Origin of the sequence: Pseudomonas sp., from assembly GCF_051660785.1 — a bacterium.
GTDB lineage: Bacteria > Pseudomonadota > Gammaproteobacteria > Pseudomonadales > Pseudomonadaceae > Aquipseudomonas.
The window spans coordinates 1-57,671 of record NZ_JBOFQE010000062.1 but is presented as its reverse complement, the minus strand read 5'-3'; the positions used below and the strand labels follow the sequence as shown (position 1 = coordinate 57,671).

Annotated in this window: 44 protein-coding genes and 1 pseudogene (1 of these 45 running past the window's edge); 15 read left to right on the top strand and 30 right to left on the bottom strand. The window is 60.3% G+C overall.

Features of this window, described 5'->3' with window-relative positions:
* The 7 genes from pilQ to hemE form a co-directional block, all read left to right on the top strand.
* A protein-coding gene (gene pilQ, locus ACRC4F_RS17610) for a type IV pilus secretin PilQ (protein ID WP_438660498.1) crosses the window boundary here: on the top strand, positions 1–1,307 show its 3' portion. The gene continues 775 nt to the left of window position 1, outside the view; only the last 1,307 of its 2,082 coding nucleotides appear in the window; its start codon lies beyond the left edge, outside the window; it ends in the stop codon at positions 1,305–1,307.
* Between the two features lie 4 nt (positions 1,308–1,311).
* Complete coding sequence (gene aroK / locus ACRC4F_RS17605) at positions 1,312–1,830, top strand: shikimate kinase AroK (RefSeq protein ID WP_010464421.1); 519 nt, start codon at positions 1,312–1,314, stop codon at positions 1,828–1,830.
* A gap of 151 nt (positions 1,831–1,981) precedes the next feature.
* Positions 1,982–3,082, top strand: coding sequence for a 3-dehydroquinate synthase (gene aroB / locus ACRC4F_RS17600; RefSeq protein ID WP_438660497.1), 1,101 nt, complete (start codon positions 1,982–1,984; stop codon positions 3,080–3,082).
* A gap of 10 nt (positions 3,083–3,092) precedes the next feature.
* Positions 3,093–4,697: an SPOR domain-containing protein gene (locus ACRC4F_RS17595; RefSeq protein ID WP_438660496.1), complete on the top strand. Its 1,605-nt coding sequence runs from the start codon at positions 3,093–3,095 to the stop codon at positions 4,695–4,697.
* Between the two features lie 350 nt (positions 4,698–5,047).
* On the top strand, positions 5,048–9,493 hold the full coding sequence (gene gltB, locus ACRC4F_RS17590; protein ID WP_438660495.1) for a glutamate synthase large subunit: 4,446 nt from the start codon (positions 5,048–5,050) through the stop codon (positions 9,491–9,493).
* A gap of 33 nt (positions 9,494–9,526) precedes the next feature.
* A complete protein-coding gene (locus ACRC4F_RS17585) occupies positions 9,527–10,945 on the top strand; it encodes an FAD-dependent oxidoreductase (RefSeq protein ID WP_109627581.1) in 1,419 nt (472 codons plus the stop codon).
* Between the two features lie 237 nt (positions 10,946–11,182).
* Entirely contained in the window at positions 11,183–12,250 is a 1,068-nt protein-coding gene (hemE, locus tag ACRC4F_RS17580) for a uroporphyrinogen decarboxylase (protein WP_438660494.1), read from the top strand.
* Between the two features lie 60 nt (positions 12,251–12,310).
* Here hemE and ACRC4F_RS17575 read toward each other — a convergent pair whose 3' ends face one another.
* The 3 genes from ACRC4F_RS17575 to ACRC4F_RS17565 all read right to left on the bottom strand — a co-directional run bounded on the left by ACRC4F_RS17575 (position 12,311) and on the right by ACRC4F_RS17565 (position 15,531).
* Entirely contained in the window at positions 12,311–12,955 is a 645-nt protein-coding gene (locus tag ACRC4F_RS17575) for a retron system putative HNH endonuclease (RefSeq protein WP_438660493.1), read from the bottom strand.
* Positions 12,952–14,223: an AAA family ATPase gene (locus ACRC4F_RS17570; protein WP_438660492.1), complete on the bottom strand. Its 1,272-nt coding sequence runs from the start codon at positions 14,221–14,223 to the stop codon at positions 12,952–12,954. The genes ACRC4F_RS17575 and ACRC4F_RS17570 overlap by 4 nt, the downstream gene beginning before the upstream one ends.
* Positions 14,224–14,301: 78 nt before the next feature.
* On the bottom strand, positions 14,302–15,531 hold the full coding sequence (locus ACRC4F_RS17565) for an MFS transporter (RefSeq protein WP_438660504.1): 1,230 nt from the start codon (positions 15,529–15,531) through the stop codon (positions 14,302–14,304).
* A gap of 166 nt (positions 15,532–15,697) precedes the next feature.
* Between ACRC4F_RS17565 and ACRC4F_RS17560 the strand changes: the two genes are divergently transcribed.
* Together ACRC4F_RS17560 and ACRC4F_RS17555 are read left to right on the top strand one after the other, a co-directional pair.
* A complete protein-coding gene (locus tag ACRC4F_RS17560; RefSeq protein WP_438660491.1) occupies positions 15,698–16,591 on the top strand; it encodes a LysR substrate-binding domain-containing protein in 894 nt (297 codons plus the stop codon).
* Positions 16,592–16,683: 92 nt separating this feature from the next.
* Positions 16,684–17,127 (top strand): DUF2846 domain-containing protein, encoded by a 444-nt coding sequence (locus ACRC4F_RS17555; RefSeq protein WP_438660490.1) that lies wholly within the window; start codon positions 16,684–16,686, stop codon positions 17,125–17,127.
* 152 nt (positions 17,128–17,279) lie between these two features.
* Here ACRC4F_RS17555 and ACRC4F_RS17550 read toward each other — a convergent pair whose 3' ends face one another.
* From ACRC4F_RS17550 to ACRC4F_RS17455, 20 genes are all read right to left on the bottom strand, one after another.
* Complete coding sequence (locus tag ACRC4F_RS17550; protein WP_438660489.1) at positions 17,280–18,104, bottom strand: hypothetical protein; 825 nt, start codon at positions 18,102–18,104, stop codon at positions 17,280–17,282.
* A gap of 26 nt (positions 18,105–18,130) precedes the next feature.
* The gene (locus tag ACRC4F_RS17545; protein ID WP_438660488.1) at positions 18,131–19,357 is read right to left on the bottom strand and encodes a beta-ketoacyl-ACP synthase; all 1,227 of its coding nucleotides are present in this window, start codon (positions 19,355–19,357) and stop codon (positions 18,131–18,133) included.
* Complete coding sequence (fabG, locus tag ACRC4F_RS17540) at positions 19,357–20,085, bottom strand: 3-oxoacyl-ACP reductase FabG (protein WP_438660487.1); 729 nt, start codon at positions 20,083–20,085, stop codon at positions 19,357–19,359. Before fabG ends, ACRC4F_RS17545 begins: the two co-directional genes overlap by 1 nt.
* A 1-nt stretch (position 20,086) precedes the next feature.
* Entirely contained in the window at positions 20,087–20,545 is a 459-nt protein-coding gene (locus ACRC4F_RS17535) for a hotdog family protein (RefSeq protein ID WP_438660486.1), read from the bottom strand.
* Positions 20,542–21,738: a beta-ketoacyl-[acyl-carrier-protein] synthase family protein gene (locus tag ACRC4F_RS17530; RefSeq protein WP_438660485.1), complete on the bottom strand. Its 1,197-nt coding sequence runs from the start codon at positions 21,736–21,738 to the stop codon at positions 20,542–20,544. The genes ACRC4F_RS17535 and ACRC4F_RS17530 overlap by 4 nt, the downstream gene beginning before the upstream one ends.
* Positions 21,735–22,217: a hypothetical protein gene (locus ACRC4F_RS17525; protein WP_438660484.1), complete on the bottom strand. Its 483-nt coding sequence runs from the start codon at positions 22,215–22,217 to the stop codon at positions 21,735–21,737. Before ACRC4F_RS17525 ends, ACRC4F_RS17530 begins: the two co-directional genes overlap by 4 nt.
* Complete coding sequence (locus tag ACRC4F_RS17520) at positions 22,214–23,461, bottom strand: NAD(P)/FAD-dependent oxidoreductase (protein ID WP_438660483.1); 1,248 nt, start codon at positions 23,459–23,461, stop codon at positions 22,214–22,216. The genes ACRC4F_RS17525 and ACRC4F_RS17520 overlap by 4 nt, the downstream gene beginning before the upstream one ends.
* Entirely contained in the window at positions 23,448–24,608 is a 1,161-nt protein-coding gene (locus tag ACRC4F_RS17515) for a sodium:proton antiporter (protein ID WP_438660482.1), read from the bottom strand. The genes ACRC4F_RS17520 and ACRC4F_RS17515 overlap by 14 nt, the downstream gene beginning before the upstream one ends.
* Complete coding sequence (locus ACRC4F_RS17510) at positions 24,605–26,944, bottom strand: MMPL family transporter (protein WP_438660481.1); 2,340 nt, start codon at positions 26,942–26,944, stop codon at positions 24,605–24,607. The genes ACRC4F_RS17515 and ACRC4F_RS17510 overlap by 4 nt, the downstream gene beginning before the upstream one ends.
* Positions 26,928–27,680, bottom strand: a complete 753-nt coding sequence (locus tag ACRC4F_RS17505) for an outer membrane lipoprotein carrier protein LolA (protein WP_438660480.1) — start codon at positions 27,678–27,680, stop codon at positions 26,928–26,930. Before ACRC4F_RS17505 ends, ACRC4F_RS17510 begins: the two co-directional genes overlap by 17 nt.
* Positions 27,677–28,102 carry an acyl-CoA thioesterase gene (locus ACRC4F_RS17500; RefSeq protein WP_403103193.1) on the bottom strand — a complete coding sequence of 142 codons (426 nt, stop codon included), beginning with the start codon at positions 28,100–28,102 and terminating at the stop codon, positions 27,677–27,679. Before ACRC4F_RS17500 ends, ACRC4F_RS17505 begins: the two co-directional genes overlap by 4 nt.
* Positions 28,095–29,639, bottom strand: a complete 1,545-nt coding sequence (locus ACRC4F_RS17495) for an HAL/PAL/TAL family ammonia-lyase (protein ID WP_131061425.1) — start codon at positions 29,637–29,639, stop codon at positions 28,095–28,097. Before ACRC4F_RS17495 ends, ACRC4F_RS17500 begins: the two co-directional genes overlap by 8 nt.
* Positions 29,620–30,567, bottom strand: coding sequence for an LpxL/LpxP family acyltransferase (locus tag ACRC4F_RS17490; protein ID WP_438660479.1), 948 nt, complete (start codon positions 30,565–30,567; stop codon positions 29,620–29,622). Before ACRC4F_RS17490 ends, ACRC4F_RS17495 begins: the two co-directional genes overlap by 20 nt.
* Positions 30,564–31,298, bottom strand: coding sequence for a glycosyltransferase family 2 protein (locus ACRC4F_RS17485; protein ID WP_438660478.1), 735 nt, complete (start codon positions 31,296–31,298; stop codon positions 30,564–30,566). Before ACRC4F_RS17485 ends, ACRC4F_RS17490 begins: the two co-directional genes overlap by 4 nt.
* Before the next feature lie 146 nt (positions 31,299–31,444).
* Complete coding sequence (locus ACRC4F_RS17480) at positions 31,445–33,124, bottom strand: AMP-binding protein (protein ID WP_438660477.1); 1,680 nt, start codon at positions 33,122–33,124, stop codon at positions 31,445–31,447.
* Positions 33,121–33,666, bottom strand: a complete 546-nt coding sequence (locus ACRC4F_RS17475; RefSeq protein WP_438660476.1) for a hypothetical protein — start codon at positions 33,664–33,666, stop codon at positions 33,121–33,123. Before ACRC4F_RS17475 ends, ACRC4F_RS17480 begins: the two co-directional genes overlap by 4 nt.
* A complete protein-coding gene (locus ACRC4F_RS17470; protein WP_007992314.1) occupies positions 33,663–33,917 on the bottom strand; it encodes an acyl carrier protein in 255 nt (84 codons plus the stop codon). Before ACRC4F_RS17470 ends, ACRC4F_RS17475 begins: the two co-directional genes overlap by 4 nt.
* A gap of 9 nt (positions 33,918–33,926) precedes the next feature.
* On the bottom strand, positions 33,927–34,187 hold the full coding sequence (locus ACRC4F_RS17465) for a phosphopantetheine-binding protein (protein WP_438660475.1): 261 nt from the start codon (positions 34,185–34,187) through the stop codon (positions 33,927–33,929).
* Positions 34,168–34,977: a lysophospholipid acyltransferase family protein gene (locus ACRC4F_RS17460; RefSeq protein WP_438660474.1), complete on the bottom strand. Its 810-nt coding sequence runs from the start codon at positions 34,975–34,977 to the stop codon at positions 34,168–34,170. Before ACRC4F_RS17460 ends, ACRC4F_RS17465 begins: the two co-directional genes overlap by 20 nt.
* Positions 34,953–35,678, bottom strand: a complete 726-nt coding sequence (locus ACRC4F_RS17455; RefSeq protein ID WP_438660473.1) for a beta-ketoacyl synthase chain length factor — start codon at positions 35,676–35,678, stop codon at positions 34,953–34,955. The genes ACRC4F_RS17460 and ACRC4F_RS17455 overlap by 25 nt, the downstream gene beginning before the upstream one ends.
* 354 nt (positions 35,679–36,032) lie before the next feature.
* On the opposite strand from ACRC4F_RS17455, the gene ACRC4F_RS17450 reads away from it, so the two are divergent.
* Entirely contained in the window at positions 36,033–36,803 is a 771-nt protein-coding gene (locus tag ACRC4F_RS17450) for a ParA family protein (RefSeq protein WP_438660472.1), read from the top strand.
* Positions 36,804–36,872: 69 nt separating this feature from the next.
* Here the strand turns inward: ACRC4F_RS17450 and trxC are convergent, their stop codons facing one another.
* The 5 genes from trxC to ACRC4F_RS17425 form a co-directional block, all read right to left on the bottom strand.
* Positions 36,873–37,307, bottom strand: coding sequence for a thioredoxin TrxC (trxC, locus tag ACRC4F_RS17445; RefSeq protein WP_438660471.1), 435 nt, complete (start codon positions 37,305–37,307; stop codon positions 36,873–36,875).
* Positions 37,308–37,709: 402 nt separating this feature from the next.
* Positions 37,710–39,173, bottom strand: coding sequence for a protein adenylyltransferase SelO (gene selO / locus ACRC4F_RS17440; protein WP_438660470.1), 1,464 nt, complete (start codon positions 39,171–39,173; stop codon positions 37,710–37,712).
* Between the two features lie 48 nt (positions 39,174–39,221).
* Positions 39,222–42,572, bottom strand: a complete 3,351-nt coding sequence (mscK, locus tag ACRC4F_RS17435) for a mechanosensitive channel MscK (RefSeq protein WP_438660469.1) — start codon at positions 42,570–42,572, stop codon at positions 39,222–39,224.
* Positions 42,573–42,606: 34 nt separating this feature from the next.
* A complete protein-coding gene (locus ACRC4F_RS17430) occupies positions 42,607–44,349 on the bottom strand; it encodes a potassium/proton antiporter (protein WP_438660468.1) in 1,743 nt (580 codons plus the stop codon).
* 451 nt (positions 44,350–44,800) lie between these two features.
* The gene (locus ACRC4F_RS17425) at positions 44,801–46,426 is read right to left on the bottom strand and encodes a methyl-accepting chemotaxis protein (protein WP_438660467.1); all 1,626 of its coding nucleotides are present in this window, start codon (positions 46,424–46,426) and stop codon (positions 44,801–44,803) included.
* 275 nt (positions 46,427–46,701) lie between these two features.
* On the opposite strand from ACRC4F_RS17425, the gene ACRC4F_RS17420 reads away from it, so the two are divergent.
* The 4 genes and pseudogenes from ACRC4F_RS17420 (at position 46,702) to ACRC4F_RS17405 (ending at position 49,269) form a co-directional block, all read left to right on the top strand.
* Positions 46,702–46,932 carry a hypothetical protein gene (locus tag ACRC4F_RS17420; RefSeq protein WP_438660466.1) on the top strand — a complete coding sequence of 77 codons (231 nt, stop codon included), beginning with the start codon at positions 46,702–46,704 and terminating at the stop codon, positions 46,930–46,932.
* Positions 46,929–47,231, top strand: coding sequence for a cell division protein ZapA (locus ACRC4F_RS17415; protein WP_010464343.1), 303 nt, complete (start codon positions 46,929–46,931; stop codon positions 47,229–47,231). Before ACRC4F_RS17420 ends, ACRC4F_RS17415 begins: the two co-directional genes overlap by 4 nt.
* Positions 47,232–47,331: 100 nt before the next feature.
* Positions 47,332–48,405 (top strand): annotated as a pseudogene (locus ACRC4F_RS17410) (HAMP domain-containing protein); the annotation flags it as partial.
* An 18-nt stretch (positions 48,406–48,423) separates the two neighbouring features.
* On the top strand, positions 48,424–49,269 hold the full coding sequence (locus tag ACRC4F_RS17405) for a methyl-accepting chemotaxis protein (RefSeq protein WP_438660503.1): 846 nt from the start codon (positions 48,424–48,426) through the stop codon (positions 49,267–49,269).
* Positions 49,270–49,515: 246 nt separating this feature from the next.
* Here ACRC4F_RS17405 and ACRC4F_RS17400 read toward each other — a convergent pair whose 3' ends face one another.
* Positions 49,516–51,318, bottom strand: a complete 1,803-nt coding sequence (locus ACRC4F_RS17400; protein ID WP_438660465.1) for an acyl-CoA dehydrogenase — start codon at positions 51,316–51,318, stop codon at positions 49,516–49,518.
* A gap of 259 nt (positions 51,319–51,577) precedes the next feature.
* The gene (putA, locus tag ACRC4F_RS17395) at positions 51,578–55,528 is read right to left on the bottom strand and encodes a trifunctional transcriptional regulator/proline dehydrogenase/L-glutamate gamma-semialdehyde dehydrogenase (protein ID WP_438660464.1); all 3,951 of its coding nucleotides are present in this window, start codon (positions 55,526–55,528) and stop codon (positions 51,578–51,580) included.
* Between the two features lie 463 nt (positions 55,529–55,991).
* On the opposite strand from putA, the gene putP reads away from it, so the two are divergent.
* Positions 55,992–57,476: a sodium/proline symporter PutP gene (gene putP, locus ACRC4F_RS17390; RefSeq protein ID WP_438660463.1), complete on the top strand. Its 1,485-nt coding sequence runs from the start codon at positions 55,992–55,994 to the stop codon at positions 57,474–57,476.
* The last annotated feature ends 195 nt before the right edge of the window (positions 57,477–57,671 follow it).

Sequence of the window (57,671 nt, the reverse complement as noted above, 5' to 3'; positions counted from 1 at the left end):
CCATGACCGTCGACGATCTGCAAAAGCGTAATGCCGAGCGTTTCGCCTATACCGGTGAAAAGCTCTCGCTGAACTTCCAGGACATCGATGTGCGCTCGGTGCTGCAACTGATCGCCGATTTTACCAACCTCAATCTGGTGGCCAGCGACACGGTGCAGGGCGGTATCACCCTGCGTTTGCAGAACGTGCCGTGGGACCAGGCCCTGGACCTGGTGCTGAAAACCAAAGGCCTGGACAAGCGCAAGATCGGCAACGTCCTGCTGGTGGCGCCGGCTGATGAAATCGCCGCGCGCGAGCGCCAGGAACTGGAATCGCAGAAACAGATCTCCGATCTTGCGCCCTTGCGTCGTGAGCTGTTGCAGGTCAACTACGCCAAGGCTGCCGACATCGCCAAGCTGTTCACCTCGGTGACCAGTGCCGAAGCGAAAGTCGACGAGCGTGGTTCGATCACGGTCGATGAGCGGACCAACAACATCATTGCCTACCAGACCCAGGACCGACTCGACGAACTGCGTCGCATCGTGGCGCAACTGGATATCCCGGTGCGTCAGGTGATGATCGAGGCTCGAATCGTCGAAGCCAACGTCGACTACGACAAAAGCCTCGGCGTGCGCTGGGGTGGTTCGGTACAGAACAAGGGCAACTGGAACACCTCGGGCGTCAGCAATGGTTCGTCGACCACCATCGGTACGCCGGGCAGCACCAGCACCAACTCGCCGTTCGTCGATTTGGGCGCTGCGGGCAATACCTCGGGGATCGGCATCGCCTTCATCACCGATAACGTGCTGCTGGACCTGGAGCTGACCGCGATGGAGAAGACCGGTAACGGCGAAATCGTCTCGCAACCCAAGGTCGTCACGTCCGACAAGGAAACCGCGAAAATCCTCAAGGGCACCGAGATCCCGTATCAGGAAGCCAGCTCCAGCGGTGCCACGTCAGTGTCGTTCAAAGAGGCGTCGCTGTCCCTTGAGGTCACGCCGCAGATCACCCCGGACAACCGCATCATCATGGAGGTCAAGGTCACCAAGGACGAACCGGACTACCTGAACAAGGTCCAGGATGTGCCGCCGATCAAGAAAAACGAGGTCAATGCCAAGGTCCTGGTCAATGATGGCGAGACCATCGTGATTGGCGGTGTTTTCTCAAATACTCAAAGCAAGGTTGTAGATAAGGTGCCATTTCTCGGTGATGTGCCGTATCTTGGCCGCCTTTTCCGGCGTGACGTAGTTTCGGAGAAAAAATCCGAGCTGCTGGTATTTCTCACTCCGCGTATCATGAATAACCAGGCGATTGCTGTGAGTCATTGATTCTGTGCGAAATTTGATTCTTGTTGGACCGATGGGGGCTGGAAAAAGCACCATCGGCCGGTTGCTGGCCAAAGAGCTGCGCCTGCCGTTCAAAGATTCCGATAAGGAAATTGAATTGCGCACGGGCGCCAATATCCCGTGGATTTTCGATAAAGAAGGCGAACCGGGCTTTCGTGACCGCGAGCAGGCGATGATTGCCGAGCTGTGTGGCTGCGACGGCGTGGTGCTGGCGACCGGTGGAGGCGCGGTGATGCGCGAAGCCAATCGTCGCGCTTTGCACGCCGGTGGTCGGGTGGTTTATCTGCATGCTTCTGTCGAGCAGCAGGTCGGCCGCACGTCCCGCGATCGCAATCGCCCCTTGTTGCGCACTGCCGATCCGGCCAAGACCCTGCGGGATCTGCTGGCGATCCGCGATCCGCTGTATCGGGAAATCGCCGACCTGGTGGTTGAAACCGATGAGCGGCCACCGCGAATGGTGGTGCTCGATATTCTCGAACGCTTGCAGCAGCTACCTCCCCGTTAAAGCGAGGCGCGAAATGCGCTATCCTCGGCGTCCTGTCACGACCGCTCAAGGTTGTGGCGGATGGCTACCGAACGGCGTCACACCAGCAGATGCCCTGGACATTCGTTAACTCAAGGCAGGACGCCTGATTCCATCTTCACTGTGGGGACACATGCAGACACTCAAGGTCGATCTAGGCGAGCGTAGCTACCCGATTCATATTGGCGAAGGTTTGTTGGATCAGCCTGAGCTGCTGGCCCCGCATATCCGCGGACGGCAAGTGGCGATCATCTCCAACGAGACGGTTGCGCCGCTCTATCTCGAACGTCTGACCCGCAGCCTCGCGCAGTTCTCGGTCATTTCCGTGGTGCTGCCCGACGGCGAAGCCTTCAAAACCTGGGAAACCCTGCAACTGATTTTCGACGGTCTGCTGACCGCACGCCACGACCGCCGCACCACCGTGATCGCCCTCGGCGGCGGTGTGATTGGTGACATGGCCGGTTTTGCGGCGGCTTGCTATCAGCGCGGTGTCGACTTCATCCAGGTCCCGACCACGCTGCTGTCGCAAGTCGACTCCTCGGTGGGCGGCAAGACCGGGATCAACCATCCGCTGGGCAAGAACATGGTCGGTGCCTTCTATCAGCCGAATGTCGTGCTGGTCGATACCGCGACACTCAATACCCTGCCGGCCCGCGAGCTCTCTGCGGGGCTGGCGGAAGTCATCAAGTACGGACTGATCTGCGATGAGCCGTTCCTGACCTGGCTCGAAGAAAACGTTGATCGCCTGCGCGCGCTGGATCAGGTCGCCCTGACGTACGCCATCGAACGTTCCTGCGCGGCCAAGGCTGAGGTAGTCGGTGCCGACGAAAAGGAAACCGGTGTTCGTGCCACGTTGAACCTCGGCCACACCTTCGGCCACGCTATCGAAACCCATATGGGCTATGGTGTCTGGCTTCATGGCGAAGCCGTCGCTGCCGGCACCGTAATGGCTTTGGAAATGTCCGCGCGACTGGGCTGGATCAGCGAGCAAGAGCGCGATCGCGGGATTCGCCTGTTTCAGCGTGCGGGTTTGCCGGTCATCCCGCCGGAAGAGATGACCGAAGCCGATTTTCTCGAACACATGGCAATTGACAAGAAAGTGATCGACGGTCGTTTACGCCTGGTGCTGCTGCGCCATATGGGCGAAGCGGTGGTGACCGACGATTATCCGAAAGAAGTTTTACAGGCCACGCTGGGAGCGGATTACCGCGCCCTGGCTCAGCTTAAAGGTTAATAAGATCCCGATGACTAGTTTGCATGCCGACGAGGCTTTCCTCGGCCATTACCAGTTGAGTCATGACCCTTTTGCTCCACGGGTGCCTGGCTTCAAATTTTTCCCGGCCCAGCGCAAACCGGTGCTGGGGCAACTGCATCACCTGGCACGCTACAGCCAGTTGCTGCTGGTGGTCACCGGCCCCCAAGGCAGTGGCAAAACCCTGTTGCGCCAGGCCTTGGTGGCCAGCACCAACAAGCAGTCGGTGCAGAGCGTGGTGGTTTCCGCCCGTGGCGCTGGCGATGCTGCCGGGGTGCTGCGTCAGGTGGCTCAAGCGCTGAACGTCGCCCAGGCGGAGGTCAACGCGATCCTGTCGCAGGTCGTGCAACTGGCGCTGACCGGTCAGGAAGTCTATTTGCTGGTGGATGACGCCGAGCAGCTCGACGAATCCGCGCTGGAGGCCTTGCTGGCCCTGGCCGCCGGCGCGCCGGAAGGTCGTCCGCACGTGTTCCTGTTCGGCGAGTTGTCGCTGATTGCGCAACTGGACGCGCTGAGCCTCGAAGAAGAGCGCTTCCACGTCATCGAGTTGCAGCCTTACACCGAAGAAGAAACCCGCGAGTATCTGGACCAGCGGCTTGAAGGCGCTGGCCGGGGTATCGAACTTTTCACCGCAGATCAGATCTCTGATATTCACGAAAGCTCCGACGGCTGGCCTGGCAACATCAACCAGGTTGCCCGCGATGCAATGATCGAAGCCATGATTGCCAGCCGCTCAGCGGTGAAGCGTCCAAGTATGGGGTTCAACATGCCGAAGAAACACGTATTGGCGATTTCCGCCGTTGTCGTGGTCGCGGTAGCCGCCGCCTGGTTGATGCCGGGTCGCAGCAAAGCACCGACCACTGGCGCGCCTGCCAACGAACAGGCGCAACTGCCGCTCGGCCAGGGCACGCCACAACCTAACAGCGGCGGTGCGCCTTCCGTAGAATTCGCCGGTAATTCGCAACCGATGCCATTGCCGCTGGTCGGCAACTCGCAACCGGTCATGCGCGGTCCGCTGGCTGAAGCGGCCGGTGGCATCACCGAAGGTGACGACGGCGTGCCGGTGGAAGGTTCCAGCGCTACACCGCCCACCGTGACCACCACTGCGCCGCCGGCGGGCATCCAGCCAGGCCCTGCGCCGACGCCTGCCGCCAAACCGGTGCCAGCGCCGACTCAGGTCGCGACCGCCAAACCGGCCCCGACTGCGCCTGCCGTCAAGCCGGCTCCCGCTCCAGCGCCAGCCAAGCCTGCCGTCGTGGCCACCGCCAAGCCAGCCGAGAAGCCAGTCGCCGCAGCTGCGAAAGGCGCCGGCGGCACCTGGTACGCCGGGCAACCTACAAGCAACTATGTGGTGCAGATCCTTGGCACCAGCTCCGAAGCGACTGCGCAAAACTTCGTAAAAGAGCAAGGCGGCGAGTACCGTTATTTCAAGAAAGTCCTCAACGGCAAGCCGCTTTACGTCATCACTTACGGTAACTTCGCCAACCGTGATGCAGCCCTTACCGCCATCAAGGCCTTGCCAGCGAAGGTTCAGGCTGGTAAACCTTGGCCTCGCACTGTCGCCAGCGTCCAACAGGAACTGGCAACAACTCGCTGAAGATTCGGCGGCCTTACCCAGGCCGCCACTCCCGGCACCTCAAAATTTCTGCAAGCGCATGCCGCCTCTTCAGGCCGCGTGCCTTGTGGTGTCTGCGTTACAGTAGTCTTTGAGTCGTTGCGGTCAAAATTAAAAAAGTTTTGACTAGCACAGCAGATCGCTTTAAACCTTTCACAAATGCGACATAGATTTGCGACAGTTCGTCGTCAAATTTGTGGGCCTCTGTGACGCTGTGTACAATGACCACCCTTTTGCCCCCGCCAAGCCGGCGTACGTTCGGCGCGGATCGCAAGTGGTTGAATTGAAAAGAAATTTGCCTCGGAAAGAGGCAGCCTGGTGAGAAAGTGTCTATGAAAGCAGGTCTGTACCAACCAGATGAATTCAAGGATAACTGCGGTTTCGGCCTGATAGCCCATATGCAGGGCGAGCCCAGTCATACCCTTTTGCAAACGGCCATTGAGGCCCTGACCTGCATGACCCACCGCGGTGGGATCAACGCCGACGGCAAGACCGGTGACGGTTGCGGCTTGCTGATTCAAAAGCCGGATGTGTTCCTGCGAGCCATTGCCCAGGAAACCTTCGGCGTCGAACTGCCCAAGCAATATGCCGTGGGCATGGTCTTCTTCAACCAGGACCCGGTCAAAGCCGAAGCCGCTCGCGAGAACATGAACCGCGAGATCCTCGCTGCCGGCCTGCAACTCGTCGGCTGGCGCAAAGTGCCGATCGACACCAGCGTCCTCGGCCGTCTGGCCCTGGAGCGCCTGCCGCAGATCGAACAGGTGTACATCGGTGGTGAAGGCCTGAGTGACCAGGACATGGCGATCAAGCTGTTCACCTCTCGTCGTCGTTCGTCCGTGGCCAACGCCGCCGACACCGACCACTACATCTGCAGCTTTTCGCACAAGACCATTATCTATAAAGGCCTGATGATGCCGGCGGATTTGACCGCCTTCTATCCAGACCTCAGCGACCAGCGCCTGCAAACCTCGATTTGCGTGTTCCACCAGCGCTTCTCGACCAACACCCTGCCGAAATGGCCGCTGGCTCAACCGTTCCGCTTCCTGGCGCACAACGGCGAGATCAACACCATCACCGGCAACCGCAACTGGGCCGTAGCCCGTCGCACCAAGTTCACCAACGACTTGATGGATCTGGAAGAACTCGGCCCGCTGGTCAACCGTGTCGGTTCTGACTCCTCCAGCATGGACAACATGCTTGAGTTGATGGTCACCGGTGGTATCGACCTGTTCCGTGGCGTGCGGATGATCATTCCGCCTGCGTGGCAGAACGTCGAAACCATGGACCCGGATCTGCGTGCGTTCTACGAATACAACTCGATGCACATGGAGCCGTGGGACGGCCCGGCCGGCGTGGTAATGACCGATGGTCGTTACGCGGTGTGCCTGCTCGACCGTAACGGTCTGCGTCCGGCGCGTTGGGTCACCACCAAAAACGGTTTCATCACCCTGGCCTCGGAAATCGGTGTCTGGAACTATCAGCCTGAAGACGTGATCGCCAAAGGCCGCGTTGGCCCGGGCCAGATCTTTGCCGTGGACACCGAAACCGGCCAGATCCTCGACACCGATGCCATCGACAACCGCTTGAAGTCCCGTCATCCGTACAAGCAATGGCTGCGCAAGAATGCCCTGCGCATTCAGGCAACCATGGAAGACAACGACCACGGTTCGGCGTTCTACGACGTTGACCAGCTCAAGCAGTACATGAAGATGTACCAGGTCACGTTCGAAGAGCGTGATCAGGTGCTGCGTCCGCTCGGTGAGCAAGGCTACGAAGCCGTCGGCTCGATGGGCGACGATACGCCGATGGCCGTGCTGTCCCAGCGCGTACGCACGCCGTACGACTATTTCCGCCAGCAGTTCGCGCAGGTCACCAACCCGCCGATCGACCCGCTGCGCGAAGCCATCGTCATGTCGCTGGAGATCTGCCTCGGTGCCGAGCGCAATATCTTCCAGGAGTCGCCGGAACACGCCTCGCGCGTGATCCTCAGCTCGCCGGTCATTTCTCCGGCCAAGTGGCGCTCGCTGATGAACCTCGATCGCCCGGGCTTCGAGCGCGCGATCATCGACCTCAACTACGACGAAAGCGTCGGCCTCGAAGCGGCGATCCGCAACGTTGCCGATCAGGCTGAAGAAGCCGTGCGCTCCGGTCGCACCCAGGTTGTGCTGAGTGACCGTCACATTGCCCCGGGCAAGCTGCCGATCCACGCTTCCCTGGCCACTGGCGCGGTGCACCACCGCCTGACCGAAAAAGGCCTGCGTTGCGATTCCAACATCCTCGTGGAAACCGCGACTGCTCGTGACCCGCATCACTTTGCGGTGTTGATCGGTTTCGGCGCCTCGGCGGTCTATCCGTTCCTGGCCTACGAAGTGCTGGGCGACCTGATCCGTACTGGTGAAGTCCTGGGCGACCTCTATGAGGTGTTCAAGAACTACCGCAAAGGCATCACTAAAGGTCTGCTGAAGATCCTGTCGAAGATGGGCATTTCGACCATCACGTCGTACCGCGGTGCGCAGTTGTTTGAGGCCATCGGCCTGTCTGAAGAAGTCTGCGAGCTGAGCTTCCGTGGCGTTCCGAGCCGCATCAAAGGTGCGCGTTTCGTCGACATCGAAGCCGAGCAGAAAGCCCTGGCTGCCGAAGCCTGGAGCCCGCGCAAGCCGATCCAGCAGGGCGGTCTGCTGAAATTCGTCCACGGCGGTGAATATCACGCGTACAACCCGGACGTGGTCAACACCCTGCAGGCCGCTGTGCAGCAGGGCGACTACAGCAAGTTCAAGGAATACACGGCGCTGGTGGACAACCGTCCGGTGTCGATGATTCGTGACATGTTCAAGGTCAAGACCCTGGACACGCCGCTGGACATCAGCGAGATCGAACCGCTGGAATCGGTGCTCAAGCGCTTCGACTCCGCGGGCATCTCCCTCGGCGCCTTGTCGCCGGAAGCTCATGAAGCCCTGGCCGAAGCCATGAACCGCCTCGGTGCGCGTTCCAACTCCGGCGAAGGCGGCGAAGACCCGGCGCGTTACGGCACCATCAAGAGCTCGAAAATCAAACAGGTTGCGACTGGCCGTTTCGGTGTGACCCCGGAATACCTGGTCAACGCTGAAGTGCTGCAGATCAAAGTCGCTCAGGGCGCCAAGCCCGGCGAAGGTGGTCAGCTGCCAGGTGGCAAGGTCAACGGTCTGATCGCCAAGCTGCGTTATGCAGTGCCGGGCGTGACCCTGATCTCGCCGCCACCGCACCACGACATCTATTCGATCGAAGACTTGTCGCAGCTGATTTTCGACCTGAAACAAGTCAACCCGAAGGCGCTGGTCTCGGTGAAGCTGGTGGCAGAAGCGGGCGTCGGCACCATCGCGGCCGGTGTGGCCAAGGCCTACGCGGACTTGATCACCATCTCCGGCTACGACGGCGGCACCGGTGCGTCGCCGCTGACTTCGATCAAATACGCGGGCGCTCCGTGGGAACTCGGCCTGGCCGAAACCCACCAGACCCTGCGTGGCAACGACCTGCGCGGCAAAGTCCGGGTACAGACCGACGGCGGCCTGAAAACCGGCCTCGACGTGATCAAGGCGGCCATCCTCGGCGCTGAAAGCTTCGGTTTCGGCACCGCGCCAATGATCGCGCTGGGTTGCAAATACCTGCGTATCTGCCACCTGAACAACTGCGCCACCGGCGTCGCGACTCAGAACGAGAAGCTGCGCAAGGATCACTACATCGGGACCGTCGACATGGTGGTGAATTTCTTCACCTACGTCGCCGAAGAAACCCGTGAGTGGCTGGCCAAGCTGGGCGTGCGCTCCCTCGAAGAGCTGATCGGTCGTACCGATCTGCTGGACATCCTCGAAGGCCAGACCGCCAAGCAGCAACACCTGGACCTGACGCCGTTGCTGGGCAGCGATCACATCCCGGCAGACAAACCTCAGTTCTGCCAGGTCGACCGCAACCCGCCGTTCGACAAAGGCCTGCTGGCCGAGAAAATGGTCGACATGGCCACCTCGGCCATCAACGATCTGAGTGGCGCCGATTTCGCCCTGGATATCTGCAACTGCGACCGTTCGATCGGCGCGCGGATCTCCGGTGAAATCGCTCGCAAGCACGGCAACCAAGGCATGGCGAACGCGCCGATCACCTTCCGCTTCAAAGGGACGGCCGGTCAGAGCTTCGGCGTGTGGAACGCCGGCGGCCTGAACATGTACCTGGAAGGCGACGCCAACGACTACGTCGGCAAAGGCATGACCGGCGGCAAGCTGGTCATCGTTCCGCCGAAGGGCAGCGTCTACAAGACTCAGGACAGTGCCATTATCGGTAACACCTGCCTGTACGGCGCCACCGGTGGCAAGCTGTTCGCCGCCGGCACCGCAGGCGAGCGTTTCGCGGTGCGTAACTCCGGTGCTCACACCGTGGTGGAAGGCACTGGCGATCACTGCTGCGAGTACATGACCGGTGGTTTCGTCTGCGTCCTGGGCAAGACCGGTTACAACTTCGGCTCAGGCATGACCGGCGGTTTCGCCTATGTGCTCGACCAGGACAACAGCTTCGTTGACCGGGTCAACCACGAACTGGTGGAAATCCAGCGGATCAGCGGTGAGGCGATGGAAGCCTATCGCAGCCACTTGCAACGCGTGCTGAACGAATACGTCGAGGAAACCGACAGCGAGTGGGGCCGTAACCTCGCTGAAAACCTCGACGACTATCTGCGTCGTTTCTGGCTGGTCAAGCCCAAGGCTGCCAACCTGAAATCGTTGCTTTCCAGCACCCGTGCCAACCCGCAGTGATATGCGCCTGAAGAGTTTGATGAGGTTTTAACAATGGCTGAACGTCTGAATAACGACTTCCAGTTCATCGACGTCGGGCGCAAAGATCCGAAGAAGAAACTGTTGCGTCAACGCAAGAAAGAGTTCGTGGAGATCTACGAACCCTTCAAACCCCAGCATTCGGCCGATCAGGCCCACCGCTGCCTGGGTTGCGGTAACCCGTATTGCGAATGGAAGTGCCCGGTGCACAACTTCATTCCGAACTGGCTGAAACTGGTGGCCGAGGGCAACATCCTCCAGGCCGCCGAGCTGTCGCACCAGACCAACACCCTGCCGGAAGTGTGCGGCCGGGTGTGCCCGCAGGATCGTCTGTGCGAGGGTGCCTGCACCCTCAACGACGGCTTCGGCGCGGTGACCATCGGTTCGGTCGAGAAATACATCACCGACACTGCGTTCGCCATGGGCTGGCGCCCGGACATGTCCAAGGTCATACCGACCGGCAAGCGTGTCGCCATCATTGGCGCAGGCCCGGCGGGCCTGGGTTGTGCCGACGTGCTGGTACGTGGCGGCGTGACCCCGGTGGTGTTCGACAAGAACCCGGAAATCGGCGGTCTGCTGACCTTCGGCATCCCGGAGTTCAAGCTGGAAAAGACCGTGCTGAGCAATCGTCGCGAAGTCTTCACCGGCATGGGCATTGAGTTCCGCCTGAACACCGAAGTGGGCAAGGACGTCACCGTCGAGCAACTGCTCGAAGAATACGATGCCGTGTTCATGGGCATGGGCACCTACACCTACATGAAGGGCGGCTTTGCCGGTGAGGATTTGCCGGGCGTGCATGACGCGCTGGACTTCCTGATCGCCAACGTCAATCGCAACCTGGGCTTTGAAAAGTCGCCGGAAGATTTCGTCGACATGAAAGGCAAGAAGGTCGTGGTACTGGGCGGCGGCGATACGGCGATGGACTGCAACCGTACGTCGATCCGTCAGGGCGCCAAGTCGGTGACCTGCGCCTATCGTCGTGACGAAGCCAACATGCCAGGCTCGCGCAAAGAGGTGAAGAACGCCAAGGAAGAAGGCGTGAAATTCCTCTACAACCGCCAGCCGATCGCCATTGTTGGTGAAGACAAGGTCGAAGGCGTGAAAGTGGTCGAGACCCGTCTCGGCGAGCCGGACGCCCGTGGCCGTCGCAGCCCTGAGCCGATCCCGGGCTCCGAAGAGATCATCCCGGCCGACGCCGTGGTCATCGCCTTCGGTTTCCGCCCGAGCCCGGCGTCGTGGTTTGAACAGCACAGCATCCAGACCGACAGCCAGGGCCGCGTTGTGGCCCCGGAGCAAGGTCAGTACAAGCACCAGACCAGCAACCCGAAAATCTTCGCCGGTGGCGACATGGTTCGCGGTTCTGACCTGGTGGTGACAGCGATCTTCGAAGGCCGCAATGCGGCTGAAGGGATCCTGGATTACCTGGGCGTCTGATTACTTTCTAATAGATTGGAATGCAGTACCTGTGGGAGCTGGCCTGCCAGCGATAGCATCACCTCGGTCTACCTGACAAACCGAGGTGCCTGCATCGCCGGCAGGCCAGCTCCCACAGTGTTGTGTGGTGCTGCAAAAATGCGACAAATTGACCCGATAGACAAAAGGTGCGGCGCTTGCCGTGCCTTTTGCGTCGCGCTCTGAGAAAATGCCCGCACTTTTTTTCCGGATGCCGACATGACTGCCCTGAAGAACGACCGTTTCCTTCGCGCCCTGCTCAAGCAACCCGTTGACGTCACGCCGGTATGGATGATGCGTCAGGCCGGTCGCTACCTGCCGGAATACCGCGCCAGCCGTGCCAAGGCCGGCGACTTCATGAGCCTGTGCATGAACCCGGAGTTCGCTTGCGAAGTCACGATGCAGCCGCTCGATCGCTATCCGCAACTGGACGCGGCGATCCTGTTCTCCGACATCCTCACCATCCCCGATGCCATGGGCCAGGGCCTGTACTTCGAAACCGGTGAAGGTCCGCGCTTCAAGAAAGTCGTCAGCACGATGGCTGACATCGAAGCCCTGCCGATTCCTGATCCGCATAAAGACCTCGGCTACGTCATGGACGCGGTCAGCACCATCCGCCGCGAACTGAACGGCCGCGTGCCGCTGATCGGCTTCTCCGGCAGCCCATGGACCCTGGCCACCTACATGGTCGAAGGCGGCTCGTCGAAAGACTTCCGCAAGACCAAGGCCATGCTCTACGACAACCCGCAAGCCATGCACCTGCTGCTCGACAAGCTCGCGCAGTCGGTCACCAGCTACCTCAACGGCCAGATCATGGCCGGCGCGCAAGCGGTGCAGATCTTCGACACCTGGGGCGGCAACCTGTCGGCGGCGGCGTACCAGGAGTTCTCCCTGGCCTACATGCGCAAAATCGTCAGCGGTCTGATCCGCGAGCACGAAGGCCGCAAGGTTCCGGTCATCCTGTTCACCAAGAACGGCGGCCTGTGGCTGGAAAGCATTGCCGACGCTGGCGCTGATGCATTGGGCCTGGACTGGACTTGCGACATCGGCAACGCACGTGATCGTGTCGGCAGCAAAGTCGCACTGCAAGGCAACATGGACCCGACCGTGCTCTACGCCAAGCCAGAAGCCATTCGCACCGAAGTCGGCCGGATCCTCGCCAGTTACGGCAAGGGCAGCGGCCACGTGTTTAACCTCGGCCATGGCATCACGCCTGAAGTTGATCCGGAGCATGCGGGCGCGTTCCTGCGCGCAGTGCATGAGCTGTCGGCGCAGTATCACGAGTGATCACTATCCGATAACGAAAACGCCCGGCTTATGCCGGGCGTTTTTGTTTGGAACGCAACTTCAGGAAATCAAAAGTTGTTCGGCATAGCGGACGATGACGTGATCGAAGGCAGACTGTTCACTTAGCGGTGTTGAGCGGAACGCATTAGCGATGATTTCGAAATCTTCGTCACTTGCCTGTCTTATAAATGCGGGATCAAAAAGCTTGCTGATGATTTCGTGACGTCGGTTGTTCAAGTAGGCAATGTCTAGCGCAAGTATCTCGATCATCTTCGAAGCTTGCGTGTCTGTCGCCTCTGTCGCTTGAATCTCTCCCGTTTGGAGATAGCGGAAGCGTTTTTCACAACTTTCCTCCAGGGGAGAAATATGTTCGTCTTCATCAAACCAGTTATCCTTCTGGTGTCCACAATGCAATGGAGAGCCTGACTCTTTTTTCCGTATGCAAGAGGCATGAAGATTTTGGTATTCCAAAGCCAGATTCTTGTAGTCTTCTTGCGGCCTGAAATGTTCAATGTGACTGGACGAGTGGTTTATGTCTCTAGCGCAGTAACAGCAAAAATAGCCCTGCTCCAACAACAAACTAGTGTGCAGGTCATACTTTTCCGGGTTTTGCAGTGAGGTATAAGTGGGACTCCAATCTTCGTTAGCCTCGGCTTTCCACTGGATAAACGAAGCAGGCTCAGTTCCTTTGAACACTTGTCTCATTTTCCTAGAAGCTCCTTGCGCCGGATCAACGCTTGGGCGCCTGCAAACTCAGGCAAGTCAGGGGCTTTTTCCTTGAGAGCTTGAAGTCGGGATTTGGCTTTTTCCAGATCGTTGTCTTCGATGGTGCTGAATAGCTCATTCAGAAGGATCTCTATCTCGGGTTCACGTCCTGATACCCCCATGACTTCTTCCAGTACTCGGCTGGAGTCCAACCCATAACTGACACGAGGGTGTGTTGCATTTCCGTCATGGAGCACCATTATTTCTTCTGGCCTTAGGCTTCCGATTATTTGCGGCGAATGGCTAGCGGCGATGAACTGAATTTTAGGGAAAGCATTCTTCAGTGCCGGAACGATGTTGCGTTGCCAGGTTGGGTGGAGGTGAATGTCCAATTCATCGATGATTACGACACCTGGAGTTTTTTTCAGGACGTTCTTGCCCATGTGCGGATTGAGGATGCACATGCGGCGGGCGATATCTGCGAAGAGGGCGACCATGCCGCGTTGGCCATCGCTCAGCAGATTGAAGGGAAGGGTTTGCCCATTGTTCATATCTACGAGCAAACACTGCATCCGAAGGTCGTAACGTAAGTCCGTCGATTGTGGCAATGCAAACTGAATCGCTTGGTTGACCCATGCTAATTCGTCGTCAAATGGTGCAGACGTCATTCCTTCATCCAGCAAGGTTTGCATTCGCTCAAGCGTCTTGGCGATCAACCAGCTTTCGAAATCCCTTAGATCCGTGACTGCGTCATACCAGTTGCTATAGCTATCAAAGCGGGAAACCTTTTGCTGGGCTGCAAACTCTGCCGAAATATTCGCACTCTTCCAACGTCGGTCCGCGCGGTAAAACGAAAGGATGGGCAGGTCCGGAGTAGTTTGTGCCTCAGATAAGGAAAGTACTTGGTCAACCTTGTTTTTCAGCTGTTTATTCGAAGCAGCAGGTGAATCCTCAACAAGGCTGAACGTTTTCCATTCGTTTGTACCCAATACATCCCCTGTACTCACTATCGAAAGAGGGAATTTTTTTTCGTATCGAGTTTTGCCTTGGAATTTATCAACAACTACACGAACATCATCGTTTATTGAGAAGGTTCGGTCGGCTGTCATTGCGTTGGCAAACTCAACGAATGATGCGGCCACCGCCTGCAACAACGAAGTCTTCCCACTCCCGTTAACCCCCACCACCAGATTGAAACCCGGCTGAAAGTCGAAAGTGGCATCTTCGTAGCAACGAAAATTCTGAATGTGGAGACGGTCCAGGCGCATTCTGGCTTCCCTTTACCAAGACTGACGAATGCCGTCAGTGTACCTTGGCTCGCGATTACCGCTAGGGCGCGTTTGTGGCTAACCCTGTGCGGTGCCTGGCAGCGGCGGCAACTTCGCCAGCTTCAACGCCACCAAAAGCGCAATCACCAGCAACGCACCGATGAACAACCCGATCCCGTTCCACCCGCCCAAGTGCCAGAACACCCCGCCCGCCGTCCCCGCAATACTCGAGCCGGCGTAATAGCTGAACAGGTACAGCGAAGACGCTTGCCCTTTGGCCTTGACCGCCCGGCGACCGATCCAGCTGCTGGCCACCGAGTGCGCGCCGAAGAAGCCGAAGGTGAAGATCAGCATGCCGATGATCACCACCGGCAGTGGCGTGAACAGGGTCAGCGCGAGACCCGCGAGCATCAGCACGATCGTCGCCCATAGCACTTTGCGCCGGCCCAGTTTGTCGGCCAGCGAGCCGATTTTTGCCGAACTGTAGATGCCCGACAAATACACCACCGACAGCAGCCCTACGAAGACCTGGTCCATGTGATACGGCTCGGCCAGCAGGCGATAGCCGATGTAGTTGAACAGCGTCACAAACGCGCCCATCAGCACGAACGCTTCAAGGAACAGCAGCGGCAAACCGGCGTCGCGAAAGTGCATGGTGAAACCGTCGAGCAGGCTGCGCGGGTGCAGCGAGCGAGCGCGGAAGTTGCGTGATTCGGGGAGGATTTTCCAGAACACTGCCGCCGCAATCAGCGCCAGACCACCAATCACCAGCATCGCCGTGTGCCAGCTGACGAAGTCGATCAATACGCCAGTGATTAAGCGGCCGCTCATCCCGCCAATCGCGTTGCCACCGATGTACAAACCCATTGCCAGGCCGATGTGCTGCGGGTGGATCTCCTCGCTCAGGTACGTCATGGCGACTGCCGCCAGGCCGCTCAACGACAGCCCGATCAACGCACGCATGATCAACACGCCTTCCCAACTTGGCATCATTGCACTGGCCATGGTGCACAAGGCTGCCGCGAACAACGCGGTCACCATCACTGGCTTACGCCCGACGCGATCAGAAATCGGCCCTGTGATCAGCAGGCCGATGGCGAGCATGCCGGTGGCCACCGACAGGATCAGGCTGCTTTGTGCCGCGTTGATCGAGTACTCGTGGGACAGCAGCGGCATCATCGGCTGTACGCAGTAGAGCAGGGCGAAGGTCGCGAAGCCGCCGGAGAACAGCGCCAGCACCGTGCGCATGAACATCGGTGTGCCTTTCTCGATGTAAATCTCCTTCAATTCGGCGACAGCATCGTCCAACGCGGCGGGCGGAACTTCATGGGCAAGGGGGGCGACAGCAGTTTTCACTTCAGACCTCGGAGGGCGCAGCCGGTCAGGCAATGAAAAAAGCATATAGCTGCCTAATGATTCAATCCAATATATTGTTCGACCTGTTTGATAGGTTTAACGACCTAATGGAGTTTTCATGGAATTGCGTCACCTGCGCTACTTCATCGCCGTCGCCGAAGAACTGCACTTCGGCCGCGCCGCTCAGGTACTGGGCATCTCGCAACCGCCGCTGAGCCAGCAGATTCAGGCGCTGGAGCAGGAGGTGGGCGCGCGGCTGTTCGAGCGCACCAACCGTCGGGTGGAACTCAGTGAAGCCGGTCGGCTGTTTTTGCAAGAGGCGCGACTGGTGCTGGCGCAGGTCGACAAAGCGGCCGATGTGGCACGGCGTGCGCAGCTCGGCGAGTTGGGCGAACTGAAGATCGGCTTCACCTCGTCCGCGCCGTTCAACTCGACCATTCCCCAGGCGATTTTTTCGTTCCGCCAGCGCTTCCCGGCGGTGCATTTGAATCTGCGCGAAATGAGCAGTACCCAAGTGGCCGATGCGCTGGTCGATGAGTCAATCGAGGTCGGCATCATGCGACCGCTCGGGCTGCCGGAATCCCTCAGCGTCGTGGAACTGATGCGAGAGCCGCTAGTGGCAGTGCTCAGCTCCAAACATCCGCTGGTCAATGGCAGTGAAGAAGGCTTGTTTCTGTCAGCGCTGGCCCTCGAACCGTTCGTATTTTTCCCACGCAGTTATGGCAGTGGTCTGTACGCACAGTTGCTCAGCCTGGCCCGTGATGCTGGCTTCAGCCCACACTTCGCGCAAGAGGCGGGCGAGGCGATGACGATTATCGGATTGGTGGCGGCGGGGTTGGGGGTGTCGGTGTTGCCGGCGTCTTATCAGCGGATGCGCATTGAGGGCGTGGTGTATCGGCCGTTGCTCGACCCGGCAGCGGTGTCGGCGGTGTGGCTGGTGCAGCGCAAAGACCAGAAGTCGCCGATGGCCAAGGCGTTTGTGGAGTTGTTGACGCGCAAGCTGACGCCTTAGGGGCTCGAGGTTTTTGTAGATGCGCCACTTGGACTTTTTTCTAGTCGGCCGATAACCGTTATTGGATTCATCACAAAATATGGAGATACACGATGTTCAAGCAGTTAACGTTTACCGCTGTTCTGGCCATGATGGCGCTGACTGGCGGTTGTGCTTCGGTAAAAATGGCTGATGAAACCCAGGACGCTCAGGCCAAGACTTTCCAGGTAAGTCCGGACAAAGCCAACATCTACGTTTATCGCAACGAGAGCATGGGCGCAGGCGTAAAAATGCCAGTCACGCTCAACGGCAAACCGGTCGGCCAGACCGTGGCCAAGTCTTACCTGATGTTGGCCGTCCCGGCCGGTCAGCAGACTTTGGTGTCTTCTGCGGAAAACGATTCTGAACTGAAACTCACCGCAGAGGCTGGCAAGAATTACTTTGTCTGGCAGGAAGTGAAGGTCGGCTTCATAAAGGCCCGCAACAACCTGCAAGTCGTCGACGACAAGACCGGCCGCGCGGGCGTTGCTGAGAGCAAGTTGATCCAGGCTCAGTAAGCGTTTGAACGGCTCCCGAAAGGGACTTGCAAGACTCTTAGGATCCTGGGCAACCAGCCATCGCAGAGCCAGACAGGCACAGGCGATGACAAGCCGACCTGTTTGTGAAGGGGCGCCGAAAGGCGCCCTTTGTCGTTCTTGTGGTACTCGCTTCAGTCGACGTGGACCAGATCCCCGCGCAAGGCCACCCCGGACACCACCGCCTTCAGCGCCTCTAGCCCCGGGATTTCCTCGTCGTCACTGCACTGGTATTTCCCGGTGTCCTGGCTCAAGTCGCGTTTGCTGATGCCGGCGATGTTGATCACGGCGTTGGCGCCGGCCTTTTTGGCTTTGCTCTGCAAGGTCGCCAAGGTCGATTGCAATGCCCAGTAGCAGGCGTCTTCAGCAGATTTGTCTTCGTCGTCGCCGGCTCTTCGGCTGCTGCTCACAGGATTCAGTTTGCGCACCTGCGTCGGCAGGGCTTCTCCCGCCAGGTAGAACTTGACGCTGCCGTCCAGCAGACCGACTTCGGTGGCGCGTTTCACGCCTTCCTGGAAGTCCTGGTAGGTGGGTTCATAGGCGCCTTGCGACGCGAAGACCTGATCCACGTCCGGGTCGGAGGACAGTTGCTTGACGACGTCGTCGCGCAGGTAGTTGATCCAGCGGTTGTAGGTGCCATGGATCCTGCCGTCCTTGTAGTCCAGGCCGCGGCTGTCGCGGTAGTCCATTTCAAACGAGGTGGGCGTGTAAGGGATGTCGATTTCGGCGTGATGCCGCTCACGCACGGTGATGGCCGCTTTGATCATGCCCGGTCGCGCCGACTGCACGACCCATTGACGCTCAATCAGCGCGGTGACGATGGCGCGGCTCATCCGGTCGTTGGTCAGGCCTTTGTCGCTGGAGAAGTTTTCCTTGGCGGTGTACACCGGGCTGCTGGTGCAGCCGCTCAGCGCAACGGCCAGGGTGAACATTGCGCCGATGCGCCGAAACCGAGTCATTCCCTTCACTCCAAACGTCTTCCAGATCAGTGCCAGCGACGGAAAATCAACGAGGTGTTGACGCCACCAAAAGCGAAATTGTTGTTCATCACGTACTCGTTGCTCATCTGCCGGAATTCGCCGCGCAGGTAGTCGAGCTTGCCGCAATGCGGATCGACCTCGTCGAGGTTGAACGTGTGGACGTACAGGTCGCGGTTCATCATTTCGATGCTGAACCAGGACTCCAGCGCACCGCAGGCGCCCAGGGTGTGACCGAGGAAGCTCTTCTGCGAGCTGATCGGCATGTGTTCGCCGAACAACGCGCTGGTGGCCAGTGTTTCGGCAATGTCGCCCTGTTCTGTAGCCGTGCCGTGACCATTTACATAGCCGATGTCCGACGGCTGCAGCCCGGCGTCTTCCAGCGCCAGTTCCATGGCCCGGCGCATGGTGGCCTGCTCAGGGCGGGTGGTGTGCTGGCCGTCGGCGTTGCTGCCGAAACCGACGAGTTCGGCGTGGATGTGTGCGCCGCGAGCGAGGGCGTGCTCGAGCTCTTCGAGGACCAACATGCCGCCGCCTTCACCGATTACCAGGCCATCGCGTCCTTTATCGTAAGGGCGTGGGCTGGTTTGTGGGGCGTCGTTTTTCAGGCTGGTGGCGTAGAGCGCGTCGAAGACCATGGCTTCGGTGGGGCAGAGCTCTTCGGCGCCGCCGGCGAGCATCAGCGGCAGGCGGCCGAACTTGATCGATTCGTAGGCGTAGCCGATGCCCTGGCTGCCGCTGGTGCAGGCGCTGGACGTCGGGATCAGCCGGCCGGTGAGGCCGAAGAAAATGCTGATGTTCGCCGCGGTCGTGTGCGGCATCATCCGCACGTAGGAGTTGGCGTTCAGGCCCTCGGCCACCGAGTTGAGCAGCATGTTGCCGAACGCCTTGATCTCGTCGGTGCTGCCGGTGGACGAGCCGCAGGCGACGCCCATGCGTCCGTCCTTGATGATCGGGTTACCCAACAGTCCGGCGTCGGCCAGCGCCTGTTCCGACGCGCCAACCGCCAGGCGCGAGACCCGGCCCATGCTGCGCAGCTGCTTACGGGTCCAGTGGCTCGGGACCTTGAAATCGTCGATAGGCCCGGCCAGGCGCGTGTTGAGCTCGGTGAACCGATCCCATTCGTCCATCCGGCGAATGCCGCTGTGGTTGGCCGCGAAGTGGCCGGCGATGGTGTCCCAGTCGCTGCCCAGTGAGGTGATGCCGGCCATGCCGGTGACGACGACGCGCTTCATCAGCACAGGCCTCCGTTGACGGCCAGAACCTGCCGGGTGATGTACGACGCTTCCGCCGACATCAGGAAATTCACCGCGCTGGCCACCTCTTCCGGGGTGCCCATGCGCTGTGCGGGAATCATTTTCATCAGCTCTTCCACCGGCACATTTTCATCGAGCATTGCCGTGTCGATCAGGCCGGGTGCGACACAGTTGACGGTGATTTTGCGCTTGCCCAGTTCGATCGCCAACGCTTTCGCTGCGCCGATCAAACCGGCCTTGGAGGCGCTGTAGTTGACCTGGCCACGATTACCGATCAACCCGGAAACCGAGGTGATGCAGACAATCCGCCCGGCAGCACGACGCCGAATCATCGGCATCATTACCGGGTGCAGCACGTTGTAGAAGCCGTCGAGGTTGGTGCGCATCACCACGTCCCAATCATCCTCGCTCAGCGCCGGAAAAGCACCGTCGCGCGTCAGGCCGGCGTTCAGCACCACGCCGTAATAGGCGCCATGCGTTTCAACGTCGGCTTCGAGGATGGCTTTGCAGCTGGCGCGGTCGGAGACGTCGAATTGCAAGACTCGAGCGTTGCGCCCTAAAGCCTGGATTTCGCCCTGAACGGCGATGGCGTCTGCCAGGCCGCTGCGGCAATGCAGCACGATGTCATGCCCGGCCTGGGCCAGACGCAATGCGATGGCGCGGCCGATACCACGGCTGGAACCGGTGACCAGTACGGACTCAGTCATCTCACTGGGCTCCTTGGGATTCATGAAGGTATTGAGCGGCCTGAGGCGGGCGGAACACGTTCAGGCGGGCGGTGGCGTGAATGCCGGGGGCGTTGATGTGGCATTCGAACACGCCCATGCCGTTGTCGTCTTCCAGCGAGCGCAGCCCGTGGATGGTCAGCTCGGTGCCCGCGGGGAAGTGCTCCACGTTGCATTCGAATTTACGAGTGCCGAGCAGGAAGCCCAACGCCACCGCATCACCGCGCTGGCGTGCATGGCAACCGGCGTAGGCGGCGACACTCTGGGCCATCAGTTCGATGCCGACCCACGCCGGCAGGCTGCCGTCGGGGCGATTGAACAGTCCTCCGGGCTTGACGGTGAGGCGGGTGTGAATCTGCTCGTCATCGAACGCCAGGATTTGATCGATGAGGATCATGTCGCCAGCGTGCGGCAGCAGTTCGGCGAGCGGCCAGTCAATCATGGGGCGTCTCCGATAATCAGGCTGACGTTGTTGCCACCGAAGGCAAAGGAATTGCTCATCAGATAGCGGGGTGCAATGGACGTCAGGCGATCGGCCGGGGTCACCCATTGCAAGGCTGGCAAGTCGGAATCGGGCTGACCGTCCCAGACGTGGGGCGGCAAGGCGTTTTCCCGGTTGTTGGCGCTCAGGCTCAACCAACAGAACGCCGCTTCCAGGGCCCCGGCAGCGCCGAGCGTATGACCGGTCATCGGCTTGGTGGACGAGCAGGGCACGCCGTGCGGGAACAGGGCCGAGACCGCCAGGCTTTCCATCGCGTCGTTGTGTTGGGTCGCGGTGCCGTGCAGGTTCAGGTAGCCGATGTGTTCGGGCTGCAAATTTGCGCGACTCAGGGCTTTGCTCATCGCTTGCAGGGCGCCGCGGCCGGTCGGTTCCGGCGCCGAGATATGGTGCGCATCGGAACTGGCGCCGCTGCCGAGCAGGGCGATCGATTGGCTGTCGCCGGCCTTTCTGCTCATCAGAAACAGCACGGCGGCTTCGCCGATATTGATGCCGTTGCGGTTGACCGAAAACGGGTTGCAGCGCTGCTCGGACACCGCTTCCAGCGCCGAGAAGCCGTTGAGGGTCAGCTTGCACAAACTGTCGACGCCGCCGCACAGCACGGCATCGCACAAACCCAGATCCAGCAGCCGCTGGGCACTCATCAGCGCCCGGGCACTGGAGGTGCAGGCGGTCGAGATCACGTACGCCGGGCCGCTCAATTGCAGCCAGTCGGCGAGGAAGTTGGCCGGCGCGCCTAGCTCCTGCTGCTGATAGTCGTAGTCAGCGGGGAATTCATGTTCACGGATGTAATGGGCCAGTCCACGGCTGGCCTCATCGATGCCCGAGGTGCTGGTGCCCAGAATCACACCGATTCGATCGTGGCCGTAAGTCTGGATCGCTTGATCAATCTCGTCGCGAATTTGCAGCGCGGCTTCCAGCAGCAGTTGGTTGTTGCGGCTGCTTTGCTGCGCCAGTTCGGCCGGAATCGACGTCAGTTCGCCACGCACCGCCGCCACCGGCAACGAACGTTCCGGCACCCAGCCGGACTCGCTGCGCATGCCGGAGCAATCGCCGGCAAACAGGTTGCGGGCGACTTCATGTTTGTCGCGACCCAGGGCGCAGATCACCCCGAGGGCATTCAGGTAGGCGGTCATGGCGTTTCACCGCTCAGAGGCGTGACCAGGTACTTCGGACCTTCAGGCAGGTTCAACTCGAATCTCAGTGGTTGCGAGTAATGTACGTCCCAACGAGCGGGCAGGGAACGTTGCGAGCCATGTTGCCAGGCGTCGGGGTAGTTGCCCTGCAATTCGCTTTGCGGGGTAAGTGCGAACAGTAAGGCGGCGAACAACTCCCGGGCTTCCGGATTCGGCGGCAGCAGGCCGTCGGCTTGCCATTGGCCATCGATCAGTTTCTGGCGTGCCTGCGGAATACCCAGCAAGTCCATCATCGACCAACGAATGCCGGGGCCTTCGCGCGCAATCACCAGCACCCAGTCCTGACGCTGGTCAGCCTGCAAGCGCTGAATGTGCAATTGCTGCGGCAACGGCAGGTTTTCGGTTTGCCCGGGCAGCGGTGCCTGGCTGGCGCAAGCACTCAGCAGCAAGAGGCAACCCAGGAGCAGGGAACGAATCATGTGGCATCTCTTGCGCAGAGTTCCGACAGGACGCGCAGTCGACGCTTGGGGTCGCTGACGAACGGATTGCGCTCGTCCCAGGCATAGCCTGCGAGGATCGCACTGATCATGCGGCGAATATCCGCTGAGCTGCCCGGATGGTAAATCACATCCTGAAAGGTCCCGGCGTACCAGCCTTCGACGTAGCATCGGAAGGTGTCAACGCCGCGCTTGAGCGGTGCGGCGAACTCGGTCTGCCAGTCGACACTTTCACCCTGCAGTTGCCGATGCAAAACGCCGGCGGCCATGCTCGCCGAACGCATAGCGATGGTCACGCCTGAGGAGAACACCGGGTCGAGGAATTCCGCGGCATTGCCGAGCAACGCAAAGCCTGGGCCGTGCAAGGTTTTAACGTTGGCCGAGTAACCGCCGATGGTACGGGCCGGCGTGTCCCATACGGCGTTTTTCAGCACGCCTTGCAGGCTTGGGGTTTCAGCGATGAAGCCGCGCAGGCACTCATCCAGATTCTCCATGCGGCCTTCGAAATGTTCGGCGGCCGCGACCACGCCCACCGAGCACCGCCCGTTGCTGAACGGGATGGTCCAGAACCAGATGTCGCGGTGGGTCGGATGGGTGGTAATGAGGATTTTTTCCCGCTCGAAGGTCGGGCTGTCGATATGGTCTTCGATGTGGGTAAACACGGCCTGGCGCACCGGGAAATTCGACGGTGCTTCAAGGTCCAGCAGGCGAGGCAGCACGCGACCGTAGCCGCTGGCATCGAGCACAAAATCAGCTTCGACACGGTACTGGCTGCCGTCTTCGCGCAGTACATCGAGCTGCGGTTTTGCCAGGTTGAAATCGGCGCTGACGATGGCTTCGCCATAGCGCACTTCCACGCCTTGCAGCTCAGCCTGATCGGCCAGCAGTTTGTCGAAATCGGCGCGCTGGACCTGGAAAGTGGTCGGCTTGCCGTTGCTGAATGTGTCGCCGAAATCAAAGGCGCTGTAGTGCTCGCCCCAGGCGAACGCGGCGCCATTTTTCAACTGGAATCCGGCGGCGTTCACGGCGTCGAGCATGCCGGCCTCTTCGACGAAATCCAGGCAGTGCGACAACAGGCTTTCACCGATGGAAAAGCGTGGGAAGTGCTGGCGTTCGATCATCAGCACGTCGTGGCCTTTGCGCTTGAGGAGCGCGGCGGCAATGGCCCCCGAAGGACCCGCGCCAATGACGGCGACCTGGCGACGTTCCATTTCAACTGTTGGCACGGGGGCTCCTTGCCGGGACGGCGAGTTTCAAAGGGGTTTGGTGCATGCCGGCGAGTGCCGGCAGCAGCGTAGCGATCAGGCCCATCACCATCAGCGCGAAGTACAGCGCCGGGCTGATGAGTTGTTGTTGCAGCAGCAGGTTGAGAAAGACGATCTCGCTCAACCCGCGAATATTCAGCAGCAGGCTTTCGCGCCAGCGGCTGGCGCCTTCAAACGAGGCACCGGCCCAACTGAGGCCCAGCCAGTTGCCCAGCAATTTGCTGGCGATCGGAAACAACAGCAGCGCCGCCAGTTGCACCCAGCCGAGGCTGGCCATGGCAGCGTGAACATTGATCTGCACGATGCCGAACGTGAGGATCAGCGGGATGGCGATCCAGGTTTGCAAACGGATCATCCAGATCGCGGGCAACGGCAACCCCAGCGGCACTTTCAGTGCGGCCATGCACAGCAGATAACCGATGCCGAAAATCAGTGCATTGAGCTTGAAGTGTTCGGCGACCACCAGCAACGCGAAGAAGCAGCCGGTGTGCAGCAACGGTTGGCGCAAACCCAGCAAACGCAGGAGCAACGGCAGGCAGGCGCCGGCCAGCGGCAGCAGCAGACTGCTCAGGTGCAGGCTGCCTTGGGCAAAGCCGAACAGCGTCCAGCACGTCAGGTCGATGAGGATCGCGGTTTGCACCAGGCGCCGGGTTGCGTCGGGCGGGTAGTTGATGTGTCGCAGGTACAAAAACAACACCGGAATAGCGGTGATGGCGAACACCAGACCGACCGCCAGCGAACTGATCCACGGTTGCGGCGGCAACAGCCAGACCGAAGTGACGAGCCCGCAGGCAAACGGAATGCAAAAACTCGGCAGGGCAATTTTCAGGCTCTGGCGATCCAGCCGCAGGTCGATCACATCGCTGAGAATGTTCCCCAGCAACAAGGCAAAAGCGAGGCTGTAGAGGTTCTTCAGCCACACCGGCGAGATCAGTTCGGCGCCACTGAGCTGCCAGCCCGGCTCGATCCAGAAGTACATCAACAGCGGCAGACCGAAGGTCGCCAGCAGCAACTGGCTGACGATCGGGATCAAACCGAAGTGCCGACCCACGCGGGTGGCTACGGCGAACATCGCCAGGGCCATCAGCCAAAACAAGGCGATCATCATGCTGCCGGCTCCGCAACGGTGGCGGCATGCACTTGGCGTCCGGCCCATGGCGCAAGGATGAAACTGAAGGCCAGGCCGAGGCTCACCGACAGACCGAAGTTGCTCACCGCCGACGTGCTGGACACCGCCAGCAGACCGAACGACAGCCACGTGGTCACGGCGGCCAGCAAGGTGCCCAGCAGGCTCACGGCGGCGCCGCCGACCTGTTCACGCATGAGGATCGCGTAATCGACGCTGATTGCCGTCACCAGCAACAGGCCGAACAGGCTGAACAGGGTCAGCGGTTGGCCCATCCAGCCGAGACTGGCCAGGCTGCACAGCGCCGCGAGCAAGGGCAGCGAGACGATGCGCAACGCACCACCGAAGCCGAAGGGCAGGATCAGTACCAGAACGATCAACACGCAGGAAGCGAGTTTCAATTCTGCTGCGCTGATCTGTGTCTTGGCGAAAACGCTGTTCAATTCACCGAGGCGGTCGACCAGTTCGACGCCCGGCAAGTCCAGCGCCTGAACGCGCAACAGCGAAGGGTTATTCAGGCCTTGCAGGCTGACCATCGCCGCCACGCCGTCATCGGTCTGCCCCAGCCACAGAGTGCGATAAGGCTCAGCCAGCGGGCCGATCAGAGCAGCGTCGATGTCTTCGACGGGCAGCGCCTGCAACGTTGCAAGCTCCGCTTGCAGTGCGTCTGCCGGCACGCCGAGGTCGAGCAAGGGCTGCCAGAACTGCGGCAACTTGCTCAGCGCTTCGCGCACTTTGCGCTGCTCGCTCGGTTGGCTGGTCAGTTGATTCAGCGACAGGTAACCCTGGAGTTTTTCCAGATTGACCAACTGATCCAGCCGCTCGCTCAGCGCGGTTTGGCGTTCGAGCAATTCCTGCTGGTTGGCCGCGCGCACCAGGAAGAACTGGCTGGTCGGTTGAAAGCCAGTGATGCGCGCAATGGCCTGGGCTTCGTCAGTCAACTGCTGCGGTGCGCCGATCCACTGGCGGATATCGTTCTTGCTCTCAAGTTGCAACAGGCCGCCGACGCAGAAGGCAATCAGCAGCGCCAATAACACCGGCGTACTGATGTGCTTGAGCAGCGCTTCGCGCAGGTTCAGCAAACACTCGCAGATACGCAGCGGCCAGCGCGCCGGTCGCAAGTTCACGCCCTTGAGCAGCGCAGGCAGCAGGCACACCGCTGACAGGTACGCGCCGAGCAGACCGGCGGCGGAGAACACGGCAATCTGGGTCAGGGCCGGGAACGGCGTCCAGGCCAGGGCCAGGTAGCCGATGCAACTGGTGATCAGGCTGAGCGTCAGGCCCGGCAGGGTCAGGCGTAACGCCGGCCAGCTGTTCCAGGGTTTCAGGCTCCAGCTTTTCGACAGGTAATGCAGCGGGTAATCGACGGCCACGCCGATCAGGCTCGAACCCAGCACCAACGTCATCACATGCATGTGACCGAACAGCGCCACGCAGGCCACCGCACCAAACAGCATGCCCACCAGCACCGGAACGAAAGCCAGCAAGACACGCCAGCGCCGGAAGGCCAGCAATAGCAGCAAGAGAATGCCGACGGTGGCGCCACCACCGACCCACGTCATCTCGCGGGTTGCTTGCTGCTGACCGTTGGCCGCGTACAGCAGACCGCTGGCGGCGAGCAGTTGCACGTCGGCCTGAGCGGCTTCTTCGCGGCTGTGTGCGAGCAGGTCGGCCACTTGCAGTGGCAGGCTCATGTCAAAAGCGTTGCCCGTGGTTTTTGCCCGTAGCAATACCCAACTCTTGCCGTCGGCGTCGGCAACCAGTGCACCGCTGCCGATGTCCAGTTGCACGGCGCCGTGTTGTGGCTGGCTGTTCTGGATGCGCCCGGTCAGGCCCAGCCAATCGTCCTGGCTCGGCACCAGGCTGAAACCGGTGAACGGGTCGAACAGCGCTTGCACGCGCTGCTGGATAAAGGCCTCGGGATGTTCGATCAGTTGCTGCCGGTCCATCGCCGAAAGCATCGCCAAACGGCCTTGCAGCAGTTGTGTGCGCAGGGCGGGCAAGTCGGCTTGCAGGTTCCACTGAACCTTCTCGAACAAACCGCTGGCCTGCCACTGCTCGCCCAGTTTTTGCGCCATGGTGATGGCTTGCGGGCGATCCTTATGGCCAACCAACACCAGCATTTCGCGGTTCAGCGGTTCTTGCATGCGTTGTTCGGCGCGCAGCTCCAGCGCGTCCGGCGCCGTGCCCGGCACCAGCTCCATCAGGTTGGCCGACAGCGGTGCACCGTCGCGCCATTGCCAACCGGCGAGCGCGAGCACTGCCAGTAGCAGGATCAGAAACAGCCACGGAAGCTTGCGTTCACTCGGCAAAGTCATGTTGCTCCGCGTCGCTCAACGGCTGTGTGCTGGTGCTGTCCTGCATGCGCAACAGCGTGCTGTCACCCTGGGTTTCCAGCAGTTCGATGCTGTGCACCAACTCGCTGCCGGTGATGTTGATCTGGTTGAACACTTGCTTGAGCAGCATCGAGCGCGGGATCAGCGTCAACTTCCAGTTTTGCGCATCGCCGCTCAGCGAGAGTTCGAAGTCCCGCTGCAGCCCGCTGCTGTCACCTTGCAGCACGGCGAGGAACAAACGGTTCTGCTCGGCGCCGGCGCTCTTGCTCGGGAGCATTTGCCAGCCGTTGGCGTCACGTCGGGCAATGCCTTTGCCGGTGATGCGGTAATCCTGTTGCAGCGGGGTTTTCAGCAACCACAGCAAACCGTGGTTTTTCGCGAGGACGAATGTGCCCTTGCTGGTCAGCGGCTTGGGCAATGCGCGCAGGTGTTTTTCCTGGATGAAATTGCCGTGGATCACATCAGGTTTGGCCAGTTGATCGCTGAGTTGTTGCAGATCGAAGGCGTGAGCAATCGATGACAACCCGAGCAGCGCCAACGCAGCGAGGTATCTGAACACCCGTGGCGAGCGAGCTTGCTCGCGCTGGGCTGCGTAGCGGCCCCAATACGCCGACAAGGCGTGGCCGAGTTGTGAGTGCTGCGCACTCAAGCGCGAGCAAGCTCGCTCGCCACAAGGATTTGGCCTGGCATCAAAAGAGGTGTCGATTTCCGGGTTCATGCCAGCATCCTTTCAACGGCATCGGTGAAGATTTTGGGCGAGGCCAGCTGCATTTCGCGGCTGCTCATGTCGACGGCGACCTGCACCGAGCTGGCGCGGGTCAAGCGTTCACCGGTTTGCAGATCGCTGATCAGGTAGTTGATCTTCAAACGGTTCTCCCACTCCACCAGATTGGCGCGCACGTTCAGCTTCTGACCGAACACGGCGCCGCGCACGTAGCGCAATTGCAAGTCGATCACTGGCCAGGCGTAACCCGACTCGACCATGGCGGTGTAGTTGTGGCCGATCTTGTCCAGCAGCGCACAACGGGCGACTTCCAGGTATTTGACGTAATGGCCGTGCCAGACGACGTTCATGGTGTCGACGTCAAAGAACGGCACGAGGATTTCCGTATCGGTGTGAAGCACTCCCTTGCTACGCATGCAGCCTCCAGTGTTGCTCGGCGATACGCTTGAGGCACAGGCGCAATTCGCCTTCCAGCGCACGGTCTTCGATGACCGGCGGGAAGTCCTTGGCCAGTTCTTCATGCATGGCCGCCAGCGCTGGCGGCAGTGGACGCGCGTCCTCGGCCTTGCTGCGCAGCCACACGCCCTGGTTGGCGGCGAGGAGGGTGGCGGCGGCGACCTGTTCGGTCAGCTCCAGCACGCGGATCGCATCGCGGGCCGCGATGGTGCCCATGCTCACCTTGTCCTGGTTGTGGCATTCGGTGGAGCGCGAGAAGACGCTGGCCGGCATGGTGTTTTTCAGCGCTTCGGCGGTCCAGGCACTGGTGCCGATCTGCACAGCCTTGAAGCCGTGATTGAGCATCGCGCGGTCGGCCGTGGCGCCGGACAAATTGCTCGGCAGGCCATGGTTGTAACGCTCATCCACCAGCAGCGCGAGTTGCCGATCCAGCAGATCGGCGACGTTGGCTACGAGGTTTTTCAGGCTGTCCATGGCGAACGCAATGTGGCCGCCGTAGAAGTGACCACCGTGCAGCACACGCTCGGCTTCGGCGTCGATGATCGGGTTGTCGTTGGCGCTGTTGAGTTCGATTTCAATAAACGAACGCAGCCAGTTCAGGCTGTCGGCCAAGACGCCAAGGACATGCGGCGCGCAACGCAGCGAGTAGCGGTCCTGCAGGCGATGCAACGGTGCGGTAGGCGCGTCGATCGCCAGATCCTTGCGCAGCCATGCGGCGACTTGCATCTGCCCCGGGTGCGGTTTGGCGGCGAACAAGCGCTCGTCGAAGTGCTCCGGATTGCCTTGCAGCGCGACCACGTTCAGCGCAGTGATGCGCGTGGCCAATTGCAGCAGGTAATCGGCGCGGGCGTAGGCCAGGCAGGCGAGACCGGTCATCACCGCGGTGCCGTTCATCAATGCCAGCGCTTCTTTCGGGCGCAGCACCAGCGGCTGCCAGCCGAGTTCACGATGGACGTCGGCGGCTTGTCGGCGCTCACCACGGAACATCACTTCGCGCTCGCCGGACAAGGTCGCGGCCACATACGAAAGCGGCGTCAGATCACCGCTGGCGCCCACCGAGCCTTCTTCCGGAATCAGCGGCAGGATGTCGTGTTCGAGGAACGCCTGAAGGCGTTCCAGCAGTTCCACGCGCACCCCGGACACGCCGTGGCACAACGACTGCAAACGCGCTGCCAGCACGGCGCGAGTGGCCTGGGCGTCGAGCAGTTTGCCCAGGCCGCAACCGTGGAACGTGTACAGATGACGGGGCAACGCCTCGACGTGATGCAGCGGCACCGCGACCACGCACGAGTCGCCGTAACCGGTGGTCACGCCATAGATCACGCCTTCCTTGTCCAGCAGGGAGTCGAGGAATCGCGCGCCCTTGGCGATGCGCTCGCGGTACGCAGGGTCGCTTTGCAACTGCGTCGGCACCTGACGGTTGGCCGCGGCCAGCACGTCTTCGATGCGCAAAGGGAGTTCGCCGAAGGTTACCGGCTCAAGCGTTGGCGTCGTCATCGGTCTTCCAGAAAGGGTAAAAGTTAAACCATTGTCGGGGTGCTTCGAGGCAATAGTGACCCAGGCGTTCGGCGTAGCGGGAAGCCCACTGATGAATGACCTGCTCGCGGTCGCTGCGTTTCCACACCACGGCCTCGGCAAACGGCTCGAGGGTCACTTGATACTGGCCCGTCGGTTTCTTCAGGCACATCAGCAGATGGATCGGGCACTTCAGCAAGCCGGCCAGCAACCACGGCCCTTGCGGGAACGCGGCCTGATGACCGAGGAAGTCCACGGTCACGCTGCGTCCGCCATGCAGCGGCACACGGTCACCGGCAATCGCCAGCCATTCGCCGCGCTCCAGGCGCTCATGCAGTTGCAGCATGATCACAGGGTCCAGTTCACTGACCTGAATCAGGCGCAAATTGGTCGCACCGGCTTCGCCCAGCAAACGGTTGAATTGCTCGGCGTGCTTGGTGTGCACCAGCACGTTCATGGTGACTTTCTCACCGATTTCCGCCAGTGCGCGACAGACTTCGAGATTACCCAAATGCGCGCCCACCAGCATCTGCCCGCGGGTGCCGCGCAACTGATTGCGCAGCAACGCCGGGTCGACGATTTCGATGTGCTCGATGCTCAGCTTGCCGTTCCACACGTCGAGCTTGTCGAGCATCGAATCGGCGAAAGCCATGAACTGGCTGAACACTCGCCAGTGGGTCGGGCGCAATTCAGGGCGAGCGCTCCAGTCCGCGAGGCGCTGCTGGTATTGCCAGGCGCTGCGACGGGCACTGCGGCCGAACAGGAAAAAGTACAAAACGATGCCGTACAGCAGCGGACTCAGCAGCCGCCGGCCCAGCACTTTGGCGCCGAACGCGGTGAGCTTCATCAGCCAGAAGCTCCCGCGCTCCTTGCGGTCGGCCCAATGTTCTTTATCCACGTTGATGCTCATGCTCGCCACCGTCGCCAGAGGATCACCGGCGCCCGCAGCAACATGCCGAAGAACAGCCGGGTGTGCATGCTCGAAATCAGCACATTGTCGTGGAACATGCGGAAATGGGAGACGCCGTCCAGCGGGTAATGGACTTTGGTCGGCAGCCACTGCATCGGCAGATTTCGCCAGGCCAGGCGCACGAGGATGTCCGAGTCGAAATCCATGCGCTTGCCGATCTTCGCCGAGTCGATCAGCGCCAGGGTCGGTGGCAAAGGGTAAACGCGGAATCCGCACATGGAATCGCGGATCTGCAATGACAGCGTGTTGATCCAGACCATGATGTGCGTCAGGTAGCGGGCGTACAAACGGCCTTTCGGCACGCTGGCGTCATATTGCGGATAACCGCAGATCACCGCATCGGGATGCGCGCGTGATTGATCGATGAAGGTCGCAACATCGTGCAGATCGTGCTGGCCGTCGGCGTCCACCTGCAAGGCGTGGCTGAAACCCAGGCGCGAGGCTTCACGCAGCCCGGTCATGACTGCACCGCCCTTGCCCTGGTTGGCGGCGAGGCGGATCAGGTTGACCATCTCGCGCTGGGCCAGTTGGTCGAGTACTCGGGCACAGGGTTGGTCGCTGGCGTCGTCCACCAGAATGCACGGCAGGCCACTGGCGATCACCGCGTCGACCACTGTGGTAATCGCGGTTTCGTGGTTGTAGACCGGGATGATTGCGCAGGGGTTATGCATGTTTGTATACCCCTGAAAAACCGCGGTGCCTGCATCGCGAGCAGGCTCGCTCCCACAGGGGAGTTGCGTCGGTCACAAATCCAGTGTGGGAGCGACGGTGCGGCGATCCGACCTGCTCGCGATTGAGTGCGCAGCACTCACCAAGATTATGCATGCGCCGGCTCCAGCAAAATCCGCCCACTGGAGCAGGTCGCGGTTTCATTGCGGTAGGCGAAATACAATTTGCCGCGTTCCGGATCGAAGCGCAGGTGCAGCTGGACTTCATCGCCCGGGCGCACCAGTTGCTGGAACTTAAGCACTTCCATGCCGGCGAATCTGGCCGGCAAGTCCATCAATTGTTGACCGAGACTCAAGGCCCAATCCACCTGCACCACGCCAGGCAGCACCGGCGTTTGCGGGAAGTGACCGCTGAAGTAGGCGAGGTCCGGCGGAACGGCCAGTTGCAGGCTCCATTCGCCATCGACTTCGACCTGCTCCAACACTTCCGGTGCCTTGGGGCGGGGGGCCAGCAGCAAGGCTTCAACGTCGGCCTGAGGCAGTTTGCCTTGAGGGTTCAGGGGCAATTGCCGCAGCAATCGCCAGCGTCGTGGCAGAGCCAGGGCTTCGCAATGCTGGCTCAGGTGCTGACGCAATTCTTGAGTAAGGGTGCGTCGGCCCTGATTGCGCAGGGCATGCAGCCCCGCGTCCGTCAGCACCAGCAGCGCGCCCAGCGAGGCGCGGTTTTCCTGGACCACTCCGAGGCGCGCGTCGGCGACCCAGTCATGGTTCATCAGGGCCTTTTCCAGCATTGGCAGCGAGATACGTTTTTCTTCCAGCTTGACGATCCGGTCCAGCCGTCCGAGCAATTGGAATCGGCCATTGGCGGCGATTCTGGCGGCGTCAGCGGTGTGTTCGATATGGCCTGCGGGCAAGTAGGGAGAGGCGATCAGCAGGGCGCCCTCGCGGTCCTGACTCAGCACGACGCCAGCAAACGGCTGCCAGAGATCGTGACCCTGACGCCAGGCGATGCCGCCGGTTTCCGAGCTGCCGAGGATTTCCGTCGGCCATTGTTGCAGGCGTTCGTGAAGGCTTTGCGCCGCCTCGGCCGGTAGCGCGCCACCGGAAGAAAACACCCGGCAAACCGCACTCAAGGCCGGCCAGTCGAGGTTGTCGCCCATGCGCTTGAGCAGCGCCGGGCTGGCGACCCACGCGAACACCGGATGTTCGCGACTGGCGCGCTGCAAGTCCTCCGGAAAGGCCAGTTGCTTGCGCACGAACGGGCGCCCGGCGCACAGCGGCCACAGCACCCGAAACAGCAAACCGTAGATGTGCTGGGTGGCGACGCTGCCAATGATGCACGCCGGACCCAGGTCGGCACCCCAGAGCTGTTCCAGCGCCTGGACTTCATTGGCGATCTGGCGCAGGGTTTTGTCGATGCGCTTGGGTTCGCCGCTGGAGCCGGACGTACACAGGCTTAGCTGGCAGGCATCCAGATCCAGTGCCGCGGGGGACATGGGTGCATGCCGATAATCGGTGAGGTGCGCGTCATCGGCCTGATCGGTCAGCCACAGATCGACTTCGCTCGACCAGCGTTGGCGAGTCTGCGCTTGCAGGTCGGCAGGCAGCAGTACGCTGACCCCGGCACGCCAGGCGCCGAGCAGGGCAATCGCCAGTTCAGCGGCGTCTTCAAGGTGCACGGCAATGCGTTGCACGCCCTGGGATTGCAGGCCGGCCGCGAGGCTCAACGCCTGTTCGCACAGCTGTGCGTGATTCAACGCCGGTTCGGCCGTCACGGCACGCTCCGGCTGAGCCTTGAGCAACAGCTGCTCAAGTGTTATCCAATTCATGGGTGGCCTCGTACCCGTTGTCGTATGAGCCATTCAATGGCAAACAGCAGGCCCATCAATCCATAGGAAATCAGGCCGGTGTACAACATCCACCAACTCAGCGGCGCCCACAGGGTCAGGGCGGCGGCGAGCAAGCCGTTACAGAGGAAAAACACACACCAGACGATGGTCACCTGGCGGGTGTAGACAATCGCCCTGGCCGGCAAGTGCGGTTCACGCAGACGCGCCAGGCGTTCCACCATCGGTGGCCCGACTTTCAGGCTCAGGCCAAACAGCCCGAGCATGAACGCGCTGATCAACACCGGATACCAACGCAGCAACAACGGACTGTCGAACAGCGCCAGCAACAGGCAAAAGCCAATCGCGGTGAGCGCCATCCACAGGCTGCCGGGGCGACGCGCACCGAGCAGCGCCCGCGCCAGCCACAGGCTGCCCAGCAGCAGACCGAACTGCCACGGAGCAAAGTGTTCCATGCCGAAATACACCGCAAAGGGGTACAACAGGCCCGCCAGTAGCAGGCCGAGGCCGATCAGTCGACTCATGCGGCCGGTTGAACCAGACGGTAGACCGCCTCGACCACGTCGCTGACGGTGCGCACCGATTTGAATTCTTCGGCGGCGATTTTCTTGCCGGTCTGACGCTTGATGTGATCAATCAGGTCGACAGCGTCGATGCTATCGATTTCCAGGTCCTGATACAGATTGGATTCGAGGCTCACGCGCTCAGGGTCCAGCTCGAAGAGTTCGACCAAGGCATCGCGCAGGGTGTTGAAAATGTCATCACGAGTTTGCATGGTCCGGTCTCAAGCTGCCTGTTTTGCGGTGACGAACGCCGCAAGGCTCGCCACGTTGCTGAAGTGATTACGGGTGTCCTTGGCGTCGGCGTCGATTTTGATGCCGTATTTTTTCTGGATCGCCAGGCCGAGTTCCAGGGCGTCTACCGAGTCCAGGCCCAGACCTTCGCCGAACAGGGTCTGGTCGTCGCCGATGTCGTCGACGGTGATGTCTTCGAGACCCAAGGAGTCGATGATCAGCAGTTTGATGTCACGGTGTAGATCGCTCATCTTCGGCGAGCTCCTTAATAAAGTAAGAATGCAAATAATCGTTGAGCTTGCGCGAAGCCTGAGGCGCAGGGCCACACGCGGCAAAGGCTTGTGGGTCTATATCGGCCCCCACACGGAAACTGAAGTGCACGCGGCGTTTCGGGATGCGGTACCAGGGTTCGGCCTTGGTCAAAGTAGTCGGACTGACCTTGATGATCACCGGGGTCAGGATTTTCGCACCACGCAGGGCAATTGCCGCACCGCCCCGATGAAAGGCCGGCGGTTCGCCTGGCTGGGTGCGAGTGCCTTCGGGAAAGATGATCAGGGTCTGCCCACTTTTCAGTGCGTCAGCCGCGGCGTCGAGCATGTCCATGCTGCCGTCGTTGCTGATGTATTCGGTGCAGCGTAGCGGACCGCGGGTGAAGGGGTTCTCCCAGAGGCTTTTCTTGACCACGCAGTTGGTGTGACGCACCAGCCCGATCAGGAACACCACGTCGATCAGCGACGGGTGATTGGCCATGATCATCTGGCCCGGGCGACCTAGTTTCTCCGCGCCCTGGATGTCGTAGGTCAGTACGCCGGTACGGGCCATGAACCGGACAAAAAACCAGAAGCAGCGACTGACGGTTTTCCGTGCCCGTAGCCGGTGAGTCTGGGCATCGCCGGGCAGGCAGTTCAGCAACGGAAAAACCACCAGTCGCAGGCACAGCCCGCCCAACCCGAACAGGGTGAAGCTTGCGGCGGTCGCCAGCAGACGCCAGTAATAGGCGTCGCGGTTCTTTTCGGTTACAGGTTGCGTTGCCAGGTCCATACACGATTTTTCCAGGCATGTTGGCAGGTGGTCTGCTGGCCGAGCAGGGTACGCAAGAGATTCAGGGCATGGGGCCAGTGGGCGTTGGACAACGCATCCGAAGTGCTGTTCAGGGACAGCTGCCAGTCGGTGCCCGGGGTCAGCAAAAGACCGACGGCATAAGGGAAAGGCACGTCGTCGATCCAGGCCGAGTAGGCCTCGGGCGGTGTTTCTTCAGTGACGATCAGCAGTACGGCGGGCGCGCCTTCGGCAAGCAGAGCCGCAGCCTCTAGCATGCCGTGTTCAAGGCCGTCACCGGCGGCAGCGAGGGCGGTCATTTCGCTGGTTTCACCGCGCATGATCGACCACAGGCCAATGACCGCGTTGTGAACCGACAAGCTGAATTGCGTCGGTGACAACGGCTGTTCTGCTGCCAGATCGCGCAGGATTTCGAACGTGCGGGGTGTTTCGCCATGGCGGGAAATAAAGACCAACGGTAGGTCCTGCCGACCATCGGCCAGGGGCCACCCCACGCTGAATGCCATCCGCGCCAGACGGCTGAGCCGCCGGCGCTGCATGGCCGGCAGAAAAGACACATCGGGGGCGGCATCGCTGCTCTGAAGCACGACCGGCTGTCGGCTCCAGGCCTGCCAATCGTCCACGCTTTCGAGCCCAGGGGCCCAGGCGCGCCATTGGGCGATGTTGAAATTGATCACAGGCATTCATCCCGCCCCTGCGGGCTTTCTTGACGCGGCGAGTCGTAAAACGCGCGACCACCTTACGTGACGCATAGCGCCGAGTGGCGCGCATTATCCCGTTGCGACGGGCGTGTAGCAAATGATGGTTACATTTTGCTCAATCAAATGTACTGGTTGGTCCGTGGGGAGCTGTCGTTTGGCCATTATCCACATCGTGGCGAGCAAATCTGTCGGCTTCGTTAGCGATCAATGGCGGAGTTCTCAGTTTTTTTATTAAGAGATTGCCGCTGACTGTGTAGTCCCCGTGCCGACGAGGTAGCTAAGCAGCGCCGTGGACTACTACACTCGGTCATTCTTTGATACACGGAGGTTTTTCACATGCGGCGCGTGGTGTTCAATCAGAAAGGTGGCGTGGGCAAATCCAGCATTGCCTGCAATCTGGCGGCGGTCAGCGCCAGCGAGGGTTATCGCACTCTGTTGGTGGATCTCGATGCCCAGGCCAACTCCACTCAGTACCTGACAGGGCTCACCGGGGAAGACATCCCGATGGGTATCGCCGACTTCTTCAAGCAAACCCTGTCCTCCGGGCCGTTCTCGAAAAAAAACCAGGTCGATATCTACGAAACGCCGTTCGACAACCTCCACGTCATCACCGCGACCGCCGAGTTGGCTGATCTGCAGCCCAAACTTGAGGCCAAACACAAGATCAACAAGCTGCGCAAATTGCTTGAGGAACTGGGGGAGGATTACGACCGCATCTACCTTGATACCCCGCCAGCGCTGAACTTCTATGCGGTATCGGCACTGATTGCCGCTGACCGGGTGCTGATCCCCTTCGACTGCGACAGCTTCTCGCGCCAGGCGCTGTACGGCCTGCTGGCGGAAATCGAAGAATTGAAGGATGACCACAACGAAGGCCTGGAAGTCGAAGGCATCGTGGTCAATCAGTTCCAGGCCCGCGCCAGCCTGCCGCAGCAAATCCTCGACGAGTTGATCGCCGAAGGTTTGCCGGTATTGCCGGTGTACCTGACCAGCTCGGTGCGCATGCGCGAATCTCACCAGGCCAATACACCGCTGATCCACCTCGACCCGCGGCACAAGCTGACGCAGCAATTCGTCGAGCTGCATAACCTGCTCGAAAACGCCTGATTATTGCAAACGACACCGAGTCCATGTGGGAGCGAGCAGGCTCGCTCCCACATGGAATTTGCGGTGTTCTTAGATCCCCTGGCTACGCAACCAGCTCATCAACTGCGGTAACGGAAACGCCCCGCTCTGACGCGCCACTTCCCGGCCGTTCCTGAACAGAATCAAACTCGGAATCGAGCGAATCCCCAACTGCGCCGACAATTGCTGATTCGCCTCGCTGTCCAGTTTCGCCAGCCGACATTTCCCCGCCAATTGCCCCGCCGCCTGCTCGAACACCGGCGCAAACGACTTGCACGGCCCGCACCACTCCGCCCACACGTCCACCAGCAGCGGCAGATCGCCCTTGATCTGGCTGGCGTAATCGCCTTGCTTCAACTCGAACGGTTTGTTCAGCAGGACCTCGGCCTTGCAGCGGCCGCACTTTGGGTGATCGTTGAGGCGCTCGGCGGGGATGCGGTTGAGGCCGTTGCAGTGAGGGCAGGGGATGAGGAGTGGTTCGGTCATGGTCGGAGCTCTGATTTCGGCGGTCTATGAAGCAGATCTGGAGTCGATGATGGTTTATATCAAGACAGTGATGTGTAGGCTTTAACCTTCTTAAGTTGCGGATAAGGCCTACGCATACTGGCGTCCATACTGATTTACGGCGAAAGGTTTGGCTTTTAGTCTTTCGCGACAGCTTCGAACTCGCAATTTCATTTTGGAGTCCTTCGTATCAATGACAGTTAAATCCCATAAGCGTTTTTCAATCTCAGAGCTTTTATCGAACACTGAGTGCATTGAAACTCTAAATGTAAATACTGCACTGACGCGAAACGGAGGCTTTGTGGGGCATGAAGATGTCTGGCGTGATTTAAGGTTGGATCGACACGAGAAACAAGAATGTTTCAAACGCGACGCCTTGGGTGATCACGACGAACAACTGATCTCCAAATGCTTCCCCCACTCCGGCGGCCGCTCGGCGTAGCTCTCCATCCCCGCTTGCTCGTCGAACGGATTGCTCAGCACCGCGTGCAGTCGCCGAACCTCTGAGTAATCGCCGCTCTCTGCTGCATCGATGGCTTTCTGCGCCAGATAGTTGCGCAGGATGTACAGCGGATTGACCGCGTGCATCCGCTTGCGGCGTTGTTCCTGATCAACCTCACCTTCACGAGCCACGCGGGCGACATACAGTTCGGCCCAGGCATCGAAACCCTTGATGTCGACGAAGTCGTCGCGCAATCGGGCGACGGCCAGTTCGGGGGATTCATCCCCCAGGCGGCGGAAGAACAGTGTGTAATCGACGCCGCTGTTCTGCATCAGTTGCAGCAGGTGCTCCAGCAGTTTCTGGTCATCGTCTTCGGCCGTGGTGAAACCGAGGCGGCGACGCATCAGGTCCAGGTAGTGAGCCTGATACAGCGGAAAGTACAGGCCGAGGGTTTCGCGCAGGGCGTCGACGCTAATGAACGGCGTCAGGGCCTGGGCGAGGGCGCTGAGGTTCCACTGGCCGATCGGCACCTGATTGCTGAAGGAATAGCGGCCCTGGTCATCCGAGTGGTTGCAGATGAAGTGGGCGTCGAAATCGTCGAGGAAGGCGAACGGGCCGAAATCGAAAGTGATGCCGAGGATCGACATGTTGTCGGTATTCATCACGCCGTGGCAGAAGCCATAGGCCTGCCATTTGGCGATCAGCTCGGCATTGCGCTCGACGATTTCGCGGAACATCGCCAGATAGGGTTCCGGCTGTTCCAGGCACTCGGGGAAATGCATGGCCAATACGTGCTCGCCGAGTTCTTTCTGCTTCTCGGGGCGCTTGGTGTAGTAGAAATATTCGAAATGCCCGAAACGCACATGGCTCGGCGCCATGCGCAGGACCATGGCTGCGCGTTCCTGTTTCTCGCGCCACACCGGAGTGTCGGAGCCGATCACGCACAGGGCGCGGGTGGTCGGGATGTTCAGGGCATTCAGCGCTTCGGACGCGAGAAACTCGCGGATCGACGAACGCAGAACCGCGCGTCCATCGCCCATGCGCGAAAAGGGTGTCTGTCCGGCGCCCTTGAGGTGCAGATCCCAATGTTCGCCGGCCTTGTTGTAGACCTCACCCAGCAACAAACCGCGACCATCGCCCAACTGCGGGTTGTAGGAACCGAACTGATGCCCGGAATAGACCATCGCCCGAGGCACCGCGTCGGCCCAGAGCTTGTGGCCGCTGAACAACTCGGCGAACTCCGGGGTGTGCGCCACGGCCGGGTCGAGGTCGAGCAGCGCCATGGCGGCAGGGCTGGCCACCACCAGACGCGGGTTGTCGATGGGCTCGGGCAGCACATGGGCGGAAAACGTATCGCCCAGGCGGGCGAAGCGATTATCGAAGGTCAGTTCGTCGAGGGCTTTCAACGGCCATCTCCAGCAGAATGTCCGAGCATTCTGCTAGGGATAGGACAGTTAGTCGAGCTTGGCGGGCGGTGGCTGCAGGGGCGACTTGCCATCCACGAGCGGCACGATGGTTTTGGCTTCCGGTTCGATCGGCACCATTTTGTATTCCTGGCCGTGAAGATTCTTGAGGTAAACCTCCATCTGCCGGAACGAAATGTTGATGTGCTGCTTCTTGAACTCGCGATTGATGAAGCGGTTGACCTCGTCGAGCACCGGGTTGCGGTCACCGAGGTCGCGCACGTGCATGCGCAACTCGTGGTCGAGGGTGCTTTCGCCGAAGTTCAGGAAGTACACATGGGGTTCCGGGTCTTTCAGGACGCGCGGGTTGTCACGAGCGGCCTTGAGCAGAAGCTCTTTCACCAGGTCCAGGTCCGAACCGTAGTCGACGCCGAGCTTGAGGGTCACCCGGGTAATGGTGTCGGTCAGGGACCAGTTGATCAGTTGTCCGGTGATGAACGTCTTGTTCGGGACAATGATGTCCTTGCGGTCGAAGTCGGTGATGGTCGTGGCGCGGATGCGGATCTTGCTGACCGTGCCCGACAGGTTGCCGATGGTGATCGTGTCCCCGATCCGCACCGGACGCTCGAACAGAATCATGATGCCGGAGATGAAGTTCGCGAAGATCTCCTGCATCCCGAAACCGAGACCGACCGACAGCGCCGCCACCAGCCATTGCAACTTGTCCCAGCTCACGCCGAGGGTGGACAGGGTCGAGACGAAACCGACGCCGGCAATCACGTAGGACAGCAACGTGGTGGTGGCATAGGCGCTGCCCTGCGCCAGGTTCAGTTTGGACAGCACCAATACTTCCAGAAGACCGGGCAAGTTGCGTGCGAGCGCGAAGGTGATGCCGATGATGATCAGCGCGCCGAGCATGTCGCCGATGCTGATCGGCACCATGCTCATGTTGGCGCCGGTGCCGCTTGTGTATTCGTAAAGGGTGATGTTGTCGAGGTACGAGAACACCGAGATCAGATCGGACCAGACCCAGTACAACGCCGCGATGAAACCGCCCAGCAGTGCCAGACGGATCAGGCGCAAGGACTGTTCGTTGACCTTCTCGATGTCCAGCGTCGGTTCTTCGATTACCGCTTCGCCGTCGCCCGCCTCCTTGGCGGCCTGACGTTTGGCCAGGGCGCGCTGGTAGGCCAGGCGTCGTGCTGCAACGCTGAGACCACGAACGAAAGTCGCTTCGATCACCAGCCAGAACATCAGCAGGTAAAGGGTGTTGATCAACCGGTCACTGAGCTTAAGCGCGGTGTAGTAGTAGCCGAAGCACACGGCGACGAACAACGCGACGGGCAGGACGGTGAACATGATCCCGACGGCTTTACGGAACAACGATGCGTTCTGGTGCGTCGGACTGCTGATCAGCAGGCGACTGAGCAGCCAGGCCATCAAGGCGTAGCAGGTCAGCACCACCGGCATGCCAAGCACGTCATCGGCCAGCGTCGAGGGTTGCAGTTCGGCAACCGCCACCACGGCGACCAAGGCCATCACCACCAGCCCAAGCCTGCGGACCCAGCCCTGAAGAAATTCGACCTGAGGTTTTTCCCAGCGGAAATGCAGCTCAGCCACGCCACCCGGTGCGAGGGTTCGGTAAGCGGTGTAGAACACCAGCCAGGCCTGGGCCATTTGCAGCAGCGCTGCGCCCATGTTGGCGTTCTGGCCGCGGGCGTCGATCTGCAAGGCCAGGCCGCACAAGGCCAGGCCCAGTGAGACCGGCATCGCCAGCAGGATATTGATCAGGATCGCCTGCGGCGTGTGCCACTGGCTGTCACGCTTGAAGTGGCCGATGTCCTGGTGAACCTTGTTCAGTCGGGCATACAAGCTCTTGCGCCGCCACAGCAGGGCGCCGATCAGCAACGCCAGCGGCAGGAACAGCAGCGGCCGCTGGGTCAGGCCATCACTCAGTTCGCTCAGGCTGGAAGCCCACGGCAGCGTAGTGACCTGACGTTCCAGACGCTCCGGCACGGCGCGCATCCATTCCAGGTCCAGCGGTTTGTTGCTGGGGATCCAGAACATCTGCTCATCAAGGGTCGCCCGCAGGCTTTGCGCGGTGCTGAGCAGTTGTTTCTGGTTCAGTTGCAGGGTGATGGATTCGTTGAGTACCGCACTCAGTTCGCGGTTCAGGCGCTCCAGCAGGTCCGCGCGGGTGGTGGCCAGTTCCAGCAGGCTCTTGCGCAGCTGCGGGGTGACTTGCTCCGGCGGTTGGGTGGACAGCAGGTTGTCGACATAGGTCGCGGGATTGCTGAGCAATTCCCGTTGTTGGCTCACTTCAAACTGGTACAGGCGAATATCGGCGATCTGGTCTGCCAGGTCGCGGTCGAGCTTGAGACGCGGCAGCGACTGTTTCTGTTTATAGAGAATCTTGGACAGCAGCAGGCTGCCCTTGAGTACGTTGATTTGTTCGTCCAGCGCCGAATCGCTTTGGGTCACGTTGTCCAGCTGCTGTTTGGTCTGCAGGTTCTGCTGGGTGACTTCATTGAGGCGGTCAGTGCTTTTGAGCAGGTAGTCCGAGAGCTTCAGGTTGGCCGCGCTTTCGGTGGCCAGCAGCGCGCTGCCGCCGGACTTCTGCGCTTCAATGGACTGCTGCGTCACCGTCTCCTGAGACTGCGCCAGGCGCTTCTGGTTGATCAGGGTTTGCAGCTCCTGGATTTCCTGATCCAGGCGATCGGACTTTTCGGTCAGCAAGTCGTGCTGGCTGTTACCCAGATCCTGCAGCTGGTTGTTGCCAGCCAGTTCCTGGCGACGTAGCGGAATCAACGCATTGAGTGCCGCGAGCTCGGCATTGAGCAGGTCACGTTGTTCGCCGCTCAAGGTCTTGCCGGCGTCCTTGCCGGCCTTGAGGATGTTGTTGATCTGTTGAATGCGTGTCTGGCTGGCGGAAATTTCGGCCTGTGCGCGCTCGGGGCGGGTCTGAGCGGTAATCACCAGGCTGTTGGCATCGGCCAGCGCCTTCTGCAAGTCGCTTTGCTGGGTCGAACGCTCGGTGAGCATTTGCTCAAGCTGCTGGATCGACTGATTGGCATAGCGTTGCGGCACCGGCGGCATTCTGGAGGCTTTGAGTTTGGCCAGCTCACGCTGATTCTCGATGTTCTGCTTGGGCGCGGTGGCCAACTGCTGCTTGAGTGCGACCAGCTTTTGTTCGTAATCACGCTGGTTGCCGAGCTGCGTCAGCGTGCTTTGCAGGACGGACTGCAGAGCCTTCTGATCCGCTTCCGGCAGTTTGCGATCGGCGATCTTGTCCAGACTCGCCTGCACGGCTTCGCTGGTCGGCGGTTCGGCCGCTTGCAAGGTACCGACAGAAAGACTCAAGCCCAGCAGGGCCATGATGAAAAAAGTGCGCAGGGTTGACATAGAGACCGATCGAAAACGAGACGAAGTGTGGAGTTTAGAGGAACAAGCCCGGACCGGGGCGACTTCCTTCGGGGAATCTGACGCCCACTTTGCCGATCTTGTTCCCCTCCATGACCGCGACGGTCCAGATGGTGTTGTTCCACTCCACCTGGTCACCGACGACGGGAGCACCGCCGACTTTCTGGGCAATGAAATGGCCCAGGGACATGTCCGGATCGATGCCTTCGACCTTCAACCCGTACAGCGCCGCAACCGCGGCCAGCTGGGCATCTCCTTCGAGTACGAAGTCGCCGAAAAAGCGCAGATCGAGGCCGCGTTGCGGTGCCTGACTGAAGAGTTTTCCGAGCGCTGGAAGGTTGTGTTCATGGCCGATAACACACAGCAAATCATCGACTTCGAGCACCGTACTACCCGACGGATGGAGCAGTTGCTGGCCACGAAACAGCGCGGCGATACGCGTGCCTTCGGGCATTTTCAGCTCGCGAAGGGGCGAACCGATGCACCATTTCTCGGCACCGAGGCGATAAACGAACAACTCCCACTCGCTGGTGACGTGCACTTCCAGCGCCGAGCGCGAGATTGGTGCCGGCTCCGGCGGGACGGTCACTTTCAAAAGCTTCGCCACCCACGGCAGGCTCGTGCCCTGTACCAGCAGCGACACCAACACGATAAAGAACGCGAGGTTGAAGTAGAGCTGCGCATTCGGCAGGCCGGCCATCAGCGGGAACACCGCCAGAATGATCGGGACTGCGCCGCGTAAGCCAACCCAGGAGATAAATGCCTTTTCGCGGCCATGGAATGCTTTGAACGGCAGCAGGCCGACCAGCACCGACAGCGGCCGCGCAAACAGAATCATCCACAATGCCAAACCCAGAGCGGGCAGGGCGATGGGCAGCAGGTCATGAGGCGTCACCAGCAGTCCCAGCACCAGGAACATGCCGATCTGAGCGAGCCAGGCCATGCCGTCGAGCATGTGCAGAATGCCGTGACGGCTACGCACCGGGCGATTGCCGATGACCAGACCGCAGAGGTAAACCGCCAGGAAGCCACTGCCGTGCAGGGCGTTGGTCAGGGCGAACACCGCGAGGCCGCCGGCAATCACCAGAATCGGATAGAGGCCGTTGGCCAGGTTGATCCGGTTGACCAGTTGCAGCATGACCCAGCCACCGCCGAGGCCGATGACGGCACCGATGCCAAACTCGCGCACGAAGTGCGAGAGCAGGTTCCAGTGCAGGCCGGTCTGGCCGCTGGCGAGCATGTCGATCAGGGTAACGGTGAGAAACACCGCCATCGGGTCGTTACTGCCGGATTCGATTTCGAGGCTGGCGGTGACCCGTTCGTTCAGGCCTTTGCCGCCCAGCAGCGAGAACACCGCCGCGGCGTCGGTCGAACCTACGATGGCGCCGATCAGCAGGCCCTGGATGATGTTCAGGTTGAACAGCCAGGCGGCGACCAGGCCGGTCAGGGCAGTCGTAATCAATACCCCGACGGTGGCCAGCGACAGTGCGGGCCAAAGCGCCACGCGGAAACTCGAGACCCGGGTACGCAAGCCGCCATCGAGCAGGATCACCGCCAGTGCGAGGTTGCCGACCAGATAAGCCGTAGGGTAGTTATCAAAGATAATGCCGCCGCCATCGACGCCGGCGGCCATGCCCACGGCCAGGATAATCACCAGAATCGGGATGCCGAGGCGGGACGAAAGTGAGCTCACCAGAATGCTCGCACCCACCAGCAACGCGCCGATCAAGAACAGGCTGTTGATGGTCGTCGCATTCAAAGGCAGTACTCCAGAAAGCTGAAAGGCGGGCACAAACTGACCATGCAGTCTGCGTGCCAGCGATTCTAACCTGTTGAAATGTGATGCTGTCAAAAAGGTTTTGACGGTGTGGTGTTCAGATTTTTTGTTCGGCTTGCGATCGGCCCCCTCACCCTAACCCTCTCCCCGAGGGGCGAGGGGACTGACCGAGGTGTTTGTTCTAAATACTGCGACCTGAGATATCGAGCCGAACTCAGGTTCTGAACAGCATGAAGATCGGCTCCCTTTCCCCCTCTCCCCGAGGGGCGAGGGAACTGACCGAAGTGTATGTGCGAAATATTGCGACCTGAGATATCGATGTCGAGCCGAACCCAGGTTCTGAATAGCATGAAGATCGGCTCCCTTTCCCCCTCTCCCCTTTGGGGAGAGGGCTGGGGTGAGGGGTGGCTCTTGAAAGCCCCCCAAATCCCGATCAGAGGCTAAACCGCCCAACCATGTTGTTCAGGTCCAGCGCCAATCGCGACAATTCATTACTCGCCGCACTCGTCTGATTCGCCCCGGTCGCCGATTGCACCGACAAATCACGAATGTTCACCAGGTTGCGATCTACTTCACGGGCGACCTGTGCCTGTTCTTCCGCCGCGCTGGCGATCACCAGGTTGCGCTCGTTGATCTCGACGATGGCGCTGTTGATGGTGTCCAGCGACAGACCTGCACCACGGGCGATGTTCAAGGTTGATTCGGCGCGTTCGGTGCTGTTGCGCATCGAATCCACCGCGTGTTCGGTGCCGCTCTGGATGCTGCCGATCATGCGTTCGATTTCGCTGGTCGACTGCTGGGTGCGATGCGCCAGTGCACGAACCTCATCCGCTACCACCGCGAAACCCCGTCCGGCTTCACCGGCCCGTGCGGCTTCAATCGCTGCGTTCAACGCCAGCAGGTTGGTCTGGTCAGCCAGGCCGCGAATCACGTCCAGCACCTTGCCGATGTCACGGGACTCATTGGCCAGATCGCCAATCAAGGTCGCCGTGCTCTGCACATCGGCGCTCATGCGTTCGATGGCGCTGACGGTTTCCTGCACCAGGTCACGACCGTCGCCGGCCGAGGTGGTGGCGTTCTTCGAGGCTTCGGAAGTGCTCACCGCGTTGCGCGCGACTTCTTCCACGGCGCTGGTCATTTCATTGACAGCGGTGGCGGCCTGTTCGATTTCGTTGTTCTGCTGGGTCAAGCCACGGGCGCTTTCGTCGGTGACACTGTTCAGCTCTTCAGCGGCGGAGGCCAGTTGCGTGGCCGAGCCGGAAATCCGCTGCAGGGTGTCGCGCAGCTTGTCCTGCATCTTCGACATGGCCAGCAGCAAGCGGCCGGCTTCGTCTTCGCCATCGACATGGATCGGGCGAGTCAGATTGCCCTCGGCGATTTCTTCAGCCGCGCTCAGGGCGTTGGCAATCGGCTTGGTGATGCTGTTGGTCAACAACCAGGCGAACAGCAAGGTCAGGCCGCTGGCAATGACCAGTAAGGTGATCACCAGATTGAGCGAGGTCGAATACTGCTCACCGGCACGGGTGTCGGTGGCTTCAATCTGTTGCGTGTTGATCTCAAGCAACTTGGCGAGGGCCGAGTTGACGGCCTCGGAATTGGACAGCAGTTCGCTGTTGAGCATCGAGCGCAGTTCGTCGACCTGATTGTTGCGCGACAGCGTCTTCATCCGGTCTTCGAGTTGGCGGTATTGCGCCAGCAACTGCACGTATTGATCGTAGGCGGCGCGCTCTTGCGGGCCGTTGATCAGCGGTTCGTAGACCTTCTGAGCGTCGCGAATCTGCTGATTTCGCAGTTCGAACAGATCGAAGGTCTTCTGTTGTACGTCCGGTTCACGGTTGACCAGCAAACGGTAGGACAGCACCCGCAGGCGCAGGGTCAATTGGGTAAATTCGTCCAGGCTCTTGATGCTCGGCACACTCATGGAGGCGATGTCTTCGCCGGCACCGCGAATCTTGCTCATCTGGTTCAAGGCAAACACGCCCAGAACCAGCATCAAACCGCCAATCAGGGCGAAACCGAGGAACGCCCGCGGTGCGATATTCATATTACGAAGGGACATGCTGTTTACCAAAGTGGACGCACCCGTGCGGCGCTGAAGCTGACGTATGAGTGACTTATCGGTCATACAACTAAAGTCTTGAGCGCCTGCGCGGTTTTGTCGCAGAGGGCCCCCGGCGACGAAGTGCAGGAACCAGATCCGCCAATCACAGTCTTTAAAGCTCGCGAGGAAGGTCGCCCGCCAGGAAAATCAAGGCCTTGCGCCTGAATAACCCTGGCATCCGTGGTGACTTTTCTTTATCGTACGCGCCCCTTGAAAATGCTTGGAAAATCAAAATGTTGGAAGCATCCCTAAGCCAATTGGAACAGCTTGTCAGCGATCTGGTGCAACAGAACCAGACCTTGCTCGCCACCAACCAGACCCTGAACGCAGAACTGGCCCAGGCCAAGGATGAAAACGAAAGCCTGCAACTGAACCTGATGGAGCAGGAAGAGAAACAAGGCGCCACCGCGGCCCGCATTCAGGCCCTGGTTGAGCGCGTCAGCGCCGGCCCGGTCAGCGCATGAATCACGGCGCCGCAGGGGTAAAAGTCGTCTCGATCTTGGGGGAGGACTATTCGATCAAGGCGCCGGCCGGGGAAGAGCAAACCCTGCTGGACGCCGCAATGATGTTGAAAGCTGCCTTGGCCGACACTAAACGGAAGTATCCGACGCTGATCGGTGATCGACTGCTGGTGCTGGCCGCGATGAATCTGTGTTCCCAGCAGATTGAAATGCAGAAGCAGCACAAGCAGGAACTCGACCGTTACCAAGAGCAAGTCAGCGCCACGGTTGAAGTGATCTCCAAGACGATCAATCAGGCTTGATCGGCTTTGCGCACAACCAAAGAATAGATTGTCGGTTGAGTTGTATACAATCGGCACGGCTGTTGCAGTGTTTCAGCCTCTTATTCTTTGGGGGTGCTCCATGCAGTTCTGGCGACGCAGTATTCAATGGCAGTTGATCCTCAGCATGGGCACCGCCCTGCTGGTCAGCATCCTGATCGTGGTTGGCATTTATACCCTCGTGGTCAACCGTCTCGCCCAGAGCTATCTGGTCGAACAGGCACTGCCGTCGAGCATCGAAGCGATGCGCAACGACATCGAACGAATCCTCGTTCAACCTCTTACCGCCGCGAAGGACATCGCCAGCAACAGCATGGTGCGCGACTGGCTGGCCGGGGGTGAAAACAGTGCCCAGACCGATGCGTTTGTGCAGTATCTGGAAGGCATTCGTGCTGAACACAAAGCCTTCACCGCCCTGATAGTTGGCACCGCTTCAAACCATTACTTCACTGAAAAAGGCCTGGACCGGACCCTTAGCCGCTCCAATCCCAAGGACGCCTGGTTCTACGCATTCCTCGACAGCAATCAGCCGCGCACCCTCAATATCGACAATGACACCGCGACCGGAGAATTGGCGCTGTTCATCGACCTCAAGGTCGAGCAGGCCGGCAAAGTCGTGGGCGTTGCCGGGCTTGGGTTGAGCATGAAAGAGCTGTCAGAGCTGATCCACAATTTCAACTTCGGTGAGCGCGGCAAGGTCTATCTCGTGCGTTCCGACGGTTTGATCCAGGTTCATCCCGAGGCGCAATTCAGTGGCAAACGCACCTTGGCCGAGCAGATCGGCGCCCCTGCGGCGCAAGCCGTGATGGGCCAAAAAACTGCCACCAACAGCAGCTTTGTCCGCGACGGCGAAGATTATCTGGCGTTGAGCCTGCCGTTGCGGGATCTGGGCTGGACCCTGGTGGCCGAAGTGCCACAGTCACAGATCTATGCCGAGGCCCGTCGCGCGATGTGGATGAGCAGCGGCATTGGTCTGGCGGTGGCGCTGGTGTGCCTGTTGCTGGTGGTTTTGCTGGCGCGCGGGTTGGTGCGGCCGATCCGTCAGGTAACAGCGGCGCTGGTAGCCATCGGTAGCGGTGGGGGAGATTTGACCCACCGGTTAGATTCCAGTCGCGCCGATGAGCTGGGTGATCTGGCGCGCGGCTTCAATCGATTCCTCGACAGTCAGCGCGAAATGATTGGCGAAGTGCTGACCACCAGTGAGCGCTTGCGCACCGCCGTCGGCCAGGTCGCGCGGGTGGTGGATAACACCGCCGAACGTTCGGGTCGTCAGCAGGAAATGACCGACATGGTCGCCACGGCAGTGCACGAGATGGGCCTGACCGTGCAGGAAATCGCCCAGAACGCCGGTAACGCAGCCGTTGCGTCTCAGAATGCTCGCGATGAAGCGATGCAGGCGCGTGAGGTTGTGGGCGGTTCGATCCGCCATATAGAAAGCATGTCCGATGAAATCGGCATCGCGGCGGGTGCTGTGGGCGAACTGGCCAATCAGGTGGCGTCGATCGATCAAGTACTGGCGGTGATTCGCGGAATTTCCGAGCAGACCAATTTGCTGGCACTGAACGCCGCCATCGAAGCCGCGCGGGCCGGGGACATGGGGCGTGGTTTTGCGGTGGTGGCGGACGAAGTGCGCACGTTGGCGCGACGCACTCAGGCGTCCACCGACGAGATTCAGCAGATGATCGGCAGCCTCAAGCAGGGCGCGGAGAATGCGGTTTCATCCATGCATTCCGGGCAGGCTGCGACGGGGACAGGGGTTGAGTCGAGCCAGCGTACCGGTGCGTCGTTGACGGCGATTACCGGGCAGGTCGAGCGTATCAGCGACATGAACCATCAGGTGGCGACGGCGACGGAAGAGCAATCGGCGGTGACGGAAGAGATCAACCGCAATGTGCAGGGGATTTCCGATCTGGCCCGGGCGACGGCGGGGGAAGTGAGAGCATGCCGTGAGGATTGCCAGACGCTGCAGCGGTTGGCGGATGATTTGGCGCGGCAGATGGGTGGGTTTCGGTTGAAGTGAGGTTTTGTGGTGTGTCGGTTAGGGCTGCCCCTCACCCTAACCCTCCCGAAACGTCGGACCGCCCCAAGGGGTAGAGGGGACTGACCGAGTTGTTCTTCGAATTACATCGACCTGAAAAACCGAGTCGAGCTCAGGTTCTGAAAACTATGCAGATCGGCCCCCTTTCCCCCTCTCCCCACTGGGGAGAGGGCTGGGGTGAGGGGTGGATTTGATGCCTGGTGAAAAACTTCGCCTCACCCTCCATTATCAAAACCACTCATCCTGCATTCCCAGACACACATCATCCCGAGCCTCAAGAATCGCCAGCTCATGGTGACAACCCGGCACTTCCCACGTCAGGAAATACCGCGCCGCCTGCAGCTTGCCCTTATAAAAGCTCACATCCGCCGCATTCCCCTTGGCCAACCCTTCCTCCGCACGGATCGCCTGCTCCAGCCAGCGCCAGCCAATCACCGTGTGCCCGAACACCTTCAGGTACAACGCCGAGTTCGCCAGGCTGCTGTTGACCTTGCCTTGCCCCAGATCCGTCAGCAAACCGATGGTCACTGCTTGCAGACGTGCAACCAGTTTTTCCAGCGGTTCACGCAACGCGGTCAACGATTCATGCGCCTGCGCCCGTTCGGCGGTGTTGGCAATCAAACGGATCAATTGCTTGAGCCCCGCCCCACCGTTCTGCGCCAGTTTGCGTCCCAGCAAGTCCAGCGACTGAATGCCGTGGGTGCCCTCATGGATCGGGTTCAAACGGTTGTCGCGGTAATACTGTTCCACCGGGTACTCACGGGTATAACCGTGGCCACCGAGGATCTGGATCGCCAGTTCGTTGGCCTTCAGGCAAAACTCCGACGGCCAGGATTTGACGATCGGTGTCAGCAAATCCAGTAGCTCATGAGCCTGCTTGCGCTGCTCTTCAGTCTCCAGCGTGGTGGTGTCATCGAACAGCCGCGCTGCGTAGAGCCCAAGGTCGAACGAGCCTTCGACATAGGCTTTCTGCGTCAGCAACATGCGTTTGACGTCAGCGTGCTGAATGATCGCCACTGGCGCGGTGTTGGGGTCCTTGCTATCCGGCACGCGACCCTGCGGACGCTCGCGAGCGTACTCCAGGGAATACAGATACCCGGCGTAACCGAGCATCACCGCGCCCATGCCGACACCGATCCGCGCCTCGTTCATCATCTGGAACATGTAGCTCAAACCGTGGTGCGGCTTGCCCACCAGGTAGCCGACGCACTCACCGTTATCGCCGAAGTTCAGCGCCGTAGAGGTGGTGCCGCGCCAGCCCATCTTGTGGAACAGGCCCGCCAACAGCACGTCGTTGCGCTTGCCGAGGCTGCCGTCATCGTTGACCAGGAACTTGGGCACGATAAACAGCGAAATACCTTTCACCCCGGCCGGTGCGTCCGGCAACTTGGCCAGCACCATGTGCACGATATTTTCCGACAGCGGGTGATCGCCGCCGGAGATGAAAATCTTGTTGCCCTTAAGTCGCCAGGTGCCGTCAGACGCAGGCTCGGCGCGTGTACGAATATCCGACAGCGACGAACCCGCGTGAGGCTCGGTCAGCGCCATGGTGCCGAAGAAGCGTCCGTCAATCATCGGTTGCAGGAAGCGCTGCTTTTGCTCGTCGGTGCCGAAGCTTTCGATCAGGTTCGCCGCGCCCATGGTCAAAAAGGGGTACGAGGTCGACGCCGCGTTGGCCGACTGGAAATGCGCGAAGCAGGCTTGAGACAACAGTGTAGGAAGTTGCATGCCGCCTGCGTCGAAACTGCGCGCGGCGTTGAGGAAGCCGGCTTCGAGAAACGCATCCACTGCCGGTTTCACTTCCGGTATCAGAATCGCCTGACCGTTCTCGTAGCGCGGTTCGTTCTCGTCGTTCTTGCGGTTGTGCGGGGCGAAGAACTTCTCGGCGACGCTGCGGGCCGTGCCGATGGCGGCATCGAAGGTTTCGCGGTTGTGCTCGGCGAAACGCTCACGCTGGGTCAGGCCTTCGGCATCGAGGACTTCGTACAGCTCGAAAGCCAGATTGCGGGAACTGAGCAACGTCTCGGACATGTCGGCCTACCTTTTTTTGGAATGAACCGAGTCTAGGCGTGGGAATAAAGGCTGAACAGGATGATTGATGAGCGTGATGGTAGTGCAGAGCGACGACTTAGCAGACGCCACAAAACAACTGTGGGAGCGAGCCTGCTCGCGATAGCGGCTGCACATCCAAAAAAGATGTGACTGATAGACCGCTATCGCGAACAGGCTCGCTCCCACAGTGGGTGTTGCGCTCCGGACGTCCATTGCGGATGCCCAGAGATCTTACGGTTTAGCCGATCGTCATCAAGCTCGCATTACCACCCGCCGCAGCAGTGTTAACGCTCAACGCCCGCTCAATCACCAGACGCTCCAGCGCAATGCTGGTCTCGCCTTGCGACAGACCATGAACCCCGACAATCGCCCCGGCACGCTTGGCCACTTGCTGGCACACCGCACGCAACTGATCGGAATGGCCATGATGCAGAACCGCATCAAACACCACTTCGTCCTTGCCCCAGTCGGCAACCAGTTTGATCTTCGCCTGAATGTCCTTCGGCAGGCGTGCGAACAGTGCCTTGGTCAATTCAGCTTCCGGCCACACCGCCGAACCGCCGACAGCCAGTACCGCCGCCAGTTGAGTCAGCAAATCACCTTCGACTTCCGCCAGGCACAGCACGTGCTCACGCGGCAGGATGGCGTAGCTGTTGCGCTCGCCGGTCGGGCCTGCCAGCTGACGAGTGATCCCACTTTGCGATTGCGCCGCGAACTGCACACACAGGGTGCTCAGGTCAGCGAACTTGTTGCTGTCGGCCCAGGCTTTCAGCGCGGTCAGCGGTTTGCTCATGGCGTCACGCAGACGAACGTCCGGTGCTGCGATGGCGTCACCGCGAGCGAAGGATTGTTCGATCGCATCGGTAGGACGGGTCGACAGCAGACGGTACAGGTACAGCGGGCCACCGGCTTTCGGGCCAGTACCCGACAGGCCTTCGCCGCCGAACGGTTGCACGCCGACCACGGCACCGACAATGTTGCGGTTCACGTAGACGTTACCGGCGTTGACGTTGTCGATGACCTTGGCGATGGTTTCGTCGATCCGGGTGTGCACACCCAGCGTCAGGCCGTAGCCGGAAGCGTTGATCTGACCGATCAGCAGGTCAATGTCTTTGCGCTTGTAGCGAACCACGTGCAGCACCGGGCCGAAGATCTCCCGTTGCAGCTCGTCGAAGCTCTCCAGTTCGATCAGCGTCGGCATCACGAAGGTGCCGCGTTTGACTTCTTCGCTGTTGGCGATCGCCACCTGGTACACATTGCGACCTTTGTCGCGCATGGCCTGGATGTGCTTTTCGATGCCGGCTTTGGCATCAGCGTCGATCACCGGGCCGATGTCCACGGACAGGCGCTCAGGGTTGCCGAGACGGCATTCAGCCATGGCGCCCTTGAGCATTTCGATGACACGGTCAGCGGAATCTTCCTGCAAGCACAGCACACGCAGTGCCGAGCAACGTTGACCGGCGCTGTCGAAGGCCGACGACACAACGTCGATCACAACCTGTTCGGTAAGTGCCGAGGAGTCGACGATCATCGCGTTCTGGCCGCCGGTTTCGGCGATCAGCGGAATCGGGCGACCCTGTGCATCCAGGCGACCGGCGACATTGCGTTGCAGCAGACGAGCGACTTCGGTGGAGCCGGTAAACATCACGCCTTTGACCCGATCGTCGCCGACCAGACGGGCGCCGACGGTTTCGCCACGGCCCGGCAGCAGTTGCAGCACGCCTTCCGGAATCCCGGCTTCGATCATCAAGCGCACGGCTTGAGCAGCGACCAGCGGGGTTTGTTCCGCAGGCTTGGCCAGTACCGGGTTACCGGCAGCCAGTGCCGCAGCGACTTGACCACTGAAAATCGCCAGCGGGAAGTTCCACGGGCTGATGCAGACCACCGGGCCCAGTGGGCGGTGGGCGTCGTTGGTGAAATCGTTGCGTGCCTGCACTGCGTAGTAACGCAGGAAGTCCACGGCTTCACGCACTTCGGCGATAGCGTTGGCGAAGGTCTTGCCGGCTTCCCGAGCCAGCAGGCCCATCAACGGCTGGATCTCGCCTTCCATCAAATCGGCGGCACGTTCCAGAATCGCAGCGCGTTCGGCCGGCGGGGTGGCCTGCCAGATCGGTGCAGCCTTCAGGGCGCATTGGATCGCGTTGTCGACGTCTTCAACGGTCGCTTCCTGTACATGGCCAACCACGTCACGCAGATCGGACGGGTTGAGCACTGGCGCAGGCGTTTCAGTGCTGGAGGCGCAACCAAGCTTCGGCGCGGCTTTCCAGTGGTTGTGAGCAGTGGCCAGCAAAGCGCAGGACAAGGAAGCCAGACGATGTTCGTTGGCCATGTCGATGCCGCTGGAGTTGGCGCGCTCGGCACCATAAAGATCACGCGGCAGCGGGATACGCGGGTGCGGCAGGCCGAAGCCGCCTTCCAGCGTCGCCATCTGCTCGATGCTGGCCACTGGATCGGCCACCAGCTCCTGGATCGAAATGGACTGGTCGGCGATACGGTTGACGAACGAGGTATTCGCACCGTTTTCCAGCAGACGACGTACGAGGTACGCCAGCAATGTTTCGTGAGTGCCGACCGGTGCGTACACGCGGCACGGACGGTTCAACTTGCCTTCGGAAACTTTGCCTACAACCTGTTCGTACAGTGGTTCGCCCATGCCGTGCAGGCACTGGAACTCGTACTGACCGGGGTAATAGTTCTGACCGGCGATATGGTAAATGGCCGACAGGGTGTGGGCGTTGTGCGTGGCGAATTGCGGGTAGATGACTTCCGGCACCGACAGCAGCTTGCGGGCGCAGGCGATGTAGGAAACGTCGGTGTACACCTTGCGGGTGTAGACCGGATAGCCTTCCAGGCCTTCGACCTGGGCGCGCTTGATTTCGCTGTCCCAGTACGCGCCTTTCACTAGACGGATCATCAGGCGATGACGGCTGCGGCGAGCCAGGTCGATCACGTAGTCGATCACGTACGGGCAACGCTTCTGGTAAGCCTGGATCACGAAACCGATGCCGTTCCAGCCAGTCAGTTGTGGCTCGAAGCACAGGCGCTCGAGCAAATCCAGCGACAGCTCGAGGCGGTCGGCTTCTTCGGCGTCAATGTTCAGGCCGATGTCGTACTGCTTGGCCAGCAAGGTCAGCGACAGGAGGCGCGGGTACAACTCGTCCATCACACGCTCGTACTGCGCGCGGCTGTAACGCGGGTGCAGTGCCGAGAGCTTGATGGAAATGCCCGGGCCTTCATAAATCCCACGACCGTGGGATGCTTTGCCGATCGAATGAATGGCTTGTTCGTACGAGGCCAGGTATTTCTGGGCATCATGCTCGGTGAGTGCGGCTTCACCCAGCATGTCGTAGGAATAGCGGAAGCCCTTGGCTTCGAACTTGCTCGCATTGGCCAGGGCTTCGGCGATGGTTTCGCCGGTGACGAACTGCTCGCCCATCAGGCGCATGGCCATGTCCACGCCCTTGCGGATCATCGGCTCGCCGCTCTTGCCGATGATGCGGCTCAGGGACGAAGTCAGGCCGGCTTCGTTGTGGGTGGCGACCAGTTTGCCGGTCAGCAACAAGCCCCAAGTGGCGGCGTTGACGAACAGCGACGGGCTGTTGCCCAAGTGCGGGTGCCAGTTGCCGGTGCTGATCTTGTCGCGGATCAGCGCGTCGCGGGTGCCTTTGTCCGGGATGCGCAGCAGCGCTTCGGCGAGGCACATCAGCGCTACGCCTTCCTGGGACGACAGGGAAAATTCCTGCAACAGACCCTGAACAATCCCGGCACGGCCGCCGGCGCTCTTCTGATTGCGCAGTTTTTCGGCAATCGAGGAGGCGAGCTTGTTGGTGGCTTCGGCCATCGCTGCAGGCAGGCGTGCCTGTTCGATCAGCATCGGCACCACTTCAGGTTCCGGGCGACGGTAAGCGGCGGTAATCGAGGCGCGCAGTACCGATTGCGGCAGGATGCTTTCGGCGAATTCGAGGAAGCACTGGTGGACATGATCCAGAGGCGCATCGACGACGTCGTCGGAATCCTTGGTCATACCGTTCAGCTCGGTCAGGGTTGCACCACCCTCGAGTTTTTCCAGGTAATTGAAAATTGCCTGCTTGATCAGCCAGTGTGGCGTGCGATCAATCGAGGTCGCGGCCGCCTTGAGGCGCTCGCGGGTCGGGTCATCAAGTTTGACCCCAAGGGTGGTGGTAGCCATATTTTTATCCTCATGTTTGCCACGACCGCGTGGCATCAGCTGGCCGCAAGATTAGCTGGGCAACCTTTGAGGTGCAACCGGGTGCAACCCTTTTTTTATCGGAATAATAAGCAGCTCGTCAGGAAATAATTTCCGGTACGAACGTACCGCTCCTGCTTGGTGCTTTTAATTCTAGTAAAACGCCGCGACTGCCCTAAAAGGGAGCAAAAACGGGGCTTTTTCAGGTAAATCCGACTAGGTGCAACTTATTCTCAAGAAATGGGTTGCACCTTATTTGCGTTGTTGAATAGGATTCGCGCCCAAGGTGCAACCGGTCAAAAAGACAGGTGTGCCGGCTGATGGCTTTCCTGGGGAAACATCAGTCATAAATGCGCGGGATCCACAATCGTCTGCCAAACGTCGTCGTTTGCGAGCGGTTAACAAAAACCGCCGCTACATAAAAACAAAGCCAGGGCGTAACTTAATGAGCGTAAGCAATCCAACACTGATCACGTTCGTGATCTACATCGCAGCAATGGTGCTGATCGGCTTCATGGCCTATCGCTCCACCAACAACCTTTCTGACTACATTCTGGGCGGTCGCAGCCTGGGCAGCGTCGTGACTGCATTGTCCGCCGGCGCCTCCGACATGAGCGGCTGGTTGTTGATGGGCCTGCCGGGCGCCATCTACATGTCCGGTTTGTCCGAAAGCTGGATCGCCATCGGCCTGATCGTCGGTGCTTACCTGAACTGGCTGTTCGTCGCCGGCCGTCTGCGCGTGCAGACCGAGCACAACGGCGATGCTTTGACCCTTCCGGATTACTTCTCCAGCCGTTTTGAAGACAAAAGCGGCCTGCTGCGGATCATCTCTGCCGTCGTGATCCTGGTGTTCTTCACCATCTACTGCGCTTCCGGCATCGTGGCCGGCGCCCGTCTGTTCGAAAGCACCTTCGGCATGTCCTACGAGACTGCGCTGTGGGCCGGTGCTGCGGCGACGATTGCCTACACCTTCGTCGGCGGTTTCCTGGCAGTGAGCTGGACTGACACCGTACAAGCCACGCTGATGATCTTCGCCCTGTTGCTGACGCCGATCATCGTGCTGCTGGCCACTGGCGGCGTCGACACCACGTTCCTGGCCATCGAAGCGCAAGATCCAAGCAACTTCGACATGCTGAAAAATACTACCTTCATCGGCGTGATTTCGCTGATGGGCTGGGGCCTGGGCTACTTCGGCCAGCCGCACATCCTCGCGCGTTTCATGGCGGCGGATTCGGTCAAGTCGATCGCCAACGCTCGCCGTATCTCCATGACCTGGATGATCCTGTGCCTGGGCGGCACCGTCGCGGTAGGTTTCTTCGGTATCGCCTACTTCTCGGCGCACCCTGAAGTGGCCGGTCCTGTGACCGAAAACCACGAGCGCGTGTTCATCGAGCTGGCCAAAATCCTGTTCAACCCATGGATCGCCGGTGTACTGCTGTCGGCCATTCTGGCTGCCGTCATGAGCACCCTGAGCTGCCAGTTGCTGGTGTGCTCGAGCGCCCTGACCGAAGACTTCTACAAAACCTTCCTGCGTAAAAGCGCTTCCCAGGTGGAACTGGTCTGGGTCGGTCGTGCCATGGTGCTGCTGGTTGCCCTGATCGCCATCGCGTTGGCCGCTAACCCGGAAAACCGCGTGCTGGGTCTGGTCAGCTACGCCTGGGCCGGTTTCGGTGCTGCATTCGGTCCTGTTGTGCTGATCTCCGTGATCTGGAAAGACATGACCCGCAACGGCGCACTGGCCGGCATCCTGGTCGGCGCGATCACCGTGATCGTGTGGAAGCACTTCGAGCTGCTGGGCCTGTACGAAATCATCCCTGGTTTCATCTTCGCCAGCCTGGCGATCTACATCGTCAGCAAACTGGGCGCGCCAACTCAGGGCATGCTTCAGCGCTTCGCTGCTGCCGAGGCTGATTTCCGCCTGAACAAGTGATGGGGACGAGCTGAGGCTCTGACCTTTCGCCGAACATGAAAACGGCCCGCTTCCATTTGGAGGCGGGCCGTTTTTTTTGGCCTTCCGATTGTGAAGGGCGTGGCGCAGATCCCCTGTGGGAGCGAGCCTGCTCGCGATTGCGGTTGTTGATTCAACATTGATGTCGACTGACACACCGCAATCGCGAGCAGGCTC

Bases quoted from the DNA above. Each gene is read 5' to 3' on its own strand.
- ACRC4F_RS17415 (WP_010464343.1), top strand. From the start codon at position 46,929: ATGAATCACGGCGCCGCAGGGGTAAAAGTCGTCTCGATCTTGGGGGAG.
- ACRC4F_RS17560 (WP_438660491.1), top strand. From the start codon at position 15,698: ATGGAATTGCGTCACCTGCGCTACTTCATCGCCGTCGCCGAAGAACTG.
- ACRC4F_RS17515 (WP_438660482.1), bottom strand. From the start codon at position 24,608: ATGATGATCGCCTTGTTTTGGCTGATGGCCCTGGCGATGTTCGCCGTA.
- ACRC4F_RS17525 (WP_438660484.1), bottom strand. From the start codon at position 22,217: ATGATTCGTTCCCTGCTCCTGGGTTGCCTCTTGCTGCTGAGTGCTTGC.
- ACRC4F_RS17475 (WP_438660476.1), bottom strand. From the start codon at position 33,666: ATGAGTCGACTGATCGGCCTCGGCCTGCTACTGGCGGGCCTGTTGTAC.
- ACRC4F_RS17570 (WP_438660492.1), bottom strand. From the start codon at position 14,223: ATGCGCCTGGACCGTCTCCACATTCAGAATTTTCGTTGCTACGAAGAT.
- ACRC4F_RS17470 (WP_007992314.1), bottom strand. From the start codon at position 33,917: ATGCAAACTCGTGATGACATTTTCAACACCCTGCGCGATGCCTTGGTC.
- mscK (WP_438660469.1), bottom strand. From the start codon at position 42,572: ATGTCAACCCTGCGCACTTTTTTCATCATGGCCCTGCTGGGCTTGAGT.
- ACRC4F_RS17450 (WP_438660472.1), top strand. From the start codon at position 36,033: ATGCGGCGCGTGGTGTTCAATCAGAAAGGTGGCGTGGGCAAATCCAGC.
- ACRC4F_RS17425 (WP_438660467.1), bottom strand. From the start codon at position 46,426: ATGTCCCTTCGTAATATGAATATCGCACCGCGGGCGTTCCTCGGTTTC.
- fabG (WP_438660487.1), bottom strand. From the start codon at position 20,085: ATGACTGAGTCCGTACTGGTCACCGGTTCCAGCCGTGGTATCGGCCGC.
- ACRC4F_RS17400 (WP_438660465.1), bottom strand. From the start codon at position 51,318: ATGTCCGAGACGTTGCTCAGTTCCCGCAATCTGGCTTTCGAGCTGTAC.
- ACRC4F_RS17545 (WP_438660488.1), bottom strand. From the start codon at position 19,357: ATGAAGCGCGTCGTCGTCACCGGCATGGCCGGCATCACCTCACTGGGC.
- ACRC4F_RS17575 (WP_438660493.1), bottom strand. From the start codon at position 12,955: ATGAGACAAGTGTTCAAAGGAACTGAGCCTGCTTCGTTTATCCAGTGG.
- putA (WP_438660464.1), bottom strand. From the start codon at position 55,528: ATGGCTACCACCACCCTTGGGGTCAAACTTGATGACCCGACCCGCGAG.
- ACRC4F_RS17480 (WP_438660477.1), bottom strand. From the start codon at position 33,124: ATGAATTGGATAACACTTGAGCAGCTGTTGCTCAAGGCTCAGCCGGAG.
- ACRC4F_RS17490 (WP_438660479.1), bottom strand. From the start codon at position 30,567: ATGAGCATCAACGTGGATAAAGAACATTGGGCCGACCGCAAGGAGCGC.
- aroB (WP_438660497.1), top strand. From the start codon at position 1,982: ATGCAGACACTCAAGGTCGATCTAGGCGAGCGTAGCTACCCGATTCAT.
- ACRC4F_RS17460 (WP_438660474.1), bottom strand. From the start codon at position 34,977: ATGGACCTGGCAACGCAACCTGTAACCGAAAAGAACCGCGACGCCTAT.
- ACRC4F_RS17595 (WP_438660496.1), top strand. From the start codon at position 3,093: ATGACTAGTTTGCATGCCGACGAGGCTTTCCTCGGCCATTACCAGTTG.
- ACRC4F_RS17510 (WP_438660481.1), bottom strand. From the start codon at position 26,944: ATGACTTTGCCGAGTGAACGCAAGCTTCCGTGGCTGTTTCTGATCCTG.
- putP (WP_438660463.1), top strand. From the start codon at position 55,992: ATGAGCGTAAGCAATCCAACACTGATCACGTTCGTGATCTACATCGCA.
- ACRC4F_RS17550 (WP_438660489.1), bottom strand. From the start codon at position 18,104: ATGACTCGGTTTCGGCGCATCGGCGCAATGTTCACCCTGGCCGTTGCG.
- ACRC4F_RS17500 (WP_403103193.1), bottom strand. From the start codon at position 28,102: ATGCGTAGCAAGGGAGTGCTTCACACCGATACGGAAATCCTCGTGCCG.
- gltB (WP_438660495.1), top strand. From the start codon at position 5,048: ATGAAAGCAGGTCTGTACCAACCAGATGAATTCAAGGATAACTGCGGT.
- ACRC4F_RS17585 (WP_109627581.1), top strand. From the start codon at position 9,527: ATGGCTGAACGTCTGAATAACGACTTCCAGTTCATCGACGTCGGGCGC.
- ACRC4F_RS17495 (WP_131061425.1), bottom strand. From the start codon at position 29,639: ATGACGACGCCAACGCTTGAGCCGGTAACCTTCGGCGAACTCCCTTTG.
- ACRC4F_RS17535 (WP_438660486.1), bottom strand. From the start codon at position 20,545: ATGATTGACTGGCCGCTCGCCGAACTGCTGCCGCACGCTGGCGACATG.
- ACRC4F_RS17420 (WP_438660466.1), top strand. From the start codon at position 46,702: ATGTTGGAAGCATCCCTAAGCCAATTGGAACAGCTTGTCAGCGATCTG.
- hemE (WP_438660494.1), top strand. From the start codon at position 11,183: ATGACTGCCCTGAAGAACGACCGTTTCCTTCGCGCCCTGCTCAAGCAA.
- trxC (WP_438660471.1), bottom strand. From the start codon at position 37,307: ATGACCGAACCACTCCTCATCCCCTGCCCTCACTGCAACGGCCTCAAC.
- ACRC4F_RS17405 (WP_438660503.1), top strand. From the start codon at position 48,424: ATGATTGGCGAAGTGCTGACCACCAGTGAGCGCTTGCGCACCGCCGTC.
- ACRC4F_RS17555 (WP_438660490.1), top strand. From the start codon at position 16,684: ATGTTCAAGCAGTTAACGTTTACCGCTGTTCTGGCCATGATGGCGCTG.
- ACRC4F_RS17465 (WP_438660475.1), bottom strand. From the start codon at position 34,187: ATGAGCGATCTACACCGTGACATCAAACTGCTGATCATCGACTCCTTG.
- ACRC4F_RS17455 (WP_438660473.1), bottom strand. From the start codon at position 35,678: ATGCCTGTGATCAATTTCAACATCGCCCAATGGCGCGCCTGGGCCCCT.
- ACRC4F_RS17530 (WP_438660485.1), bottom strand. From the start codon at position 21,738: ATGACCGCCTACCTGAATGCCCTCGGGGTGATCTGCGCCCTGGGTCGC.
- ACRC4F_RS17505 (WP_438660480.1), bottom strand. From the start codon at position 27,680: ATGAACCCGGAAATCGACACCTCTTTTGATGCCAGGCCAAATCCTTGT.
- ACRC4F_RS17485 (WP_438660478.1), bottom strand. From the start codon at position 31,298: ATGCATAACCCCTGCGCAATCATCCCGGTCTACAACCACGAAACCGCG.